At 39.7% G+C, this 45,100-nt stretch carries 39 protein-coding genes (1 of these 39 running past the window's edge); 10 read left to right on the forward strand and 29 right to left on the reverse strand.

The window, feature by feature from the left end:
• The 3 genes from M3226_RS32295 to M3226_RS21635 form a co-directional block, all read right to left on the reverse strand.
• On the reverse strand, positions 1–3,104 hold the 5' portion of the coding sequence (locus tag M3226_RS32295) for a rhamnogalacturonan lyase family protein (RefSeq protein WP_374110662.1). The gene continues 1,975 nt to the left of window position 1, outside the view; 3,104 of the gene's 5,079 nt are visible here — the first part of the coding sequence; it begins with the start codon at positions 3,102–3,104; the stop codon falls past the left edge of the window.
• 265 nt (positions 3,105–3,369) lie between these two features.
• Positions 3,370–5,184: an ATP-dependent zinc metalloprotease FtsH gene (ftsH, locus tag M3226_RS21630; protein ID WP_251570527.1), complete on the reverse strand. Its 1,815-nt coding sequence runs from the start codon at positions 5,182–5,184 to the stop codon at positions 3,370–3,372.
• Positions 5,185–5,197: 13 nt separating this feature from the next.
• Positions 5,198–5,809, reverse strand: coding sequence for a TetR/AcrR family transcriptional regulator (locus M3226_RS21635; protein ID WP_251570529.1), 612 nt, complete (start codon positions 5,807–5,809; stop codon positions 5,198–5,200).
• A gap of 252 nt (positions 5,810–6,061) precedes the next feature.
• Between M3226_RS21635 and M3226_RS21640 the strand changes: the two genes are divergently transcribed.
• Together M3226_RS21640 and M3226_RS21645 are read left to right on the forward strand one after the other, a co-directional pair.
• Positions 6,062–6,265 (forward strand): DUF3311 domain-containing protein, encoded by a 204-nt coding sequence (locus M3226_RS21640; RefSeq protein ID WP_098533763.1) that lies wholly within the window; start codon positions 6,062–6,064, stop codon positions 6,263–6,265.
• Positions 6,265–7,749: a sodium:solute symporter family protein gene (locus M3226_RS21645; RefSeq protein ID WP_251570531.1), complete on the forward strand. Its 1,485-nt coding sequence runs from the start codon at positions 6,265–6,267 to the stop codon at positions 7,747–7,749. Before M3226_RS21640 ends, M3226_RS21645 begins: the two co-directional genes overlap by 1 nt.
• Positions 7,750–8,088: 339 nt before the next feature.
• Here M3226_RS21645 and M3226_RS21650 read toward each other — a convergent pair whose 3' ends face one another.
• From M3226_RS21650 to allC, 11 genes are all read right to left on the reverse strand, one after another.
• On the reverse strand, positions 8,089–8,349 hold the full coding sequence (locus M3226_RS21650; protein ID WP_251570533.1) for a hypothetical protein: 261 nt from the start codon (positions 8,347–8,349) through the stop codon (positions 8,089–8,091).
• Positions 8,350–8,677: 328 nt separating this feature from the next.
• Positions 8,678–9,802, reverse strand: coding sequence for an NAD(P)/FAD-dependent oxidoreductase (locus M3226_RS21655; protein ID WP_251570535.1), 1,125 nt, complete (start codon positions 9,800–9,802; stop codon positions 8,678–8,680).
• Positions 9,803–10,038: 236 nt separating this feature from the next.
• Positions 10,039–10,755 (reverse strand): 7-carboxy-7-deazaguanine synthase QueE, encoded by a 717-nt coding sequence (queE, locus tag M3226_RS21660; protein ID WP_251570538.1) that lies wholly within the window; start codon positions 10,753–10,755, stop codon positions 10,039–10,041.
• Entirely contained in the window at positions 10,748–11,230 is a 483-nt protein-coding gene (queD, locus tag M3226_RS21665) for a 6-carboxytetrahydropterin synthase QueD (protein WP_098533772.1), read from the reverse strand. Before queD ends, queE begins: the two co-directional genes overlap by 8 nt.
• Positions 11,231–11,233: 3 nt before the next feature.
• Positions 11,234–11,896, reverse strand: coding sequence for a 7-cyano-7-deazaguanine synthase QueC (gene queC, locus M3226_RS21670; RefSeq protein ID WP_251570539.1), 663 nt, complete (start codon positions 11,894–11,896; stop codon positions 11,234–11,236).
• 147 nt (positions 11,897–12,043) lie between these two features.
• A complete protein-coding gene (locus M3226_RS21675) occupies positions 12,044–12,985 on the reverse strand; it encodes a carbohydrate kinase family protein (protein WP_251570541.1) in 942 nt (313 codons plus the stop codon).
• Between the two features lie 81 nt (positions 12,986–13,066).
• Entirely contained in the window at positions 13,067–14,254 is a 1,188-nt protein-coding gene (locus M3226_RS21680; RefSeq protein ID WP_251570543.1) for a MalY/PatB family protein, read from the reverse strand.
• Positions 14,255–14,438: 184 nt separating this feature from the next.
• Positions 14,439–15,236 carry a hypothetical protein gene (locus M3226_RS21685; RefSeq protein WP_251570545.1) on the reverse strand — a complete coding sequence of 266 codons (798 nt, stop codon included), beginning with the start codon at positions 15,234–15,236 and terminating at the stop codon, positions 14,439–14,441.
• 125 nt (positions 15,237–15,361) lie between these two features.
• A complete protein-coding gene (locus M3226_RS21690) occupies positions 15,362–16,264 on the reverse strand; it encodes a spore coat protein (RefSeq protein ID WP_251570547.1) in 903 nt (300 codons plus the stop codon).
• Positions 16,265–16,286: 22 nt separating this feature from the next.
• A complete protein-coding gene (locus M3226_RS21695) occupies positions 16,287–17,549 on the reverse strand; it encodes a pyridoxal-phosphate-dependent aminotransferase family protein (protein WP_251570550.1) in 1,263 nt (420 codons plus the stop codon).
• A 15-nt stretch (positions 17,550–17,564) separates the two neighbouring features.
• Positions 17,565–18,812, reverse strand: a complete 1,248-nt coding sequence (allC, locus tag M3226_RS21700) for an allantoate deiminase (protein ID WP_251570552.1) — start codon at positions 18,810–18,812, stop codon at positions 17,565–17,567.
• A 199-nt stretch (positions 18,813–19,011) separates the two neighbouring features.
• Between allC and M3226_RS21705 the strand changes: the two genes are divergently transcribed.
• The 5 genes from M3226_RS21705 to uraH all read left to right on the forward strand — a co-directional run bounded on the left by M3226_RS21705 (position 19,012) and on the right by uraH (position 24,556).
• A complete protein-coding gene (locus M3226_RS21705) occupies positions 19,012–20,613 on the forward strand; it encodes a PucR family transcriptional regulator (protein ID WP_251570554.1) in 1,602 nt (533 codons plus the stop codon).
• A gap of 211 nt (positions 20,614–20,824) precedes the next feature.
• On the forward strand, positions 20,825–22,150 hold the full coding sequence (locus tag M3226_RS21710; RefSeq protein ID WP_251570556.1) for a nucleobase:cation symporter-2 family protein: 1,326 nt from the start codon (positions 20,825–20,827) through the stop codon (positions 22,148–22,150).
• A gap of 18 nt (positions 22,151–22,168) precedes the next feature.
• A complete protein-coding gene (uraD, locus tag M3226_RS21715) occupies positions 22,169–22,678 on the forward strand; it encodes a 2-oxo-4-hydroxy-4-carboxy-5-ureidoimidazoline decarboxylase (protein ID WP_251570558.1) in 510 nt (169 codons plus the stop codon).
• 55 nt (positions 22,679–22,733) lie between these two features.
• On the forward strand, positions 22,734–24,149 hold the full coding sequence (locus M3226_RS21720; RefSeq protein WP_251570560.1) for an NAD(P)-binding domain-containing protein: 1,416 nt from the start codon (positions 22,734–22,736) through the stop codon (positions 24,147–24,149).
• A 53-nt stretch (positions 24,150–24,202) separates the two neighbouring features.
• On the forward strand, positions 24,203–24,556 hold the full coding sequence (gene uraH, locus M3226_RS21725; protein WP_251570562.1) for a hydroxyisourate hydrolase: 354 nt from the start codon (positions 24,203–24,205) through the stop codon (positions 24,554–24,556).
• A 181-nt stretch (positions 24,557–24,737) separates the two neighbouring features.
• On the opposite strand, the gene M3226_RS21730 is transcribed toward uraH, so the two are convergent.
• From M3226_RS21730 to M3226_RS21750, 5 genes are all read right to left on the reverse strand, one after another.
• Positions 24,738–25,268, reverse strand: coding sequence for a chromate transporter (locus M3226_RS21730; RefSeq protein ID WP_251570564.1), 531 nt, complete (start codon positions 25,266–25,268; stop codon positions 24,738–24,740).
• Positions 25,265–25,846, reverse strand: coding sequence for a chromate transporter (locus M3226_RS21735; protein ID WP_251570566.1), 582 nt, complete (start codon positions 25,844–25,846; stop codon positions 25,265–25,267). The genes M3226_RS21730 and M3226_RS21735 overlap by 4 nt, the downstream gene beginning before the upstream one ends.
• Positions 25,847–26,081: 235 nt before the next feature.
• Positions 26,082–27,737, reverse strand: a complete 1,656-nt coding sequence (ggt, locus tag M3226_RS21740; protein ID WP_251570568.1) for a gamma-glutamyltransferase — start codon at positions 27,735–27,737, stop codon at positions 26,082–26,084.
• Positions 27,738–27,762: 25 nt separating this feature from the next.
• Positions 27,763–28,962 (reverse strand): amidase, encoded by a 1,200-nt coding sequence (locus M3226_RS21745; protein ID WP_251570569.1) that lies wholly within the window; start codon positions 28,960–28,962, stop codon positions 27,763–27,765.
• A 248-nt stretch (positions 28,963–29,210) separates the two neighbouring features.
• Complete coding sequence (locus M3226_RS21750) at positions 29,211–29,453, reverse strand: ferredoxin (RefSeq protein WP_374110663.1); 243 nt, start codon at positions 29,451–29,453, stop codon at positions 29,211–29,213.
• Positions 29,454–29,717: 264 nt separating this feature from the next.
• Here M3226_RS21750 and M3226_RS21755 point away from each other — a divergent pair, with 264 nt between their 5' ends.
• Complete coding sequence (locus M3226_RS21755; protein ID WP_308211976.1) at positions 29,718–30,899, forward strand: sulfite reductase subunit alpha; 1,182 nt, start codon at positions 29,718–29,720, stop codon at positions 30,897–30,899.
• A 76-nt stretch (positions 30,900–30,975) separates the two neighbouring features.
• Here M3226_RS21755 and M3226_RS21760 read toward each other — a convergent pair whose 3' ends face one another.
• Positions 30,976–32,997, reverse strand: coding sequence for a glycoside hydrolase family 3 protein (locus M3226_RS21760; protein ID WP_251570574.1), 2,022 nt, complete (start codon positions 32,995–32,997; stop codon positions 30,976–30,978).
• 359 nt (positions 32,998–33,356) lie between these two features.
• Positions 33,357–34,793, reverse strand: a complete 1,437-nt coding sequence (locus tag M3226_RS21765; protein ID WP_251570576.1) for a glycoside hydrolase family 1 protein — start codon at positions 34,791–34,793, stop codon at positions 33,357–33,359.
• Between the two features lie 236 nt (positions 34,794–35,029).
• Between M3226_RS21765 and M3226_RS21770 the strand changes: the two genes are divergently transcribed.
• Entirely contained in the window at positions 35,030–35,755 is a 726-nt protein-coding gene (locus M3226_RS21770) for a MurR/RpiR family transcriptional regulator (protein WP_251570578.1), read from the forward strand.
• Positions 35,756–35,817: 62 nt separating this feature from the next.
• On the opposite strand, the gene M3226_RS21775 is transcribed toward M3226_RS21770, so the two are convergent.
• The 8 genes from M3226_RS21775 to M3226_RS21810 form a co-directional block, all read right to left on the reverse strand.
• Positions 35,818–36,549 (reverse strand): response regulator transcription factor, encoded by a 732-nt coding sequence (locus tag M3226_RS21775; protein ID WP_251570580.1) that lies wholly within the window; start codon positions 36,547–36,549, stop codon positions 35,818–35,820.
• Positions 36,546–38,372, reverse strand: coding sequence for a sensor histidine kinase (locus M3226_RS21780; RefSeq protein WP_251570582.1), 1,827 nt, complete (start codon positions 38,370–38,372; stop codon positions 36,546–36,548). The genes M3226_RS21775 and M3226_RS21780 overlap by 4 nt, the downstream gene beginning before the upstream one ends.
• 97 nt (positions 38,373–38,469) lie before the next feature.
• Entirely contained in the window at positions 38,470–39,495 is a 1,026-nt protein-coding gene (locus M3226_RS21785; RefSeq protein ID WP_251570584.1) for a TRAP transporter substrate-binding protein, read from the reverse strand.
• Between the two features lie 51 nt (positions 39,496–39,546).
• Positions 39,547–40,842 (reverse strand): TRAP transporter large permease, encoded by a 1,296-nt coding sequence (locus M3226_RS21790; RefSeq protein ID WP_251570586.1) that lies wholly within the window; start codon positions 40,840–40,842, stop codon positions 39,547–39,549.
• 1 nt (position 40,843) lies between these two features.
• Positions 40,844–41,341, reverse strand: a complete 498-nt coding sequence (locus M3226_RS21795; protein WP_251570588.1) for a TRAP transporter small permease — start codon at positions 41,339–41,341, stop codon at positions 40,844–40,846.
• A gap of 232 nt (positions 41,342–41,573) precedes the next feature.
• The gene (locus M3226_RS21800) at positions 41,574–42,386 is read right to left on the reverse strand and encodes a uracil-DNA glycosylase family protein (protein WP_251570590.1); all 813 of its coding nucleotides are present in this window, start codon (positions 42,384–42,386) and stop codon (positions 41,574–41,576) included.
• Between the two features lie 318 nt (positions 42,387–42,704).
• Positions 42,705–43,916: a threonine ammonia-lyase gene (gene ilvA, locus M3226_RS21805; protein ID WP_251570592.1), complete on the reverse strand. Its 1,212-nt coding sequence runs from the start codon at positions 43,914–43,916 to the stop codon at positions 42,705–42,707.
• A gap of 98 nt (positions 43,917–44,014) precedes the next feature.
• A complete protein-coding gene (locus M3226_RS21810) occupies positions 44,015–44,422 on the reverse strand; it encodes a hypothetical protein (protein WP_251570594.1) in 408 nt (135 codons plus the stop codon).
• A 157-nt stretch (positions 44,423–44,579) separates the two neighbouring features.
• Between M3226_RS21810 and M3226_RS21815 the strand changes: the two genes are divergently transcribed.
• A complete protein-coding gene (locus tag M3226_RS21815) occupies positions 44,580–44,954 on the forward strand; it encodes an SET domain-containing protein (protein WP_308211977.1) in 375 nt (124 codons plus the stop codon).
• Positions 44,955–45,100 lie beyond the last annotated feature (146 nt).

The raw sequence follows: 45,100 nt of genomic DNA on the forward strand, positions 1-45,100 counted from the left end.
ACAACCTCTGCTTTTCCATCGCCATCAAAATCATACACTAAGAATGGTGAATAGTGAGCCCCGGCACGAATATTTTTCCCTAAATCAATCCGCCACTTAAAGGTACCATCCATCTCGTATGCATCCACATATACATTTCCGGTATAGCCTGATTGGGAATTATCCTTTGAATTGGAAGGATCCCATTTTAGAACTAATTCATATTGACCATCACCATCTAAGTCCCCTACACTCGCGTCATTTGCCCGATAGGTATAGGGATCACCAAGTGGTGTAATACCATCCTGTGGTTTTTTAAGCGGGATATCCATGTAATTTTTATTCAAAACCTTAGTTTTTTCCTGTGACTTTCTTTCCTTACCATTTACAATTGCACGGATCTCATAGACTGAATCAGCCCTACCATCTTTATCTACATAGTTGGTGCTCGAAGTAATCGGCTTGTCATTAATCTTTTTACCATCACGATATACGTTAAAGCTAATGTCAGCAGGATCAGTACCAAGCATTCTCCAGCTTACATAAACACCATCATTTGTCTTAATGGATACTGGCGCCCGGTCGATATCTTCCATTTGCCGCTTTAATACCGTTACTGCTGGGGTGTCAAGAATATCAGAAAGTTCAGAGATACCGCCTGCATTCACAGCTGCTACTTTATAAAAATAAGGTATCGTCGTTAAGACGGTCTCATCCTTATATGAAGCGCTTTTCGATTTACCAATCAGTTGGTACGTGCCATCTTGCTTTTTGGAACGGTACACATTATAAGTAACCGCACCCTCGACCTGATCCCAGCTAATGGTTAAATCATTTTTATTCACCTTTCCAACCTTAAGATTGCTAGGTTTCACTGCTACTGGCTGCGATGGATCTATCATTCTCACATCCAATGGCATGGAAGGGACAGTTTCCACATTTGCATTATCAATGGTTGTTGCTGCATATTGATACTCTAAACCAACATCAACCGTAGTATCTTTATAGGAATTAGTGTTAGCGCTGCCTACTAACACAAAATCCTTTGTACCGGCAATCTTACGGTAAACATTATATTTTACTGCATCTTCAACGCCTTTCCATGAAAGTGTTACAGACGGCTGGTTAACATCCAATGACTGTTGTTCGACTTTTAGTTCTGATGGAGCTAGTAAGATTGGAGTGATTTCCAACCCATTTACAATACCTGTCGTTCCGCCAAAGCTAAAATTCATTTGTCCATCTTTTACAGATACCTGTGAAACAACCTTAGTAGTATAGTTTTGTTTAGGCGCTGAGATCGTTCCATAATCCTGGCCTTCGATTCCGAGAGTGGTTCTGGCACTTCCTAAGAAATCTCCCACGTACACTTTTACAGCATAAAGTCCGTTAGGCAGGTCCACATTAAATTTCCAGCCAACATTAAAGTAGCCAAGCCAATCGCGAAGCAAATCGCCGCCAGTACCTCGGTCACGGCCAATCATACCAGTAGGATCGACAATTCCATAGCCTTTTTCTTTCGAATATTTTGTTGAGAGGTTTACCCCTGTATAACCTTCCATAATAGGGTTACCTGCTAAGCCGAAGTCGTATTTCAATGTGGCTGTTTTAGTTGTCACCCGTACAGCTTCTGATTTTTCAGATTCACCTTTTCCGTTCACAGCAGAAACAACTAAATCATAGGTTTTTCCTTCTTCCATTCCTGATACATTTAGTCGAGGAATGGTGGAGGTGCCGATTAAGGAATAGTCACTTGCATTAGATAGCTTACGATACACCTTGTAGATATCTGTACCTTCCACCTCGTTCCATGTTAGCAGCGCTCCGGCATTGCTAATACTGCTTGCAACGAGTTTAGTAGGTTTTGCTGGTACATTTGCAGGAGGTTCAATCCCGGTTACATATGAGGATAAAGGAATATTCAGTTTTTTCACTTCTTCCGAAATTAACCTGGCCATTTGAATGGCTCCATAATCCTGGAAATGTGTATTATCTTGGGATCCATTTGGAAATGCCCCATAAATCCCCGGATCTAATTGAAGAAAGACGGAAATTGAGCCTTCAGGACCAATTGAATCATAATACGCTACGCTTCGAGCACTTAAATCAACAAGATCAACGTTTAGTTCCTCCGCTACTTCCTTCATCCCTTGAACATATTCAGGGAAACTGACGTTAAACTTACCCGTGTCTGGATTAAAGTCACGTCTTCCCATTGGTGTAACAAGAATCGGAACCGCACCGCGCTGGCGGGCACCGTTAATGTATGTTTTTAGATAATTTTTATAATCAGGGACAGATGCATAACGCTCTGGGACACTAATGGTCGCATCATTATGACCAAACTGGATAAAGAAATAATCGTTTGGTTTAATTTCTCTTAACACCGTGTCCAATCTGCCTTCATTGATAAAGGATTTTGAGCTTCTTCCTCCAATTGCATGGTTTTTAAACGTGATATCGGAGCTGAAAAAACGGGAGATCATTTGCCCCCATCCAGCCTGCGGTCTCCAATATTCATCATAGGTTTGGACTGTAGAGTCACCCGCTATGTAAACCGTAGGAAGTTCTCCGGCCGATCGCTCAGGAAGTTTTTCAATCGTCAAACCATTTAGTTTTGGATTAGTTCCTGTCAATTCAACCGTTAATTGACCGTCAACGAGGGCGATATCAAAGCTGCGTTCCATATATTCACCAGATGCCATTGTTGTATCTTGGATTTTTTGAATATTTTCAGCTTTAACGCCCGTCACAGTTCCTTCAGTCTCATCTCCTGAAATAACCGTAACGGAATAATCTCCGTTTGGCAGGTCAACATTAAAGGACGTTCCCGCCGTAGTAATAAAGTCAGACTTTACCTCATCCGCTGTGTTTCTGTCAACTGAAGATACCTTAGAGGGATCGGCAAAGCCATACCCATTTTCAGCCGTGTATGCAGTCTCTGAAGAAACTTGAAGGTAACCTTCCTTTACTTTACTTGAAGGTGTTCCAAAATCAAACTTTTTCAATATTGGGGTTTCTGCTGCCGATACTTGCAGAACTGCACCTGGAATCGAAGCCAATATCAGTAAAAAACTAAGGATAATGGCCATCAACCTTTTCATTTCATCTCTTTTAATATTCAACTAGTTTCCTCCTCTTCTCCCTATCTTTACTTTCAATTTTGCATATTATCGATCAATCATCTACCTCCCTCTTGGCTGGCAGCGCTTTCAACAGTAATCTTACCTCTAACTTTTTCTTCCTGAATATACAAAATTCAGACTATTCAGTTTAAAAATCAGTGGTCCAAGCAAAAATAAGTAAATTGTACTACGTTTAACCGGTATCTTTATCCTATTTCAAGACGCAAAAAGCCAGGGTAGAATTTCCTACCCTGACTCTTTTCTATCAAGACTTTGCCATTAGAATCGACATAAATTCGTCGCCGGTGATGGTTTCTTTTTCTAATAGATATTTAGTCAATTCATGCAGTTTATCTTTATTTCCCTCTAAAATTTGAATTGCTTTTTGGTGACAAGATTTGATAATCTTAAGAATCTCAGCGTCCACTTTGGCTGCGGTTTCCGCTGATACCATTAATGAAGTATCACCGCCTAAATACGGGTTATTGACAGTTTCAAGGGCCATCATATCAAATTCATCACTCATACCAAATCTAGTAACCATCGCTCTGGCAATCTTGGTTGCTTGCTCAATATCATTGGAAGCCCCTGATGTGACCGTTTTAAAAATGATTTCCTCCGCGGCACGGCCTCCCATATAAGTAGTGATTTTATCCAAGGCCTGCTCTTTCGACATCAAGACCGTTTCCTGCTCATCTACCTGCATGGTATAACCTAGAGCACCAGACGTTCTTGGAATGATCGTTATTTTATGAACAGGTGCCGAGTGACTCTGTTTGGCTGCAACCAAGGCGTGTCCGATTTCATGGTATGAAATCGTTAATTTATCCTTCATCGATATAACTGCATTTTTGCGCTGATAACCGGCAATGACTACTTCAACAGACTCTTCTAAATCATTTTGAGTTACCTTGTTCCGGCCTAATCTCACGGCTCTTAGGGCAGCCTCATTAATAATATTAGCTAAATCTGCACCAGATGCGCCTGATGTCGCCCTAGCAATCACATTAAAGTCGACTTCATCAGCCAATTTCACCTTTGCAGCATGAACGTTCAGAATTGATTCACGACCTTTCAAGTCAGGCAATTCAACCGGTACTCTTCGGTCAAATCGGCCTGGTCTTAATAGCGCCTTATCAAGCGTTTCCGGTCTATTCGTTGCGGCTAGAATAACGACGCCTTTATCGGCATCAAATCCATCCATTTCGGTTAACAGCTGGTTCAATGTTTGTTCCCGTTCATCATTTCCCCCAGCCATTCCAGAATTACGGCTTTTCCCGATCGCATCTATTTCATCAATAAACACGATACATGGGGCTTTTTCTTGGGCTTGTTTAAATAAATCTCTTACTCTAGCAGCCCCCATTCCGACAAACATCTCGACAAATTCAGAACCCGACATTGAGAAGAATGGAACCTTAGATTCCCCTGCAACAGCCTTTGCAAGGAGTGTTTTACCTGTTCCTGGGGGTCCTACTAACAGCGCTCCCTTTGGAATATTTGCTCCAATTTCTTTATATTTTTTCGGATTATGAAGGAAGTCAACGATTTCCTGAAGAGCCTCTTTTGCTTCATCCTGCCCAGCGACATCTTTAAACGTGATCCCTGTTTCGGTTTCAACATACACTTTGGCATTGCTTTTTCCGAAGGATAAAGGACCGCCTCCGCCCATCATCTTCCCTTGCATTTTCTTCATTAACCATTGTCCAACAGCAATAAAAATGACGAATGGAAGAATCCAAGAAAGGATGAAATTTAACAGTGGCGAGGTTTCTTTTGGAATTACCTTTGTAAATTTGACATCTGCTTTATGCAAACGGTCCACTAATTGAGGGTCTTCAATTGTTCCTGTTTTATAAAGCTTTTTAGCGGTGGATTTAAACGTAATCGTATTATCTTCAATTTCGACTTGTTTTACTTTGCCTTTGTCCACCATGGTTAGGAAGGTACCATAATCGACTTCCTTTACAGAGTGGTTCGTGATCAATGGAAAAATGAATGAATTTAGTAGCAGTATGATGACAATGGTTATTCCATAATAAAATATCAGTGGCTTCTTTGGTGGTTTTACTTGTTTCACGTTTGTGCCTCCATTATGAATCTTTCCGGATTAGTCCACTTTTTAGAAGATTCATTTCCATTTTATAATTAGCCAAAGCTTCTTGATTCGATAAATCCTTGGCAAACTTTTCTACGACATTTCTTAGTGTGATGGTAAAGACGATTTGCAAGAGATGAAACAATTCCTTTTGATTAGAAATATTTAAGTTATTCATATTAAGAAAAGAAAGAAAATCACTTAAACTGCCACTATGTTCTTGGCCCCTAAAGATTTTTGAAAAAGATAACTCGATTTTATAGGTCATATTTAAGAACGCATTTTTAAAAAAATGAACATCCTCTTCCTCCATAATAATAAGCTGATAGAACTCAATCATGGTTGGAAATAAATCCCCGTCATATTTTTTTAGTAAAACAATAAAGTTATTCCTAATATGAATGACAAGATCATTTAATAGAAAGAAAAAGGCATCTTCTTTATCTTCAAAATATTGATAAAAGCTGCCGCGTGGAATATTGGCAGATTTTACGATATTGGAGATAGAAGCTCCGTATAACGGAACTCTTGAAAACTCTTTTTTCATTGCCGCAATCAGTGTCTGTTTTTTTTCTTCCGGTAAATTTATAAAGGTGATTTTGGGCAAAGGCTACTCCTCCAATCGTAACCACAATTTATAGGTGGATACATTTTTACATGACAAGCTGTCACTATGAAACCATTCTATATGACAAAGTGTCACTTGTCAACGAATGAGAACGACGCTTGCATAAGTGAGAAAAAATAAGTATTTCAATATAAACGAATTTTAACTATTTTCTAAAAATTTGTTGTTTTAATTGGAAATTATTGATACTATTATTTTCGTTAAAAAATTTATTGACAGGGGGTTATAAGAATGGGCAAAAAGTCCATCATTGTTTTACTATCCATTGTACCGTTTATTTTCATGCTAGCGGCAATTCCATTTGTTAACCGAATCCAACCGATTATTTTTGGACTACCTTTCCTGGCGTTTTGGTTATTTTTCGGAATGCTAATCACTCCTTTATGTACCTTTACCATTTACAAATTACAAAAATCAGAAAGAAGTGCTGAGTAATGCAGGGAAATCTTACAGCTTTGTTAATCACAGGAATCATCGTTTTAGGGGTTGTCTTAATTGGTTTTTTATCAGGGAGAGATAAAAAGAACAGGAGTTCGGTCGAAGAATGGTCTGTTGGCGGAAGACGGTTTGGGACCTTACTGGTCTGGTTTTTAGTCGGCGCGGACCTTTATACAGCATATACCTTTTTAGGTTTAACTAGTACGGCTTATACTGGCGGAAGTCTTGCTTTCTTCGCCATTCCTTATACCATTATCGCGTATTTTATTTCTTATTTTTTCCTTCCTAAACTCTGGAAGTTTTCAAAGAATCATAAAATCACCACTTTAGCGGATTATGCCAAGGTACGTTTTAATAGTAAGTTTTTATCTTTCTTAATCGCTGCTGTTGGTGTGTTAATGCTCATTCCTTACATAGATTTGCAATTAGCAGGGATTCAAGATACGTTAACCGTAGCTGGAACAGGCTTTATCAATGTAAAAGTTGTCGTCATTGTTTCTTTCCTTTTAGTAGCGCTGTTTACATTTTTCAGTGGAATTAAGGGTCCAACCTATACGGCCGTTATTAAAGACATATTAGTTTGGGTAATCATGTTATTCCTAGTCGTCAATCTTCCTATTATTCATTTTGGAAGCTGGGGAGCGATGATTGATAAGGTTGCGACCGATTCACCACAGCTCTTAACCATCCCTACATCAGGTCCAAAAGGCATTCCATGGTTTTTAACGGCTTCACTAGTATCAGGGCTGGCCTTATTTATGTGGGCCCATGCGGCAACTGGTGTATTTACGGCAAAAAGTGCCGATGCACTTCGGAAGAATGCTGTATTTCTACCATTATATAATATTGTTTTAATCCTGTTGATTTTCCTTGGCTTTGTAGCCTTTCATGTCCTTCCAGAGGGCACGAACCCAAGGTTTGCTCTATTAAATTTGATTCAGGTTTCTTATGGAGGCGTTGTCCAAGGTTTAGCTTATTCAACGATTGCCCTTGCCTCTCTCATTCCTTGTTCCATTATGGCAATCGGGGCTTCGAATCTGTTTGCCAATAACATCTACCGTGATTTAATTAATCCGAACATCCAGCCGGCAAAACTTACTTTAGTCACTCGTTGTATGGTGTTTGTAGTTATTGGATTAGCATTAGTGTTTGGAATGGTATTCCCTTCCGCACTCGTATCGCTGCAATTACTAGGGGTATCCGGTATGGTGCAAATCTTCCCAGCAGTTGTGTTTAGTCTTTTTTGGAAAAAACAAACCAAAGAAGCCACCATTGCAGGGTTACTAGTTGGTTTAGTGGTTACCTTCACTGTTTATGCGACTGGAAAATCTTTCGGAATCTATGAAGGATTCTGGGGATTGTTGGCCAATGTGGTTGTAACAGTTGTGCTTAATCCGTTGTTTACATCTAGGATTAAAAATAACCCTATTCTAGATCAGTTATTTGGTAAACAGGGAAATCATATGAAGAAGGGCGCTTAACCTAAAAAAAGACCTATCCTTTTCTTGATAGAAAAGGTTGGTCTTTTTTTAGGTTTACTATTGGCTGCATACACTCTATTTCATTTTCTCTAACGGAATTGGATGCATATATAACAAAAATAGAATCCAAATGAGAGATAACCCCCACGCCAATAGGGGGTTTTTAAAATGTATTCTAAACATGATAAACATAACAATATTAAATAAAACTGACCATGTCATTGTCCAGCCATGATAATGATTGATTAAATCCAAATAACGTAGATTTATGTATTCTAATATTGAATAAAGAAAAATCCAAAAGGTTATCCACCCAACTTGTTTCCATTTCGATTTCGGCTAACGTCCTAAATAAAGAAAGATTGTTGATGGATAGCCAATGAACATAATCATAATGTTAATAATCGTGTGATTCTTGAGGATGTCTTTTGCAAACATGGTCTCTTGGTAAGTCCATAACCAGTAGTTATAAAATAAAAAGTTTTTCAAAAGGTCACCGACAATAAAGAATAAAATGGTTGAATAATAAAGACGCCAGCTTCTCCAGTCACCCCATATAATTGCTGCCAATAGGAAAATTACCACATAAACGATGAGCATTCATTACACTCCGATATAATTTTTTCTCTAGTTTTTCCTGTTTTTCCAGTAGCATGTAGGATGAGTACTCTTATTATAGAAGATTTCCTAATTGAACTTTTATTGAGGACAAATTGTCTCTCATTCTACACCTTTTTGTCTGCATGGCATGAACCCTCCATGAGGACAAGACACTCTAATTCCCTTCTCTTTTTGTCCGCATGAACCCTCCATGAGGACAAGTTCCTCTGGTTCCCCTCTTTTTTTGTCCGTATAAAACCTCTATGAGGACATGAAGCTCTGGTTCTCCACCTTTTTTGTCCGCATGGTTAAGCACACCAGCTACGAATTACTCTACCTTCCCAATCGCACTCGAAACATCATAGAGACTAAAATCTATTTCAGTTCGCTCCCCTAAGACATGCTTAGCTAACTCAGCACCGATGTACGGACCGCTCGTTAACCCCGAAGCACCAAGTCCGTTTGCGACATAGATCCCTTCGAAATCAGGCAAAGCCCCCACCACAGGCAAAAAGCCTGGCGTAAAAGGGCGGAATCCTACTCGCGTTTCAACAAAAGTACCATCTGAGAGTCCTGGTGCCACCTCTAAAGCTTTATTCAAAATCTCATGTATGCCGCCTGCGGTTACGCGGTTATCAAAGCCAGCCTCATTTTCATGGGTGGAACCCACAACGACTCGTCCATCCTCAAAAGTAAGGAGGTATTGATTTGTGACCGGCATTACCACTGGCCATAAATCAGTATCCTCATTTGGCAATTCAAGATGAATGATTTGTGCCTTTTGCGGCTTCACTAAAAACTCAACCCCTAACGGCTCTAACAGCTCTTTAGACCAAGCCCCTCCAGTTACAATTACCTGGTTGGCGGGCAAAAAGGTGCCCTCCATGTTAACCCCAACAATCCGACTTCCCTCAGAAACAATAGCAGCGTTTCCTTTGATAAACGTAGTTCCATTTTTTTGTGCAGCACTCATCAATGCGTCACGGATCGCTCTGCCATCAACACGAGCCCCCCCGCTTACAAATACAGATCCATATTCTTCGGATAACGGCGGGAATAAACTCTTTGTTTCAGAAGGACTCAAAATGGTAATTTCACCAATTTCAGGCGCATCTTCCCGCCGTTTTCTTGCTCGCTCAGCCATTTTTTCAAGTTTTTCAGGATCAGCATGAAGACTAATTGCGCCGACACGCTTATAACCTGTTTTTGTTTCTCCATCTGCTTCCAATTGAGCAATTAACTCGGGATAATAGCGGGCTCCACCTTTTGCCAGCTGATACCAGGCTTTATTCCTCCGCTGTGAGAGCCATGGACAAACAATCCCCGCTGCCGCATCGGTGGCTTGGCCCGGGTCATGCCGGTCTATTAAAACCACTTCTGCGCCATACTTGGCAAGATGATATGCTGTTGATGCTCCCAGAATCCCAGCACCTATTACGATAATTTTTTTCATAAGTCACCTTTTAGTATTTTTTCAATATGTATTATCAAATTTAATAGTAACAAAAATAGCTAATAGTAGGAAACATTGCGGGTATTCTATCGAATAATAAAAACGAGTGCGGTAAAACTATCCGTGTTGTACGGACAAAGACTTAGATGATGAGAAACTAGAAAAAATAAAGCAAAATAAAAACGAGGGCTGACCCATCACTTTTACGCTTAAAAGCTGTGTGGGTCGGACCTCGGTTAAACTCCTCTTTTATTTCCCCATAATAACGTATGCAACTGCGGTAGAACTTTAACATCATTAAGGTCTGAGTCAAGCATCACCTTATCAATAAGGCGTTCATATTGATTTAATAGGTGCAATAGAAGCTCCTTATTGTCTGGGGTTGTGATATCATTATTTCCAACCTGCACAAAGAATGGTACGCCAGGGTAGCGGAGGTGAATATTTCTTGCATACTCATAATCTTGATCATCAAAGACGACGACTTTTAAGCTCACATTACTTTCTTTCAGGTTATCAATAATCACATCTAACACTTGGAAATCTGTTACCATTTTGGAGCTTGGCGGTTTCGGTGAAATCGTTAATTCATCAATCTTATAAAACCAATCCTGCCACTTACTCCCTTGAGTTTCCAACCCAATTTTAATATGATGATCCTTCAAAATATCGATCAAGGTATCGAGATTTTTTAAAAGAGCAGGATTACCTCCAGAAATAGTGACAAAAGAGAAATTGTCACCGCCAATTTGTTTTAATTCGGTCCATATCTCTTCTGCTTCCATCATCCGGATATCATCTTTCCCCGAACCATCCCATGTAAAGGCAGAATCACACCAGCTGCAAGAATAATCGCATCCGGCGGTTCTGACAAACATGGTTTTTTGTCCAATGACCATCCCTTCACCTTGAATGGTAGGCCCGAATACTTCCATTACGGGAATTTTACTCATTTTCCATCCACTCCCGTCTTGCTTCAGCATAGCTTGTTGGTGTCTCAAATAAACGGACAAATTCCACCCTTGCTCCTGCATATTTTTCTTGCCGTTCTGCTTGCTTTAACGCCTCAGCCATTTTCTCGTATATCCATACCACCATGTTTTCAGCTGTTGTATTCATCGGCGGTAAGGTTTCATTTAGATAACGGTGATCAAGGTGGATTTCAATTTCATTTTTCCAAATTTCTTTAATATCGCCGAAATCCATCATCAGGCCTCGCTCATCTACAAAGCCGCTTAAGCCAAAAATCACTTTATAGGTATGGCCATGGAGGTTTTTGCATTTTCCTTCATAGCAATGCAAATGGTGTGCAGCATCAAAAGTGAATTCTTTGCTGACCATTACCCTTTTGTGATGGTATTTTAATTGGTTCGGCTGGATATCCTCATTAATTTTTTGAAGTTTATCGACAATGCGGAAACCATACATTTTTTATAACGCCTCTCTTGTTGATAAATATTTCTCAAGGCCCTTTTTTCGTAATTGACAGGAAGGACATTCCCCGCAGCCGTCGGCAATAATTCCGTTGTAACAAGTCAGGGTTTTTTCTCTTACAAAATCCAAGGCTTCGAGTTCATCGGCAAGCTGCCAAGTTTCAGCCTTATCCAGCCACATTAACGGAGTATGAATGACAAATTCCTTATCCATCGACAGGTTTAGGGTCACGTTTAACGATTTAATAAAGATATCACGGCAATCTGGGTAACCACTGAAGTCCGTTTCACACACACCGGTTACAAGGTGTTTGGCTCCAACCTGGCTCGCCAAAACACCTGCAAATGAGATGAATAAAAGATTCCGTCCAGGAACGAAGGTGGATGGAAGCTCCCCATCCTCACCCTCTTTCACCTCGATGTCATTCCGGGTTAATGCGTTTGGTGCCAATTGGTTTAATAAAGACATATCTAAAATATGGTGCCTGACACCAAGTTCATTCGCTATATTTTTGGCACACTCAATTTCTAAAGAATGCCTTTGGTTATAATCAAATGTAACGACCTCTACTTCTTTAAATTGTTTTAATGCCCAAAATAAACAAGTGGTACTGTCTTGGCCGCCACTAAATACGACTACTGCTTTTTCATCCTTTAACATACTAAGGAATTCTCCTTTCAAATAGAAAAAACAGCACCCCAAGATAGAAGTACTGCTTCATCTTAGTTTTTTTAACGAGGGGGACTAGAACCTCTACTATAAATTTGCAATACTAGAATAATAACATAAAGAATAAAAAAAGGGTACCTATTCAAACTGTTTTTTTAGCTCATCAAAATCCAATTTAGCAGTCAAAGAGCCCATTTTAGTGGTAGCAGCTGCTCCAACCTGGTTTGCGAATTGAAGATACTTTGTGAGTTGGGCTTGGTCCGTTGGTTTCCCCTTTTCATGAAAGCAATATAATAGAGCGGACATAAAAGCATCACCTGCACCTGTGGTATCTACGGCATTAACTTTCGGGGCCGGTTCAAATACCTTTTTTCCATCCATAACAGCTAAAGCACCGTTCCCTCCCATGGTAATAAACAAAAAGGGAATCTTCCATCCGAAGTATAATTTTTCCAACGCTATTTCAAGTGTATTGGTTTGGGTCAAAAAATATAGTTCGTCCTCTGCAATTTTAACAATATCTGCTTTTTTAATAAACGAAGTAATTATTTGCCTGCATATTTCCTCACTTGCCCAGCGTTTTAACCTAATATTTGTATCAAATGCAATGATATTTCCTGCATTCCTGGCATATTTTAAGGCCGTTTCTGTCGTGAATTTTGCTTTGTCGAGAAAAAGGGTTCCAGAACCGAAATAAAAAACCTTCGTTTGTTCGAACACTTCTTTTCTTAATTCATCCGCTGTTAATACCTCATCTGGCGTTTCGTTGATGTAAGAGTAAAAAAAACGCTCACCTTCTTCATTTATGTGAATATAGACTCCGCACATTTTCTTACTGGCCGTATGAACCGATAATTCAGTATTGATACCTTCTATTATTAGTTCTTGTTCGACGAAATGGCTAATGTCGTCATTACCTAATTTACATAAATAATAAGTTGGAAGACCAAGCCTGCTTGTTCCAGCTGCTACATTAACAGTAGCACCGCCCAGGAATGGCTGGAATTTTGTATTTTTAGAATCGACTGAAACGTAGTCGACAAACGCTTCTCCTAGTGAAATGACCCCTTTTTTTTCCAAAATTCTTCTCCTTTATTAAAACAATTAAATATAAAAACCTACCCCTTAATCATACTTGTAAGGGATAGGTTTCTCAAACATCTACATATCGGGAAATTCTCTGGCGATTCTCTCAAACGCTTCTTTGATCATCGGACGAGGGGACGGGATACAAATCCTTTGATAGTGCAATCCTTCTTCACCAAACAGTTTGCCGTCTTCAAGAATGACATTTGCTTTATTATATATGCGGTCATGAACCTCTTCAGGTGTTAAGCCGTATCCGCTAAAGTCCATCCACATAATATAAGTACCCTCAGGTATTCTCACCTTTACTTTCGGCATCCTTTCCGCTAAGAACTGGACCGCCCATTCCATTGTACCGTCAATATATTCTTTTAACTGCTCGAGCCATTCTTCACCATCATGATAGACGGATATTAAGGCTGAAACGGTGAACGGCGAGGGTAAATGGTTGCCCATTACACGAATGAACGTATTTCGATGTTTAGGATTTGAGATAATCACATTGGTACAGTGAAGCCCAGCAAGATTAAACGTTTTGTTGATAGCTGTAAACGAGATAATATGGTCGGCATTTTCTGCTATTTTAGCGATTGGCAGGAAAGTTTGATTCTGACGAATTAAATCTGCATGGATTTCATCCGCAACAATTAGGACATTATTGGCGGCACAAATATCCGATAATTTATGTAGTTCTTCTTCGGAAAATATCCTTCCGGTTGGGTTATGCGGATTGCATAAAATGAACATTTTCGTTTTATCATCTTTAGCTTTTTCCTCGAAATCCGCAAAATCAATATGATAATATCCCTCTTCATCACATTTAAGAGCATTATTAAGGAGTTCCCTGCCGTTAGCTTCAATCGCTGCCGTAAACGGAGGATAGACAGGCCGTTGAATAATGATTCCTTCACCTGGATTAGTAAATGCTCTGACTGCAATGTTTAAGGCATGGACAGTTCCAGGGCTATATATAATTTCTTCCTTCTTAATGTCCCAATCATGTCTCTTTTTAAACCAATGTTGGATGGCTTCAAAATATTCATCCGGAAAAATGGAGTAACCGAAAATCCGGTGATCAACCGTCTTATGTAAGGCATCTATTAAGGGTTGAGGCACAGGTATATCCATATCTGCCGTAAACAACGGAATGGTCTCTTCGTCATACCTTTCCGTAAGCCCAATCTTTTTAATCATGTCACCTCCATCCCATTTGATGGAATAAGTCCCTCTCCGATTAACAATTTCATCAAAATTGTATTTCATACATATCACCCTTCGTCGTCGAATAGATGTGTGAACTTTACTAGAAAGTCACTTTATATAATTTACATCTTACTGAAATCGTAACCTACAATATCAAATTTTTCCATTTAAAGCTCTTAACCAATATAGAAACTGCCAGGACATTTCTAACACCCCGGCAGTACAAATGGTGACAGGCACCGTATCAGAAATTGAGTTTGGAGATCATGACGAGTTCGGCTTGGAGTTTGTCTAGAATTTGTGGGAAGGGGGTGTGCATGAAGTGTGGGAAGAGGTCTTCTAGCGCGTCTTCGTAGGCTTGCCCCATGAGTTCTCGTAATTTTACGTATCTTTCATAAAGCATAGCTTTCTCGAAATCAATCCCTAGTTCATAGAGGCCATTAAATAAATCTTCTCTTGGGATTTTCTTGATCTTTCTAAAGATCTTTTCATTATTATCAATTAATTTCTCATTTAAGTAATGTGTTACATAATCAGTATAGATCATTTGTCCGATATCATTTGTCTCCTGCTTTGTATAATTAAAACCGATCACATGGTTGTCCTTATTTTCCTGAAGAATAAATGTTTTATTTCCCCGTAAATGAGCAATAAAACTTTTTACGTTTTTATCAAAAATTTTATCAAATTGGATGATTTGCTGTAGCTTGTACGCAAATTCATTATGTTCTTCCCCAACTACAAACAAACGGTCGACGATCGGTAACAGCTTTAATACCCCTTCTGATAACTGGCTCGAAGCATCATATATGGTGATATCGTGGGCTTTCTTCATTTGTTTCACTTTCCGCTTTTGTTCGGTAACCGACAACTTAGAAAATTCATGGATCAGTTCATTTGATGTGTTTTCTCTTTCTAGGGAGCCATAGGAAATGAATGCAACAGATAAAGTAGTGTTTGATTTTAACCAATGATAAATTGAAACAGACAATTCGGTAACCCCTGATTTTGCCTTTGGCGAATAAAAACCAACTAAATACATCTCTCTCACCTGCCTTAATTAATCATATTCGCTGGCGGAGAAATGGATTGGGACAAAGTTCCATGATTGAAAATATTGCTCGAATAAAAGTGGACATGGTTTTATCCACGTCCACTAATAAATGCTTAATGATTATAATGCTGAGTGCCTTGCTGCATATTGGATTGATTTCCCATCATCTGACCATACATTGGGTTTTGAACATGTTGTGGCTGTTGCTGTTGCATGTTCCCACTAGCTGCCATACCACTAAGAGATTGCATGGTTTGACCCATAGGCATTATATTTTGACCTGATCTTGAAACATGAGTTGGCTGGTTCATTTGAGTACCACCCATCGCATTTAACATCATCCCTTGGTCAGCGCCCTGAGATTGAATAGGATTTACAACGTATTGAGCTTTTAATGATTCACTGACAGGCTGAAAAGTGTGTAAATATGTTTTCGCAGTATGATCTCTCATCGTTGGGATTTGATATTGCCCCTGCTGATTCATAAATAAAAATACTTCATATGCCTGATTTACACAGTTAACAGCACCATTTAAAAGTACTTGACGAAGATTTGGGTCGGCAATTTCTAAAGTAGCTTTTACTCCATTCGCAGCGCCATTTTTATGACAGATGAGCAAGGCACTTGCGATTTCATAATCATTGAAGGTTGTATTAGACTCAGGAGCTAACATACTTGGATTATCGAGTCCATATTGGATTTGGTCTGGTTTAACGGAACCAACATTCGTATTAGGCGACATAGGAGCGAAATTTTGATAATCATGCGTATAAGAAACGATCGTATCATAAGATTTAATCTCTTCCTGTAGGTGACGGTGAATCATTTCTTTTAACTGAGGATTTTTCGCTTGTTGCGCATACAGATTAAAATGATTAATCATATTTATTTTTTCAGTTAATATTTCATGGACTTCCATTGCTTCATGTGCACCGAATGGCATAGATAACACTCCCTTATGTTTTTCTGTAACAAAGGTATTATCTTCATGAAGCTTCTCTTGTATGTGTATCATTGCCCTATTCAAATTGGTAAATTTAGGACGACTTTTCAACTGCCATGCCTGCTGAACGTGGTACTTTATATTCATCAAGAGCAGCCTGTAATGCTTCTCCACGAATAACATTCACGCCGTGACGAATCAAAACCGCTTCTAATGCACCTAAAACAGCAAGGATATTTTCTTTTCGGCAGCTATACCCCATCGTCCCAATCCTCCAGATTTTTCCATTTAGAGGACCAAATGAAGAGGCAATTTCAATACTAAATTCATCAAGCAGCATTTTTCGAACAGATTCACCATCAACCCCATTTGGAATTTCAACACAAGTAACACATGGCAGCTTATGTCTTGAATCGCCAAAAAGTATTAACCCCATCGTCTCGAGTCCAGCCATTAAAGCTTTTTCATGCAGCATATGGCGATCAAATCGCGGCTGAAGTCCTTCTGTTAAAACAAGCCGCAAGCCTTCATGCAAAGCATAAATCATCGAAGTTGCTTCGGTGTGATGATTTAGTCTTCTAGGACCCCAATAATCTTGGAGCATACTTAAATCAAAATAATTGCTGCTAATCGCATGTTTACTGCGGGTAAAACGCAAATCTTCTTCCGTCGCAATCCCACGCTCGACTTTTTTACGAGCAAACAAAATGGTTTCAATCCGGTCATTATACGTGATGGGCGCCATCCCAGAAGGAACGGATAAGCACTTTTGTGTACCGCCAATTAAACCATCAATATACCATTCATCCGTTTTGACTTCCACTCCCCCAATAGAGGCAACCGCATCAACCACGAACAAAATATCACGTTCTCGGCAAGTCTTACCGATTTCTGCAAGCGGCTGCATTCTCCCCGTTGAGGTTTCACCATGAACAATGGCGACTATTTTTGGATTAACTTTCTTGATTTCAGCAATCACAACTTGTGGTTCAAAAACCTCTCCCCAAGGACATTCCAACGTATGTACCTCGGCGCCATATCGCTCACAAATTTCTACCAATAAATGTCCAAACCTGCCATAAATGGGGACAAGCACCTTATCACCCGGTTCAATAATACTGCATAAAATCGCTTCATTTCCAGAACGTGATGTCCCGTCAATCGGAAAGGCCCAATGGTTCTTGGTTTGAAAAACCTGGCGCAGCATTTCCATGACCTCATTCATAATATTTGTAAAAGCAGGGTCAAATTGTCCTAAAATAGGTGTACTCATCGCACGTAATACACGCGGATCCACTTCTACCGGCCCGGGGGTCATAATCGTCCGTTTTGGTGTATGTAACTCCGAAAATACCATATCTTCCAGCTCCCTTTAATATGCTAATTTATATAAAACCTCGGTTAATAAATCAATTCCTACTTCTAAATCATCTAGACTCGTAAATTCACTTGGAGAATGACTAATTCCCTGCTGACTTGGTACAAATAATAAAGTGGTCGGGCAGACATCACCGAAAACTTGGGCATCATGTCCAGCACCGCTGATTAAGGATTGATAACGGATATTTTTTTTCGAGGCTATTTTTCGTGCCAGCTCTCCCGTCTGTACGTCCATCTCAACCGGCTTCACATCCATCCACTTAGAAATAGAAAGTTCCATTTCCTGGTTTTTTGTGACCCGTTCAAACTCGGCAAAAATCTCACCGCAATATTGATCAATGATACGTTCCTGATGATGTCGAATATCCAAGCTGAACTCCACCTCACCAGCCACTACATTTGGAACATTAGGTTTAACATGCAGCCTGCCAACCGTTGCGACCAATCCTGGGTCCACTTCGTTTGTTTTTTCAGTTAAAAAAGAAATTAACCGGGAAGCAGCCGTCACCGCATCCTTCCGATACTGCATGGGTGTTGTACCAGCGTGGTTACTTTCTCCCTTAATACGGATGGTATAGCGGCGTTGTCCGACAATATGGCTGACAATCCCAACTTGGTTCTCATTTTTTTCCAAAACCATTCCTTGTTCGATATGAATTTCAATAAAACGTTCGATATCTCCCCGAACTGGGGATGTATAGGCATGTGGATCAAAGCCAGCAAATTTCATGGCTTCTAAAAATTCTATACCCTCAGCATCCTTTATATCCTTTACACGGTCAAGAGTATATTCGCCACAAATATTCCTTGATCCCCAAAAGGTTAACGGGAAACGACTTCCTTCCTCTTCACATAAAGAAACCACCTCAATGGATTTTTTTGGGTATCCATATGTTTCAAATAACCTTAAGACAGCTACAAAGCTAGCAATAATACCATATGCCCCATCATATTTGCCTCCATCTACGACAGTATCAATATGCGAGCCTGTCAGAATGGTTTTCTCGCTTGTATCCGTTCCCTGCAATCTTCCAAATAAATTTCCTACACTGTCAAAATGCGTTTGCAATTTCATTTGGTCCATTTTATTTTTTAATGCGTGCTGTGCCTCCAGCCAAGGATGTGAATACAAAAGTCTTGTTACTCCACCATGTTCGGTTTGCCCAAATGCAGCAAGCCATTCAATCATGTTTCCAACCTGGTCTTTATCTAAAAACTGTTTATTTACTTGAATGGCCATCTTCTTCTCTCCTTCAAATGTTACATTTAATAACATATATAGTAATAATAATAGTTTACAATCAGAACAAATGAACTACATTAGCTAATTCGTAAAAATTTTCTAAATCTTTTATGCAAAATAACTAAAAAGTTTGTTACAATAAAAACCAATTACATAACTTCAAGTGTTATATTTTCTACCATAAGGAGTGTTTTCGATGAAAGTGTATGAACTTTTGACCATTCCTCATTTAGAAGGAATGCAAATCATTGCAGGAGAGTCCGGAAAAGAGAACGAAGTGGAATCAGTCAATATGATGGATGCACCTGATATCATTCAATTTTTAAATCAAAACGATTTTCTAATCACCACCGCTTATCATTTCAAAGATCATCCTCACCTCCTATCCGAGCTAGTAAAAGCAATGTCTGAACACGACTGCGCAGGTTTGGGCATTAAGACTAAACGTTTCTTAGACAAAATCCCAGATGAAGTGATTTCCCTTGCTGATGAGTTATCCTTACCAATCATAGAACTTCCCTTAGATCTCTCTCTTGGACAAATCGTAAATCTAACCTTTCATACGATCCTTGATAAAAGAGCTGCCGAGTTAAAATTAGTGCTCGAAACCCATAAGCAATTCACAAACATCATTATGCAAGGAAAAGGAGTCCAATCCTTACTTCAGGATTTATCCCACATGATCACGCGGCCAGTTCAATTAATCGACCAGCATTTCAAACCTATTTCCCAGCCAATCATGAACATGGACTTTTCTTCATTATTTGACGGAATTTCGATTCCTGCAGCCAGTTCATTTCCGATTACTTTTTCTTTCTTATCCACAAAACAAAATTGTACCTTATTCCCTGTCAACATCAGTGAAAAGAAAAACGGATTTCTAATGATTATCGGAGAAATAGAAAGAAATGATCAATTAACCCTTTTAACGATAGAACAAGCTGCGAATGTTATTTCATTTGCATTAATGAAGGAAAATGCTCTTAAACAACATGATCGAAGTATCCGTAATGACTTCTTTCTACACTTTTTAAACGGTACCTTCGCCTCCCAGGAGGAAATCATTGGCCGAGCTGAGGAATTTTCATTACATCATAACCAGATGTATATTTGTGCAGTCGGCAAAATTGACGGGAATCTTCTTCACCCTACTTACACTCAGCGCCATGAGAAGGAGGATGATGTTTTTGATTTTATTGAAGGCGAATTATCAGCTTACACACAAAAGATTCACTTTTTCAAGAAAGGTGATTCTTGCATCCTGTTATTTGAAGTTCAAGATCATGACCTTTCCCCGATTGTTTATGTGGAGACCTGCTTAATACAACTTCAAGAAAAGGTATCTAAATATTTAGTCAATACGATTTCTTTTGGTGTAAGTACTTTATGTCAGAATTTCTTACATACTAAAGACGGCTATACCGAGGCCGCAGACGCTCTATCACAAGGTAAACTTTCAAAGAAAACAGAATATATACAAACCTATCATACAAAAGACATTATGGAGTTGCTGCGCCAGATCCCACTTGAGGACTTAAAAAATTTTTATTCCTTCACCCTCAACGGTTTTAGCGCGACAAAGATAGAAGAAGAACAATCCTTACTAGAAACATTATCCGTCTTTTTAGAAACACACTGTCAGATTTCGGAAACAGCGAAAAGATTGTTTGTTCATCGCAATACAGTGGTTTATCGAATTGAAAAATGCGAGGAGATTCTAGGGAAAAGCTTAAAGGATTCCGAAACAACCCTGCAACTCAGACTCGCCTTAAGAATCAAGTCTTTATTAGAAAACTAATGAATTTTATAAAAACCCAAGCCGACATGTCAAATAGATCGGCTTGGTTTTTTTATTTATATTGTACAAAATGTATAGTACAAATCTGAATTTTTAGTTAGTTTACACAATGACAGTTATTGGTTAATTGATTATTATGTAACTAATCATTACATACAATGTTAGGTTTTATAACATTAAAGATTAAACTTATTTAAGGGAGGATTTACTCATGAACGAAAAAATCGGAAAGCCAAAAATTTTCTCATTGGGTTTACAGCATGTACTTGCTATGTATGCAGGAGCCATTCTTGTACCACTTATCGTTGGCGGCGCATTAAAATTCACACCTCATCAGCAAGCATTCCTGATTGCCATAGACTTGCTGACTTGTGGACTCGCAACCTTGCTGCAATCCATCAACAATAAATATATTGGAGTTGGCCTTCCTGTTGTGTTAGGAACTTCATTTGTTGCTGTATCTCCAATGATTACGATTGGCACCAATTATGGGATTACAGCCATTTATGGATCGATCATCGCTGCTGGAATATTCATTATTCTATTCGCCAATGTATATGGAAAACTATTAAAACTCTTCCCGCCTGTTGTAACCGGAACAGTGGTTATCATTATCGGCCTATCCCTCATACCTACTGGGATTAGGAATATGGGCGGCGGCGCTTCAAGCCCTGAATTTGGCTCTTCCGAAAACTTGATCCTTTCCTTTGGTGTCTTAGCCTTCATATTATTGATGAATCGTTTCTTTCAAGGCTTCATGCGTGCCATTTCGGTATTGCTCGGAATTATCGCTGGAACGATTGTTGCTGCTTTTATGGGAAAAGTGAACCTGCAAGCTGTCGCAGATGCTGCTTGGTTCCGTATCCCGACTCCATTCTATTTTGGTGTTCCAACTTTTGAGATTGTCCCTATGTTAACAATGATTATTGTCGGAACCGTCATCCTCGTTGAATCAACAGGCGCCTTCCTTGCTTTAAGTAAAATTACTGGTAAAGAACTTTCTGAAAAAGACATTATCCGCGGCTACCGAACGGAAGGAATTGCCTTTACCCTTGGCGGTTTATTTAATGCCTTCCCCTACAGTACTTTTGCACAAAATGTCGGTCTTGTTCAGCTTTCAGGCATCAAAAATAGAAGTGTCACCATTGCAGCAGGTATTATTTTAATCGGTTTAGGCCTTGTTCCTAAGATTGCCGCCTTAGCAACGATTATTCCTACTGCTGTCCTCGGTGGAGCAACAGTTATTATGTTTGGCATGGTGGTGTCTTCTGGGATTAAAATGCTGAGCAGAGTGGACTTTTCTGATAATAACAACCTATTAATTATTGCCTGTTCCATTTCATTAGGCCTAGGATCCACAGTGGTTCCTGAGTTGTTTAAAGTGCTTCCAGAAACCCTCAGAATTCTTGTAGGTGATGGAATAATTACAGGCAGTATATGTGCAATCCTTCTAAATTTAGTGCTAACAAAGCGAACCAAAGCTTCCTTAAACGTTGTACCAGATTCACCATTAGCACCCGATGCAAAAGGCTTATAAGGAAAGGATTGGAGCACTATGTACACAATTACGAATTTAAACGATACCACTTATGAACAATTTATCGAAATTACAGGCGGTATCTTTGAGCATTCACCTTGGATCGCAGAACAAGCGGAACGACTAAAACCATTCAGTTCTCTTTATCAGTTACATCAAGCAATGGTTAAAATTGTTGAAAACTCATCACTTGAACAGAAATTAGCCCTGATTAAAGCCCACCCTAACTTAGGAGACCGGGCAGCGATGACGTCTAATTCGGTTCAGGAACAACAAGGAGCCGGTCTACAGAACCTTACACCTGAGGAATACAACCAATTTATCTCAATGAATCAACAGTATATGGAGAAATTCGGTTTTCCTTTTATCTTAGCTGTCCGCGGAAAAAACAAGGAGCAGATTTACGAAGTGATGAAAGAAAGGATTCATCATTCAATAGAAATAGAATTTAAAACAGCCCTTTCTGAGATTTATAAAATTGCCTTACTTCGTTTAGGGGAGAAAATTACTGACATTACTGTTATGTAAAAAACGGGTCTTTATTTTTAAAAAGAGAATAAACAAATGAAAGAGATGATATTTTATGAGCCTAGAAGCATTAAATAAACAAGTAAAAAAAGATCTTTCCTATCTTTCATTCGGCGGTTCAAGCTGGGTGCGCCCTCTCCAACATCCTGAAGGACATGTATTTGATGTAGTTATTATCGGTGGCGGACAAAGCGGTTTAGCCGCCGCTTTTGGACTTATGCGGGATCGTGTTACAAATATCCTTGTTCTTGACGAAAACCCCGAGGGGTTTGAAGGACCCTGGGAAACCTACGCCCGGATGGTGACGTTAAGAACACCAAAACATCTAACTTCGATCGACCTTGGCATCCCCTCCCTCACCTTTCGTTCTTGGTGGGAGGCCCAATTTGGAGAAAAGAGCTGGGAAGCCATTGATAAGATTCCACGCGGCGACTGGATGAACTACCTTCGCTGGTATCGGGAGGTCCTCAGGCTTCCAGTTAGAAATGAGGTAAAACTAAATCTGCTTGAGCCTGTAGAAGCGGGTATTTACAAACTTCACCTGAATAACCCTGAGACCTCAACACTTTTAGCCCGTAAAGTCATTTTAGCTACAGGTATCCAAGGCGGCGGTGAGTGGCACGTCCCTAAAATAATTTCTGAAAAACTACCCGCCCATCTCTATGCGCACACTTCAAAGAAAATCAATTTTCCGTCCTTAAAAGGTAAAAAGATTGCTATTTTAGGAGGAGGTGCTTCCGCATTTGATAATGCGCATTTTGCTTTATCAGAAGGAGTGGCAGAAGCCCATGTCTTTGTTCGACGCAATGAGATGCAGAGAATTAACCCCATCCGCCAAATGGAGGGTTCTGGACTGATTGAACGCTTTCAGACTTTATCAGACGAAAATAAATATAAGGTGATGTCTCATTTCTTTGGACATAGTCAGCCCCCCACCAATGATACGTTTGAACGCGCATCCTCGCGGCCTGGTTTTCAACTGCACTTAGGTTCTCCATGGCTCGACGTAGAGGCTGCAAGTGATGAGGTTGTAGTGACAACACCTCAAGGAAAATTCTCCTTTGATTTCTTAATTATTAGCACAGGTCTAGTGACGGATCCCGCTTTACGGCCAGAGCTTAAGTTAGTTGAAAAACACATTGCCCGCTGGAGTGACCGTTATAACGCTCCAATTGACATAGCCAATCCTTTGATTGATTCGCACCCCTATCTCAGCCCAGGTTTTGCTCTCCAAAGCCGGGATGAGATAGGTAAAAAACGCTTATACGGCCTGTTTGCTTACAACTACTCCGCTTTAATCAGCTGCGGGATATTAGCCTCTGCACTTTCAGGGATGAGATTTGGGATTCCAAAACTGGTTTCAGCCGTAGCAGATCAACTTTTTTTGGATAATCGTGAAGAAATTCTTGATGAATACTTTAATTACCAAGAGCAGGAATTTATCGCCGATTTAACTGCCATTGAGAGCTAGCCCCTGCTAGCTCTCGGTGGTGCTCTTATTTTACTTAATGGAGAGTGGCCGCAATGTCTGGTTTAACTACACATATTCTCGATTTAACACATGGTCAGCCTGCGGGGAATGTGACTATTGATCTATATTACTTATCAAACAAGGAATGGTATTTAATAAAGACCGCAATAACAAATTCTGACGGACGACTAGATCGGTCGATTCTTTCAGCAGAAGAAATGAAAATGGGCACCTATGAACTTAACTTCCATATCGGAGATTATTTTCGAAGTAAGGACATGCCGCTCCCGGATCCTCTTTTTTTAGACCAAGTTCCGGTTCGGTTTGGTATTTCAAACTTAAACAGTCATTATCATGTCCCATTGCTTATTTCCCCTTACGGCTATCAAATCTACAGGGGAAGTTAAGAACAAAAGCCCAAGCGCCTTGAACAGCCTGACAAGCATAAGACCTCGAGGGGCTAGGCGCTGGAGCTGGACGTGTCTAAAGCTGTAAAAAGTTGTACACAAGTAGTAATTCTATAATTTCCGGGACTATAAAAAACGTCATTCTATCTGTTTTCTGTGATAGAATGACGTTTTTTATGAGCTACCCTAAAAATAATGCACCATAGGCCAAGCCGCCTACAATTACAAAGGCCGGATGTACCTTCCATTTTTCCAATAATAATAAACTTACAACAGCGATTATGATGGTTTGTACTAATCCATTAGAGGTATAGGATGTTTTAATAAAGTCATAAGTAAGACCTGCCATTAAAATCGCAACAGTTGGCACTACGATCTTGGACAATCGTTTTACTCTTGGTGAATCTTTATATTTGAAGATTAACTGTAAAAGAACAATCATTAAGATTAAGGACGGGGCGATCGTTGCAAATTCAGCAATGACAGCTCCTAACACCCCGCCCACTTCAAAACCAATGTAGCCGGCCATTTTGGTGGCGATTGGTCCTGGCAAAGCATTTCCTAACGCCAAAATCTCACTAAATTCACCAGTAGTGACCCAGCCGTAGCGGCTGACTACCTCATGTTCGATTAACGGAATCGATGCCGGGCCGCCCCCATATCCAACAATACTCGGAATAAAAAATGCGATAAATATTTGAATATAAATCATAGGCTCTCACTTTTTTCCTTCATAGTCATTTCGATCTTTTCTTTTTTATCAGGAATCGCTAATGCCGCAACCAGTAGAATTCCTACGACAATACCTGGATGTACATGGAAGATCTCCATCACTACAAAACTACCAGCCAGGAGGAGAATCCCTTTCTTCCAGCCCCAGCCATTCTTTGATTTTTTCAAAAACTCCCATGTTAAGGTTCCCATCATTACACCTACTATTGGCACCACTGCACCAGTCATCCCTTGAACTCTTGGGTTATCCTTAAACTGATTAAATGAAGTTAATAAGACGAGCATCATTAGAATGGTTGGTAAAACAGTAGCCAATATAGCATTTATCATACCTAATATCCCACCCAGCCGGTAGCCGATATACCCAGCCATCTTTGTTGCGATAGGTCCGGGCAGCGTGTTGGCGAGGGCCAAAATATCACTAAATTCTTGATCATTCATCCATTTAAACGTACCCACTACTTCTTTATGTACGAGTGGGATGGCGGATGGTCCACCGCCAAAGCCTAATAGCCCGGATCTGAAAAATCCAATAAATAAATCTCGTTGAAGTTTCACGTATATTCACCTTTTTTCATGTTTGCCTTTTTAAGATTAAGGATCTGTTAATTTTGGCTGTTGATTGCAGCGAAAGAAGCGCGCTTTCCGCGGGCGTGCCGGGGAGTCTCCTCGGCGCTTTAGCACCTGTGGGGTCTCCCTTGCCCCGTACTCCCGCAGGGATCGAGCGCCTTGCGCTCCAATCAACAGATTATAAAAAGCACCAATATCTTTTAACAGAACCAAGATTAAAAAACTAGAATCCTAGCGCTGCCCCATCACCTCTTGGATCTGCACCGCCAAATTTAATGTTGCTATCAGGATCAATTTTGATGACCCCGGCATGGCCCATCACATCCGTGAAATCTTCGACAATCTCCACTTGATGTCCTCTTTTTCGGAGCGATTCGGTAATCTCATTCGGTACTCTTCCTTCGATTTTAACGCTATTGGATTCAGCACCCCAAGTTCGGCCATATAACCACCTTGGCGCCTCTATCGCTGCCTGGATCGGCATATGGTAATCAAGTATTCTTGTCACAAGAGCTGCCTGAGTTTGCGGCTGCCCCTCTCCTCCCATTGTACCATACACCAAATAAGGCTCACCGCCCTTAAAGACCATCGCAGGATTTAACGTATGATAGGTTCGTTTTTTAGGCAGCAGACAATTTACATGGTTCTCGTCAAGCGAAAAAAAACTGCCCCGATTTTGCAGCACAATCCCTGTATCTTTTGGGATGAACCCAGACCCAAACTCATGATAAATACTTTGGATAAGCGAAACCGCATTCCCATACTGGTCGACTACCCCTAACCAAACCGTATCTCCTTTTGGATCCAATTGTTTTTGAAGATTTATCGGCTTGGTAAAGTCGATTTGGGCCGCTAACTCCATTCCTCTTTTTAGAGATAGTAGCTCATCTAGAGGAATATGGGAAAAATCAGGATCCGTTAAATACTGATCACGATCCTCGAATGCTAGTTTAGTAGCCTCGATCAATAGATGATAATAATCAGCAGACCCTTCCTCAATCTCCGGGACATCAAACTGATTCAATATATTTAAAATGGATAGGGAAGCAAATCCTTGAGTATTCGGAGGTAAGTTGTAAACGCCATAACCTCGGTAATCGACCGAAAGAGGCTTTACCCAGTCGGAACGGTGGGAAACAAAATCATCGTATGTTAATAAGCCTCCATTGTATTGGAGATCTTCCGCAATGACCTTTGCGACCTCCCCTTGATAAAATAGGCGGCTTCCTTCTTTTGACAGTCCTTCTAGAGTTATAGCTAAATCTTTCTGTTTCATTATTTCACCAGTATGATAGGAAAAGCCAGAAGTTTTTGTAAAAATCTTTTTAAATTCCGAAAATCGTTGCAAATTTCGAAACTGATTGTTGGTTTCATCTAAGTTTATATTCGTCCAATATTCTTGGCTTGGGGTAACTGGGGACCCATCCTTAGCATAGTGGATGGCAGATTGTAACAAGTCTTGCCAAGATATGCTTCCCTTCATTCTTTCAGCCGAATAATCAAAAGCCTTTTCCCAGCCGGCAACTGCCCCTGGAACAGTGTTAGCACCAAGAGGCCCCCGAGCAGGAATCTTTTTCATCCCCTGCTTTTTGTAAAAGTCAATCGTTGCGTACTCTCCAGAACGGCCGCTGCTATTTAATCCCTTTAATTCTTTGTCGCTAGAATTGTAGATTAACCAAAAATTGTCGCCGCCAATTCCATTCATATGGGGATAGACAACCCCAATCGTTGATGCTGCCGCAATCGCCGCCTCAACGGCATTTCCTCCCTCCTGTAAAACCTTCATACCGGCTTGCGAGGCCAAATAATGCGGAGTTGTAATCATCACATTGGGAGCCATGGTGGTTGGGCGGTATGACCAAAATGCTTGATTATTCATGACCTTACCTCCTTCCATAAATCATTTAATTTGCAATTTTCACATTTGTTTCGACCAATATCGCCGACAGACGCTGGATGAATTTTAGTAACTTTATATCTTGAGATTGATTCGCGATAAACGACAGGCCGACTGGGATTCCATTCCTATTCATCAAAGGAATGGTCACTTGCGGAAAGCCAGTTAATCCTGCGATGCACGTAAGCTGCATCGTTCTTGTGCGATACCGCTCCATATCCTCCATTGATAACTGGCGTAAGGGAGCTTCGCCCGGAGCAGTCGGAATCACCAATAATCCATTTGTTTTTAATAAACTCGACAGACTTTGTTTTATTTTTTCTCTTCTGTTATTTAAAGGACCAAGCTCATCTACATTCAGGGTACTCGCCCATTCAAATCGTTCGCTAATCCCCGGTCCAAAGGTTGGCTTCACCGCTTTAATCCAGTCACCATGTTCCTTCCAAATCTCTCTTCCTTGGATGGATCGAAAAAGCTCTGCCCATTTTGACAGTCCTTCATCTGATATGTAGAGCGAGTTAGTGTTAGTAAATAACGCTTGTAAAATCGAAGCAGTGTGTAATAAGGATTCCTTTGTTTCTCCTTCTACAAAAGACCATGCTTCTTTTTCAAAAAAAAGATACTCAAAGCCATCATAAGTCTCTTCCTGGTTAATGAGAATTTCACCGATCGCCAGCAAAAGTTCTGGATTTTTGGTCATCCACCCTACCGTATCAAAGGATTTAGCAAGTGGTATCACACCCTTGATATTTACAAGCCCATGTGTTGGCCTAATTCCAAAAAGCCCGCAATAGGTTGATGGAATGCGAATCGATCCTCCTGTATCCGTTCCGAGAGCAAAGTCGACTAGTCCTGCAGCAACGGCTACCGCAGAACCACTTGAGGAACCACCTGGAATCCGGTCCTCTGCACGCGGATTTATGGGTGTCCCATAGTGGAAATTTTCCCCATTTAAACTGTACATTAATTCATCTGTATGGGTCGTTCCCCTCAGATATGCCCCCTGTTCCAATAACAGATCCACCACGGGTGCATTTTGTGTTGCAGGATCATGGGTTCGCAGCCAATCTGGATTTCCGGCACTGGAATGATAATTTTTGAGATCAAATACATCCTTAACCGCAAATGTCCGTCCATTTAAACTACCGGAGCCAGTCGGACTCATCTTTAAATTGTTATTCATAAAGGCATTCCAATGCTCATTCATACCTTACCTCCACCACTCTATGTTTACTAATTATTATAATGAGAAAATTCAAACGAGTCATTGGTATTCTGTCTAAAGATAAAAACGATTTTGGTTAAATTGACCAAAACACAATTCCCCTGTAGTAACAACTTTGTCGATTGAGCAAACCTTATACTGAGTAATCATTGACCACAAATATATAATAAAAAAATCAGCTCCGTGAAAAGGAACTGATTTTCTGGAAAAAAATGCTTTTGATATCGTATTTAGTTTCTACCTGTATTATTTGTACGAAGTTTACTTATTAAAACAAAAACATTAAAATTATTCAAATTTTGTTGAATCACCATAAAAGGCATATTCGATACTTTTATTGAACTTGACGGGCATCCATCATTCGCTTCTAATTCTACTAACTCGCCAGGTATTTCGACATTCCCTTGATTTTTATCAAAATATACAAATGAAATTCCATCGTCAGCGTAATCCAAAACCTCTGGAGCGGTCACAAAACACCCCCCCCGCAAGCAATACATGTCTCTCTATCAACAATTGTATATGTTTTCATCAAAACTCTCCAAATTTTTAATATTTTCCTGTTTTTCAGGATAGATTTTATGTTAAAATTAAATTCTTAATTTTATCTTAATAATTAAAAAATTTTATAAGCCTTTTTTAAGGGAAATTTAATATTATTTAGATATAATGGAAGATGTAAAAGAGAAAAAAACACAACTAATCAAGCCAATAACTAGTAAATATTCAATTATGAGGTGAAGATGATGCAACTTACTGTAAATAAAAATGGAGACAATAAGGTTCCATCCGCTTATTCAAGAACAAATCCTTTTCAAGCGAAGGTTCTTAAAAACATCAATCTAAATGGTGCTGGCTCTAGTAAAGAAACGAGGCATATTGAGCTATCATTGGAAGGGTCAGGTCTTTCTTATATCCCAGGTGATGCGCTTGGTGTTGTCCCGAAGAATGATCCAGAACTTGTTGCTTCACTTCTAGAAGAAATGCATTGGGATGAAAAAACGGAAGTAACCATTAATAAGCAAGGTGATACACTTCCATTAAAAGAGGCGTTAACCGACCACTTTGAAATCACGTTACTGTCGAAAAAGATTCTCCTAGCGGCAGCAGAATTCACAGAAAATGAGAAGCTAAAAAACCTTGTATTAGTTGAAAATGCAGCACAGCTAAAAGAATATACCAACGGACGTGATTTACTTGATATGTTACGTGATTTCGGTCCATGGAAGGCTACTGCCCAAGAGTTTGTTTCTCTTTTAAGAAAAATGACACCGCGGCTTTACTCCATTGCTAGCAGCATGGCAGCCCATCCTAGTGAAGTTCATCTAACCATCGGTGCAGTTCGTTACAATGCGCATGGACGCGATCGCAATGGTGTTTGTTCTGTTTTAGTTGCGGAACGTACTCAAGAAGGTGATACACTTCCAGTATTTGTACAGCCAAATAAACACTTTCATCTGCCAGAATCACAAGAGAAAGATATCATCATGGTTGGTCCTGGAACAGGTATCGCACCATTCCGTTCCTTTATCGAAGAACGAGCAGTTACAAAAGCAGACGGTCGCACATGGTTATTTTTTGGAGATCAGCATGCAGCGTCAGACTTCCTTTATCAAGATGAGCTAGAAAAATATCAGAAAGAGGGCGTATTGACGAGATTAGAGACTGCGTTCTCCCGTGATAGCGAGCGAAAGGTCTATGTGCAGCATAAAATGCTTGAAAACAGTAAAGAACTATTCGAATGGCTGGAAAATGGAGCATACTTCTATGTTTGCGGAGATAAGCAATATATGGCGAAAGATGTTCATAGCGCCTTATTAACGGTTATTGAAAAAGAAGGCTCCATGACTCCTGAAGAAGCTGAAGCCTATCTAAACGCAATGAAAGAGCAAGGACGTTACTTGCGGGATGTATATTAAAATAGATGGGTTTTAAAGCAATCCAATCAAAAGAGTGACACCATACACTGTTATGGGTCACTCTTTTTTAAACTAATTATTTGTAATTCAATCCAAAATCAAATTCATACTTGTCCCCACTCTTATTTTTATAAACATATGAGGAAACTTCTTCATATCCAGGAATATCTCCAACTTCTTTGTCTACAGCTGCTTTATTAGCTGGAATCGTGAATGGAAGTTTTCCAGTCGGATTGAATTTGCCGCGAATGACATCAACAATTGCCTCTGCCTTCGTTCCAAACGTCGCAACCACAGCGGCTGAATTCGGTTCTATTTGGTCTATTAACCATGGGTTCGTGAAATTAATCGCCGTAATGGTCGGTACAGTTTTCTGAATTTCAATAATCCGATCCACATTTGTGATACCTGTTTCAGGACCTACTGAAATCCGCGGGTTATTGTCCCAGTTCGATTGAACAGGCCGGACCCATACAAATGCATGTGTGGCTTCAGCGAGATTATCTGTTACTGTGATCGATGGGTCATATTTTTGAATCGTTTCTCTTAATTTCTTCGTCGCCGCCGCATCATTTCCACCTGGGAACATTTCAACATATAGCTTAACATTGTTTATTTTCCCATCACTTAATGGAAGGACATTCTCACCATTAATTTTATCGTTACGCATAAGAACAAGGGACTTCCTGTGTGCTGCTTCCGCCTTTTTCTTTGATTCAGGATTATTAACGACATCTAGGGCATGCTGCCTATCTACGTATGGGTTTTCAAAAAGGCCCAATTTCATCATCTCTGACAGTAAAAATGAAACAGATTGATCTACTTTTTCTTCTTTAAGTAGGCCATGTTTTACCGCATCAATGATAGGAGCTGGATCGGATGCGCCAGAGATAATATTTGTCCCAGCATTAATAGCTTTTGCAAATTTTTGTTCCGGCGTTAACCCTTCTGCACCCCAGGCATTATTGCCAACTGCGCCTGTATCAGAGTTTACATAACCCTTGAAACCAAGCTGGCCGCGGAGAAGATCGGTAATAATCGCTTTGTTTAAAGCAAAGCCCACTTCCTCAAATTGCTGCGTAGGACTAAACCATGGTAACCCTTGGTCAGCACTTGTATTGCTTGGATAAGCATAATAAGGCATAACCGAAGACACACCAGCCGTAATAGCCGCTCTAAAGCTTGGAATATGATATTTTAATAAACTTCCTGCAGTTGGATATGGATTGAATTTGCCTTCTGGAAAATGTGGATCTAAGCCATTGTCTCGTGCACCGCCTCCCGGGAAATGCTTAACGGTAATCGCGACACTGTCTTTTCCAAGTTCATCCCCTTGGAAACCTTTGATGACGTTATAAATCATGCCTGAAGCAAGTGCAGGCTGCTCGCCAAACGTATCTTCAATTCTTGCCCAAAGTGGATCGGTCGCAATATCTGCTGTATATCCATATACCTTGCGAATCCCCTCCGCTCTCCATTCCTTCGCCGCGGTTTCTGCAAAATCCTTGACTTTACTTGTATCACGGGTTGCCGCAAGCCCTAATGGACCTGGCCAAAAGGAATGCAAGCCTGCCCCTTCACTGCTATTGGTATAATCTGTTGATGCATGATTTCGTGGATTTGATGTGATGACAATTGGAATTCCTAATCTTGATCCCTCTGCTGCTTCTTGCAGCTGATTATTATAATCAGCGATAACATCGGCAGTTGGGGTCTGCCGAAAAATGTAGTAACGTGTATTTTGATCAATTAATTTATTTGGCAAGACTAACTTGTTATCCGTAAATTTCGGAAACTCTGTAATCAGCATCATCCCCGCTTTTTCCTCAAGTGTCATCTTTTTGACAAGATCCTTTACACGTACGTCGGTTGGAAGCTGCCAGTTTTCATATGGATCGAGCCTGCCATTATTATTTAGGTCTTTGAATTTCTTCTCACCCTGTACTAGGATGTTTTTGGCCGTCGCTGTAATCTCAGGTGCATTTTGTTTATTACCATTTGATTTTCCCTGCTCCGCACTTGCATAAGGAATGACTGTCGATGATAACATCAAGGCGGCTAGTGTTAAAGATACTGTCTTTTTTGAGAATCGTTTCAAATCTCTTCCTCCCCCTTTTTCCTGATAAAATTTTCCAACAAATAGACCTAAATAACCTACATTCACCCCCATCAAGTAAGAAAACGCTTCCATTTCCTATTCATTTTATAATCTTTCATTCCATATTTAGTAGAGAATTTTTTTAGGAGAATTTGTGTTTTTTATAGAAAAGCGGAAACGCCCGTTTAGCGCACGACAGGACTGGAACCCATCGACTGAGATAATGGAAACACGAAGAGCGATAGCGATTCGATGTGGACTTATTGTAGGGAGATGGCTGAAGTACACTAGTCGCTGGAGCTAGCCAGTTCTCATTTTATAATGAAAAAAGGACTACCGAAGTAGTCCTTAATAATTTATTATAGTTTTTCACCGTTCGTCGCAATGATGTCTTTATACCAGTAGAAAGACTTTTTCTTTTTGCGTTCCAATGTCCCGCTCCCATCATCATGTTTGTCCACGTAAATGAAACCATAACGTTTGGAGAACTCGCCTGAAGACATGCTCACCATATCGATACATCCCCAGGTTGTATAGCCCATCAGCTCAACACCATCTTCAATGGCTTCACCCATTGCCTTGACATGTTCACGTAGATAATCAATTCGGTAGTCATCATGAATCGAACCGTCTTCTTCTACCTTGTCATATGCCCCTAAACCATTTTCTACAATAAAAAGTGGAATTTGGTAACGGTCAAAAAGTTTATTTAGAGAAATCCGTAACCCTACAGGGTCGATTTCCCAGCCCCAGTCACTTGCTTTTAGGAATGGATTTTTCACTCCACCAATAATATTTCCTTGTGAAGCTTCTTCATCTGTCTTCACTTTTTTTTCTGTCCTCGACATGTAATAACTAAAGCCGATATAATCAACCTTACCTTCCTTTATTATATCTAAGTCGCCCTCTTGAATCTCTAGTTCAATTTGATGCTCCTTAAAATAGCGCTTCATGAAAGCTGGATACTCCCCGCGCACCTGGACATCTCCACAAAAGTAATTGAACAGCTGTTCTTCCTGAAGGGAATATAGTACGTTTTCCGGATTACAATCAAAAGCATAGACAGGGGCATAGAGAATCATACAGCCGATTTGCGAATTTGGAATGATCTCATGGCACGCTTTAACGGCAATCGCACTAGCAAGAAATTGATGATGGTACGCCTGGAAGGTTGGCTGGAATTTATCTTCTTCTTTTTGAATTGAGAAACCAAGACCTTGAATGGGCATCACCAAGCCGCTATTGATTTCATTAAAAGTCATCCAGTACTTCACTTTATTTTTATAACGATTGAAAATAGCTTTTGCATATCTTTCAAAGAAAGTCACCACTTGGCGGTTTCTCCAGCCGCCATATTCCTTTACAAGGTGAAGAGGCATTTCATAGTGTGAGATGGTGACAACAGGCTCAATCCCATACTTGTGCAATTCATCAAACACCCGGTCATAGAAGGCTAAACCTTCTTCATTTGCCTCTAATTCATCACCATTTGGGAAAATTCGTGTCCAGGCAATCGACATCCGAAATGCCTTGAAGCCCATTTCTGCAAACAAAGCAATATCTTCTTTATAGCGATGATAAAAATCAATCGCTTCGTGATTTGGATAGCTGTATTTTTCAGGGTGGATTTCAAAATCAAACCCTGGATTTAATAGAATGTTATATCTCTCTTTTCCTCCTGGAAGGACGTCGGCAATATTTAATCCTTTATTTCCTTCTTTATATCCGCCTTCCATTTGGTTGGCTGCTGTTGCTCCTCCCCATAAAAAACCTTTTGGGAATTGATAATTCACCATATAGTTACCCCCTTAATATTTTTCCATAGTAGTTAATATTTGTTAAGATGTCTGCATTTAATCTTTTTCTTCATTAGGAATCGTAACGATATTTTTCAAAATAGTAAATAAGTTAACGTGATCTAGTTCTAAATCCCACTGTAAGTCACTAGTGACAAAGATGTAACACTGTGTGACAGCCGAATTATTATGTTAAAATGAATTACGATCTTTTTAAAAAAGGGGTAACAGCTTAAATGTTTTCAAATGAGATAATTGCGTCTTTCAATGTATTAGAAACTTCTTTATACAACTACATCATTCAAAACAGTGATAAAGTGGCCTACATGCGAATTCGTGAACTTGCAGATGAAACCCATGTCTCAACTGCCACCATTTTACGTTTTTGTCGAAAAGTAAATTGCGAGGGTTTTTCTGAATTTAAAGTAAAACTGAAAATACATTTAGAAGAGAAGAAAAAAACAATTATAAAAAGTCCCCAACATTCGTTAGTTGAATTTTTTGAACGGACATTAAAAGGGGAATTAGAGGAAAAAATCAAGAATGCTGCAAATCTAGTTACTCATGCGGAAAATGTAATTTTTATTGGGATCGGAAGCTCAGGGATTCTGGCGGAATATGGGGCACGTTACTTCTCAAGTTTAGGTAAATTTTCAATGAATATAAAAGACCCCCACTTTCCAATACACTCCAAGCTCAGGACGAACAGTGTCATCATTGCACTGTCAGTCTCAGGAGAAACTAATTTTACCATCACACATCTCCATCAACTGAAACAAGAAGGAAGTAAAATTATTAGTATTACCAACAATAAACTCTCAACCGTGGCAAAAATTTCTGACCTCAATATTTCTTACTATGTAACCGAAGAATTCATCGAAGAAGCGAATATTACCACACAAGTGCCAGTTGTTTATATTCTTGAGTCGATGGCCCGAGAAATCTATCAACTTAATCAATAACCGCCTAGCTCTAAAAAGATAAGCTGCCTATCTTGGCAGCTCTAGCTTCAATGACTATATTTTCAAATCGCTGATTTCCGGAATTCCGATGGTGAACAGCCTGTAATTCTTTTAAAATTGTTACTAAAATACGCTAAATCAGCGTAGCCCACTCTCTCGGCAATTTCTGACATTCGTAAAGTTGTATTTAATAATAACCGTTTGCTTTCCTCAATCCTCAGCTCTGTTAGATAATCAACGAATTTTTTATTTAATTGCTGCTTGAACAATTGACTAAGATAACTAGGATTCATATGTACACTTTCGGCTGCATCTTTTAGTGTGATTTGGTCTAAAGGTGTTTTTTCTAAATACTGTAATACTCTTTCGATCGTTGAAGAAGGAAGACTTTCATCTACCGTTTGGATATCCAAGTCCTTAGCTAATTTTTCCAGCCACTTTTCTAGGCATGCTTTTAGTTCCGTTTCTTCGACTGGTTTGAGCAGATAATCGGTCACTCCTGTTCTCAGAGCCTGCTGGACAAATTGAAACTCGTCATGCACACTGATCACAACCACATCCTGCTTCTTTTTCAATTGGCTCAACTCTTTAACAAATGTAAGTCCATCCATGATGGGCATTCGGATATCTGATATGATGAGATCCACATTATTTTGCTTTACCCAATCGAGTGCCTCCAAGCCATTTTCACATTCTTGTATGACTTGCAACGGAAGATTCAAGTTATTTATGGTCCATTTAAGGGCTGTACGAACCCATCTCTCGTCATCAACCAACAAGATCGTTTTCTTCATGGTTTCTCCCCCTCCATATGCTGGTCCAAAAACGGTAAATGGATCAATACCTTTGTCCCGGAACCAAATTTACTTCTAACTGTGATACCATACTCCGAACCAAACAAATAATGAATCCTTTGGTGCACATTTAAAATTCCTATATTCTTCCCATCTTTGGCCGGTGTTAATAAGTTTATTCGTTTCCTGATTTCTTCTAAATTTCTTGCCTCTATTCCCTTCCCATTATCGCAAATACTGATCACATATGATGATTCAGAATAACGGTAAACAGAAATTACAATTTTAATTTTATTAACTCCGGCATCGTGACCGTGTACAAAGCAATTTTCAACCAATGGCTGTAGGGAAAACTTAATGGCCTTAAGTTCCATTGCCCATTCGGGAACATCAAATTGATAATCAAAACGGTCCTCAAAGCGAAACTTTTGAATCTTAAGGTACATTTCGCAAAAATTCAGTTCCTCACGCAGACTGACCGTGGAAGATTGATTATTTAAATTATAGCGGAGCAATTTTCCAAGCGAATAGGACATAACGGCAATATTTTCTTGATTTTCCTCCAACGCCATTCCCCTAATCGTCTCGAGTGAATTATAGAGGAAATGAGGATTCATTTGTGATTGAAGCATTTTTAATTCTACTTCTTTTTGCTTAAGCGACATTTCAGCTTCTCTTAATTTAGATACGTATACCTCTTCAAGTAAATTAGCTAGTTTTTCAACTGTATTATTAAAACCTGCCGTTAATTGACCGATTTCATCATTTGAAACCACACGGACCCTGCCTTCAAGATGGCCCGTCTCTACTTCCTTCATAAAATGCTGCAACCTGCGAATCGGCCGTATAATGCTAGTCGCGAAGCCGAAACCGATTAGATAAGCCAAAATTAACGAAATTATAATCGTAGTAGAAATGGTTTTCCCAATCTGGATAATCCCGCCGGTTAAATCCCGGTATGGAACAGCTGTTAGAAACCGCCAGCCAAGGTTTTGCGAAAAAGTAAACGTAACAAAATCTTTTCGCTGATTATCTAATATTTCCGTGTGGCTTCCGTCTGTTTTTAAGGTAACAAGCTGCTTGTATTCTACTTTTTTTCCAAGCTTCGTATAATCAGGATGGTAGATGTAATGCCCATTTGCATCCAAGATAAAGAAATAGCCGTTTTTGCTAATCGTTACCTTATTTGAGATTTCTTCAATTCGTCTAAAATTAATATCAATGATGAGCATTCCGACAGGCAGAAGTGTTCGTGGATTATAGAGACGCCTGACAAGTGAAATAACAGGCTGCTCATTATTTGCTAATGTCAATTTTCTCGTTACTAACATACTCATCCCGTTTAATGGCACTAACCGATACCAATACTCCTCTTTGATTTTAGTGGCGGGATAAAAATTTCTTGCCCCAAGGGTATCAATGACTTGTTCGTTATCTAATAGGATCGTGATATTACTGATATCTGCCCTTGAATACTCTGCTGCTTTTAAGGTATTTCGGGTACCATCAATCATACTTTGTTTATGATCGGATTTTGTTGATTTTAATAGACTGGATAATTCTGGGGAATTAATGATTTTGAGACTGGTGATTTCAAAATCCTGTAAATAATATTCAATATGTGTTTGTACTTGATCGATGACTTGTCTGCTTGATTGTCGAAGTTCATTCTCAAGCTCTGCAGATGAACGTTTATACGAGAAAATTCCTACTGAAAGGACAGGAAAAATAACGAGAAAACTAGAAAATACGCAGAGTTTAATCATTAAGGATTGATTTTTTAAAAGAATAAACCGTTTAATAAATTCTGCCATTTTCCTCATTCGTTTTCATTCCTCACCGGTAATATTTTTTAAACAGAAAAGACCCAGCTGGCAAAGGAAATATTTACCAACTAGGTTTTCTGCGTGCTGCTATAGTTTATGGACGAGCTTTTTCAATCGCATCCATGACCTCTTTATAATCTTTTGAATAGGAATCTACCATCGATTTAACGGCATCTTTCCATGGTTGAATATCATTGACCTCTGTAAAGACTACACCCGCATCTTTAAGCTTCTTAGTTGAACGCTCTTCCCATTTATCCCACTCTTCTCTTTGAGTTTTCACAGAATCAAGCGCTGCTTGTTTTATCAATTTTTGATCCTTTTCAGAAAGCTTATCCCATGCAGTCTTACTAATTAGCAATACTTCCGGAATACGCTGGTGATTGTCTAAAACAATGTTCTTTGCTTCTTGATAATGATTAGAAGAGTCAAAGCTTGGTAGATTATTTTCAGCACCATCAATAATTCCTGTTTGCAGAGCACTGAAAACCTCTCCATATGGCATCGGCGTTGCACTGGCACCTAAAGCTTCCATGAAATCAATATTAATTTTACTTTGTTGAACACGAATCTTTTGCCCTTTTAAGTCCTTCACACTTTTTAATGGTTTAGTAGAGTAAAAGCTGCGTGAACCGGAATCGTAGTAAGCAAGCCCTTTCATTTTGGACTTCTCTAATCCATCTAACAATTTGGTCCCCATCTCACCGTTAAGGAAATTCCATAGATGCTCTTCACTTTCAAATACATATGGAAGTCCAAGTGCGGTAAACTGATCATTAAACTCAGCAAGCGGACTGGAGTTGATTCTAGTGAATTCAATCGCGCCAAGCTGAACTTGTTCTAGCACGGATTTCTCATCCCCTAATTGTGCAGATGGAAAAACCTCAATTTTAATACGGCCATTCGTTCTTTCCTCTACTAATTCAGCAAACTTTTTGTCACCAACAACTGTTGGATAATCAGGCGGCTGATTGTCTGCCAAACGGAAGGTGTATTTTGGCTCCTCTTGCTTAGCCCCTCCGTTTTTTGTGCTTGAAGCTTCTTCTTTTCCACAAGCTGCGAGGATGGTCCCCATTAATAAAGTTGCTGCTAAAACCCCAGTAATCTTTCTTTTCTTCATCTAATAACCCCCTTGATATTTTTTAAAAATTTATTGTTACCTTTCCTTCGGTTACTTGACTAACAAATGTGGCAGCCACAACACAACCTCAGGAATATAGGTAATAATTAACAGAACAACAAGTAACGCATAGAAAAATGGCATCATCGCTTTTGTACCCTGCTGGATCGAGACCTTACCGATCGCACAGCCGACAAACAGCACGGTTCCTACCGGTGGTGTCAATAAACCAATCCCTGCATTTAAAATGAGGACAATACCAAAGTGTACTGGATCCATTCCAAAATTCGTGACCACCGGAAGCAGGATAGGCGTCATAATTAAAATCATGGGTGCCATGTCCATTGGTGCCCCAAGCAGCAGCAACAGAATATTAATAATTAGCAGAATAATAATTGGATTATCCGAAATACTTAAGAATAAATCCGTTACCATCGCAGGAACCTTTAAATAGGCTAAGATCCAGCCAAATGAAGCGGAAGCCGCAATTAAGAAAAAGACCATCGATACTGTTCGCATCGTCCGGGTTAAGATTTTCCATAGATTCGCTAATTTTGCTTCGCGATAAACGACAAACGCTAGAATAAAAGAATATAAACAAGCAAGAGCACCAGACTCTGTTGCGGTAAACCATCCAGTCAAGATCCCCCCTAAGATAATAACCGCAGGGCTTAGTGATAATAAGCCGTGCAGGAGAATACCGCCAATTTCAGCCCTAGGAACAGGGTCTGCTTTTTGATAGCCTCGTTTCCTGGCAATAATATAACCTGTAATCATCAAGGAAATTAACATGATAAAGCCAGGAACAATCCCTGCCATGAATAAACTAGCAATCGAAACGCCGCCTGCTGCTAAGGAGTATAAAACGAGATTATGACTCGGCGGAACGACTACCCCTTGAATAGCAGAAGCGATGGTAACACCAACTGCATAGTCTGCTTCATAACCCTTCTTTTTCATCATTGGAATCATTACAGAACCAACGGAAGATACATCGGCGACAGCAGAACCGGAAATATTTCCAAAGAACAAGGCGGCCACACTGTTGACCATCGCTAGTCCCCCACGGATTCTACCAACCATTAAACTGGCAAAATTCACAATCCTTGTAGCCAATCCACCTTCACTCATAATTTGTCCTGTCAGGATAAAGAAAGGAATCGCTAGCAATGAAAAAGAGTTCATCCCTTGGATCATTTGCTGCCCTACAACAGGAAGAGGTATCTTTAGGTAAATAACGGTTAGTAAGGATGAAGCAATAAGTGTCAGGGCAATCGGAAATCGAAATAAGATTAAAAGAACAAAACTTGAAAGTAAGATAATGATGCCAATTGTATTTGTGTCCAAGTTACAATCCCTCCTCTATGTCTTTATGACGATTGGTATTAATGTTAAAGAATTGGAGAAGAGAATAGACACAAATCATCACTCCTGTAACCGGCATGACAGCGTAGGTTATACTGCTTGGCAGCTTTGTTGCCGGCAGGGTAGAATCCAGCATCAATATGGTAAAGTCCCAGCCCTGAATGACTAGATATAAACCAAAGGCAAAAGTGGATGCACTGATAATCTTATCGAGAATCTTATTAAATTTCTTTGGAAATAGATTGGTAAACGAATCGATTCCCATGTGGATATACTCGCGAAATCCAATTGCCATGGCCATAAAGGCAAACCAAGCGAGCAGCAAAAGCGTAATTTCCTCTGACCAAAAGAAAACAAAATTAAATAATTTCCGTGTCATAACCTGGGTGGTTACGACCAAGATAAGGGCAACTAACGACAGTAAAGTGAATTTTTCAAAAATTCCATCGATCGCTAGACCTATCTTCTTAATTACATTCATAAGCCTTCCTCCAACTTGAAAACGTTTTCTTGTCTTTCATTTTACGGACCTTATGAATGTTTTTAAATGTTGTTTTTTTAGGATAATTTGTGATTTTTTTAGGTTGGATGTTTTTTGTTAGTTTATCAAACGAATTAATTATTTTAAACTTAACATGTTTGTGGGTTTCATTCAACCAGCCTAAGCTAAAAAATCCCTTTACTCTTTTTTATACAAAAAAGACCGGAATGCTTTATACACTTCGGTCATTACTTGATTGTAAAAATTTTTGAGATCGAACGACTTTTTCGTTTGAAAATCTACCTTTAAAAAATTCATCCAGCTGCTGTTTCATTTCATCTTTATTCTCTCGAAATTGCCGATGTCGATGGCCATTTCCTCCTGATGGATGTGGGAATCCGCCGAGAACATACTCGCTCTCAATCAAATGCTGCTCCATAAAGTATCTTATAACCCTGCTTATATTAACACCTAATGGAATGATTAGGGGTTTATTTAGTCGAGTAATATCAGTAACAAAGTACTTCCGTACATATGACAGTAAAAGTTCTGTTTTTATGATATCAGGTCTGGAACCATTAAAGTTCTTTTGATCAAAAAAGACGGCATAAGGAAGCAGTGAGGTATTATATACTAAGTGACTCGATGATTCAAATAGGTCTATCGTAGAGGGGATACCTAAATGTCCAGCGAGTCCTAGTTCATCCAGCATCGCGACCAGATTTTTGCGCATCGTTCCTTCAAAACTGGCCTTCTTTTTTACTTCATGAAGAATTTCTTCATCCTTCCAACCGCGGTCCTTGCATTCTACTACGGTTGAATAGGCCTTTTTCATTTGGTGCAATCCTGGTGTAATGCCGACGATTACCACTCTGGCTTGGTCATTGATATAATCAAAAGGTGTGTAATAGATCTCTAATTTTTTCTCGTTGTCCTTGTCGAGCAAAAACTTTTTATTGAGAATTTCTTTATCCTCTATCGGCAGAGATAAATGATAGATTTCATTTTTAAAATCTGAGAACATTGAAGCGGCTACAATTCCCAAAATAGACACCTGCTTTCATAATAAAAGAGGTTATCTTGCAAAAAGATTACTTTCTTAAGAAAATAGATGATTGCTTTCTGTGATGAAAAAGACAATAACATCACGATTTTGGTTTTACTTGATACAAAGTAAATGCGAAGGTGATTCTGACAGAATCAGGTGAAATTCGGTTACGATTGTCCGAATGCCGGGCTCATTCGGACGCGAGCCACCGGAAATCGAGTTGTCTTGTCTGAATCCGATCCCATTCGGACACGATCTCCTGCAAAAGAAGCTCCCCCTCTAATTCGAGCTTAACCACCAGAATATCGAACTTGCCTAGTCAGAATCCTTAACCACATATCCATTGTTTTTTAAAACTCCCCTAATTTCCTCAATATGGTCCTGATTTTTCGTTTCTAACGCGAGCTCTAACTGGGCATAGCCAGGATAAATATCCTTGCCAACATGATCAAGATGAACGGATTGAATATTGGCATCTAACTCAGCGATCGAGCTCAACACCCTTTGCATTTCACCTGGCTTGTCTTTTACAATCATAGAAAAATTAGCATACCGTCCCGACTCCACCATACCACGTTCAATAATCCGCGAGATAAAATTCACATCCACATTCCCACCGCTGATAACGGCAACCACATTCTTCTCTTTAAAATTCACCTTCTGATATAAAAGTGAAGCTAACGATACAGCCCCTGACCCTTCCACCAGCAGCTTATTTCGTTCTAACAGAAGCAACATAGTTCTGGCAATTTCCATTTCATCCACACAAATAATATCATCTACATACTTTTCAACCAATGCGAAATTATGTAACCCCGGTTTCTTAACTGCAATTCCATCTGCCATCGTAGGCGTAGACTCCACCCTTACAGGCTCATGTTCAACTAACGATTGTCTCATACTCGGGCAAGCCATCGCTTGAACTCCATAAACACGAACATGAGGATTTTTCTCCTTAACAGCCAAAGCGATGCCGCCAATGAGTCCGCCTCCCCCGACTGGAACCATAATTGCTTCTACACCTGGAAGTTGCTCTAATATTTCTAAACCAACCGTCCCCTGTCCAGCAATAACCGAGTCATCATCAAAGGCATGGACAAAAGTTGCCCCCATCTGATCCTTTAATTCCAAAGCGTACGCAAGGGCATCATCAAACGTGTGTCCCTGCAGCACAACCTCTGCTCCATACTGTCTGGTCGCAGACACCTTACTTAGCGGCGCTCCCTTCGGCATAACAATCGTACAGGGAGCTCCTAGCATTTGACTAGAATAGGCGACACCTTGGGCGTGATTGCCGGCGGAGGCAGCCACAACCCCTTTTTGCAATTCCGCCTCCGTTAAAGAAATCATTTTATTATAGGATCCTCTTACTTTAAAAGAACCTGTTTTCTGCAGGTTTTCCAACTTTAGATAGACCTTATTATTAGCTGAAATACTGCTAAAGGTTTGTGAAAAATCAAGTGGAGTTGTGTGGACAATTCCCTTCATTTTTTCACGAGCAAGGATAATATCATCTAAGGTTATCAATAGCAATACCTCCTACATCCCATTTTCTTATTGTTAGGATGTTCTTGGTTAAGCAATCTATACTTCTGTGCCATGATCAACTGCTGCTAACTGGTTGCCTACGGAACAATCCTCGGTGGTTGGCCAGTCTCCTCTTCAAGCACACGAAGGCCTCCGATTACTTCATACGCAGAACCAACCGACACAAGGAAATCACCTGTAATGGCCATTTTTTGTTCTTGGATCAGTTTGATTTTATCGGTTTCACCAAGTTGGCTTTGTACAGATAAAGCTTCTAATAGCTGGCCGATTGTCCGAAGCCAAGCACCAGATAATATTTGCTGTTCACCCAATCGATTGGCGTCTTCTTCTAAATGGAATAATCCGGATAATCCTTTTAACTCAATAAATTGTCCGATCACTTGAATCCAGAGCCCTAGGGCAACCTCTTTTTCCAATTGTAAAATTTTTTGTTCGTATTCGTTTTCATTATGCTCACTTTTCGTATCAATCATTTGTATAGGCACCTTGATTACTCCCACCCTCAGAACACAATTTTGAGTTATTTTATGATAAACCACTACAATGGTGTCTGTTTTTTCACAAGGAAGAGACCTAGTCAAAATGCCCCCGCCATGCATAGAGTAATACAAAGTCTGGTCACATCAGAAAAATGGACGGTGAGTGAAATTGTTTGAAGTAAAAGAGTGTAAATATGGCAGAGGAATCTTTGCAACTAGAAATATATGCAAGGGCGAATTGATTCATGAGGCCCCAGTTATTATTTCTCCCAGCGACGAATACAGAAATTTAAAGAAGACGATATTTGTAGAATATGTATTTTGGTGGGGCGAAAATTTAGAGGAATGTGCACTGGCATTAGGCTATGGTTCCCTATTTAACCATTCCTATTCACCAAATGCATTATATAAGCTCAACTTAGCTCAGAAAACGATTGACTTTTATGCTCATACTGATATTAAAGAAGGCGAAGAAATCATGATTAATTACAATGGTGATCCTGACAATGATACACCTGTATGGTTTGATGTTCTTTAAGACTCCTATAAAATGATTGAAGAGGCTGGGACAAAACCCACCTCTAAGATGAAAAAGCCGGTGGAATTTTACGATAAGTAAAATTTCACCGGCTTTGATTTTTTTTAAATAAAAATAAGGACCACTTCTGATAAAATAAAGTTACC

It is taken from the genome of Neobacillus cucumis, assembly GCF_023715505.1.

Coding starts and splice junctions, on each gene's coding strand:
- M3226_RS21775 (WP_251570580.1), bottom strand. CDS start 36,549: ATGAAGAAAACGATCTTGTTGGTTGATGACGAGAGATGGGTTCGTACA.
- M3226_RS21765 (WP_251570576.1), bottom strand. CDS start 34,793: ATGGTGAATTATCAATTCCCAAAAGGTTTTTTATGGGGAGGAGCAACA.
- M3226_RS21695 (WP_251570550.1), bottom strand. CDS start 17,549: ATGGTATTTTCGGAGTTACATACACCAAAACGGACGATTATGACCCCC.
- M3226_RS21655 (WP_251570535.1), bottom strand. CDS start 9,802: ATGAAAAAAATTATCGTAATAGGTGCTGGGATTCTGGGAGCATCAACA.
- M3226_RS21685 (WP_251570545.1), bottom strand. CDS start 15,236: ATGTATTTAGTTGGTTTTTATTCGCCAAAGGCAAAATCAGGGGTTACC.
- M3226_RS21770 (WP_251570578.1), top strand. CDS start 35,030: ATGTTTTCAAATGAGATAATTGCGTCTTTCAATGTATTAGAAACTTCT.
- M3226_RS21730 (WP_251570564.1), bottom strand. CDS start 25,268: ATGATTTATATTCAAATATTTATCGCATTTTTTATTCCGAGTATTGTT.
- ggt (WP_251570568.1), bottom strand. CDS start 27,737: ATGAATAATCAAGCATTTTGGTCATACCGCCCAACCACCATGGCTCCC.
- M3226_RS21650 (WP_251570533.1), bottom strand. CDS start 8,349: ATGCTCATCGTTTATGTGGTAATTTTCCTATTGGCAGCAATTATATGG.
- M3226_RS21705 (WP_251570554.1), top strand. CDS start 19,012: ATGAAAGTGTATGAACTTTTGACCATTCCTCATTTAGAAGGAATGCAA.
- M3226_RS21720 (WP_251570560.1), top strand. CDS start 22,734: ATGAGCCTAGAAGCATTAAATAAACAAGTAAAAAAAGATCTTTCCTAT.
- M3226_RS21710 (WP_251570556.1), top strand. CDS start 20,825: ATGAACGAAAAAATCGGAAAGCCAAAAATTTTCTCATTGGGTTTACAG.
- M3226_RS21795 (WP_251570588.1), bottom strand. CDS start 41,341: ATGAATGTAATTAAGAAGATAGGTCTAGCGATCGATGGAATTTTTGAA.
- M3226_RS21640 (WP_098533763.1), top strand. CDS start 6,062: ATGGGCAAAAAGTCCATCATTGTTTTACTATCCATTGTACCGTTTATT.
- uraD (WP_251570558.1), top strand. CDS start 22,169: ATGTACACAATTACGAATTTAAACGATACCACTTATGAACAATTTATC.
- M3226_RS21785 (WP_251570584.1), bottom strand. CDS start 39,495: ATGAAGAAAAGAAAGATTACTGGGGTTTTAGCAGCAACTTTATTAATG.
- M3226_RS21780 (WP_251570582.1), bottom strand. CDS start 38,372: ATGAGGAAAATGGCAGAATTTATTAAACGGTTTATTCTTTTAAAAAAT.
- queE (WP_251570538.1), bottom strand. CDS start 10,755: ATGAGTAAAATTCCCGTAATGGAAGTATTCGGGCCTACCATTCAAGGT.
- M3226_RS21690 (WP_251570547.1), bottom strand. CDS start 16,264: ATGATACACATACAAGAGAAGCTTCATGAAGATAATACCTTTGTTACA.
- M3226_RS21745 (WP_251570569.1), bottom strand. CDS start 28,962: ATGAATGAGCATTGGAATGCCTTTATGAATAACAATTTAAAGATGAGT.
- queC (WP_251570539.1), bottom strand. CDS start 11,896: ATGTTAAAGGATGAAAAAGCAGTAGTCGTATTTAGTGGCGGCCAAGAC.
- uraH (WP_251570562.1), top strand. CDS start 24,203: ATGTCTGGTTTAACTACACATATTCTCGATTTAACACATGGTCAGCCT.
- queD (WP_098533772.1), bottom strand. CDS start 11,230: ATGTATGGTTTCCGCATTGTCGATAAACTTCAAAAAATTAATGAGGAT.
- M3226_RS21645 (WP_251570531.1), top strand. CDS start 6,265: ATGCAGGGAAATCTTACAGCTTTGTTAATCACAGGAATCATCGTTTTA.
- M3226_RS21680 (WP_251570543.1), bottom strand. CDS start 14,254: ATGAAATACAATTTTGATGAAATTGTTAATCGGAGAGGGACTTATTCC.
- allC (WP_251570552.1), bottom strand. CDS start 18,812: ATGGCCATTCAAGTAAATAAACAGTTTTTAGATAAAGACCAGGTTGGA.